At 64.5% G+C, this 56431-nt stretch carries 55 protein-coding genes and 2 tRNA genes (1 of these 57 running past the window's edge); 37 read left to right on the forward strand and 20 right to left on the reverse strand.

Annotated elements, in window-relative coordinates:
• Window positions 1-9: 9 nt before the first annotated feature.
• A complete protein-coding gene (gene sixA / locus F3J19_RS16215; RefSeq protein ID WP_167043079.1) occupies window positions 10-468 on the reverse strand; it encodes a phosphohistidine phosphatase SixA in 459 nt (152 codons plus the stop codon).
• Window positions 469-714: 246 nt separating this feature from the next.
• Between sixA and F3J19_RS16220 the strand changes: the two genes are divergently transcribed.
• From F3J19_RS16220 to F3J19_RS16255, 8 genes are read left to right on the forward strand one after another with little or no spacing between them, the layout of a single operon-like run.
• Complete coding sequence (locus F3J19_RS16220; RefSeq protein WP_167043081.1) at window positions 715-1812, forward strand: mandelate racemase/muconate lactonizing enzyme family protein; 1098 nt, start codon at window positions 715-717, stop codon at window positions 1810-1812.
• A gap of 27 nt (window positions 1813-1839) precedes the next feature.
• Window positions 1840-2688, forward strand: a complete 849-nt coding sequence (locus F3J19_RS16225; RefSeq protein ID WP_167043083.1) for an amidohydrolase family protein — start codon at window positions 1840-1842, stop codon at window positions 2686-2688.
• Window positions 2689-2693: 5 nt separating this feature from the next.
• Window positions 2694-3089 carry a hypothetical protein gene (locus tag F3J19_RS16230; RefSeq protein ID WP_167043085.1) on the forward strand — a complete coding sequence of 132 codons (396 nt, stop codon included), beginning with the start codon at window positions 2694-2696 and terminating at the stop codon, window positions 3087-3089.
• Window positions 3082-3885: an alpha/beta hydrolase gene (locus F3J19_RS16235; RefSeq protein ID WP_167043087.1), complete on the forward strand. Its 804-nt coding sequence runs from the start codon at window positions 3082-3084 to the stop codon at window positions 3883-3885. Before F3J19_RS16230 ends, F3J19_RS16235 begins: the two co-directional genes overlap by 8 nt.
• Window positions 3886-3920: 35 nt before the next feature.
• The gene (locus F3J19_RS16240) at window positions 3921-4775 is read left to right on the forward strand and encodes an MFS transporter (RefSeq protein WP_167043089.1); all 855 of its coding nucleotides are present in this window, start codon (window positions 3921-3923) and stop codon (window positions 4773-4775) included.
• 2 nt (window positions 4776-4777) lie between these two features.
• On the forward strand, window positions 4778-5206 hold the full coding sequence (locus tag F3J19_RS16245) for a hypothetical protein (protein ID WP_345891041.1): 429 nt from the start codon (window positions 4778-4780) through the stop codon (window positions 5204-5206).
• Window positions 5207-5238: 32 nt separating this feature from the next.
• Window positions 5239-6093 (forward strand): fumarylacetoacetate hydrolase family protein, encoded by an 855-nt coding sequence (locus F3J19_RS16250; protein WP_167043092.1) that lies wholly within the window; start codon window positions 5239-5241, stop codon window positions 6091-6093.
• A 36-nt stretch (window positions 6094-6129) separates the two neighbouring features.
• On the forward strand, window positions 6130-6906 hold the full coding sequence (locus F3J19_RS16255) for a FadR/GntR family transcriptional regulator (protein ID WP_167043094.1): 777 nt from the start codon (window positions 6130-6132) through the stop codon (window positions 6904-6906).
• 143 nt (window positions 6907-7049) lie between these two features.
• Here the strand turns inward: F3J19_RS16255 and F3J19_RS16260 are convergent, their stop codons facing one another.
• Window positions 7050-8801: a phosphodiester glycosidase family protein gene (locus tag F3J19_RS16260; protein ID WP_167043096.1), complete on the reverse strand. Its 1752-nt coding sequence runs from the start codon at window positions 8799-8801 to the stop codon at window positions 7050-7052.
• Between the two features lie 228 nt (window positions 8802-9029).
• Here F3J19_RS16260 and F3J19_RS16265 point away from each other — a divergent pair, with 228 nt between their 5' ends.
• Complete coding sequence (locus tag F3J19_RS16265; protein ID WP_167043098.1) at window positions 9030-10292, forward strand: ROK family transcriptional regulator; 1263 nt, start codon at window positions 9030-9032, stop codon at window positions 10290-10292.
• Window positions 10293-10698: 406 nt separating this feature from the next.
• On the opposite strand, the gene F3J19_RS32660 is transcribed toward F3J19_RS16265, so the two are convergent.
• A complete protein-coding gene (locus F3J19_RS32660) occupies window positions 10699-10848 on the reverse strand; it encodes a hypothetical protein (protein ID WP_240158994.1) in 150 nt (49 codons plus the stop codon).
• Between the two features lie 70 nt (window positions 10849-10918).
• Between F3J19_RS32660 and F3J19_RS16270 the strand changes: the two genes are divergently transcribed.
• From F3J19_RS16270 to F3J19_RS16280, 3 genes are all read left to right on the forward strand, one after another.
• The gene (locus F3J19_RS16270; protein WP_345891040.1) at window positions 10919-12832 is read left to right on the forward strand and encodes a TonB-dependent siderophore receptor; all 1914 of its coding nucleotides are present in this window, start codon (window positions 10919-10921) and stop codon (window positions 12830-12832) included.
• A gap of 122 nt (window positions 12833-12954) precedes the next feature.
• Window positions 12955-13707, forward strand: a complete 753-nt coding sequence (locus F3J19_RS16275; RefSeq protein ID WP_167043102.1) for a hypothetical protein — start codon at window positions 12955-12957, stop codon at window positions 13705-13707.
• Window positions 13708-13776: 69 nt separating this feature from the next.
• The gene (locus F3J19_RS16280) at window positions 13777-14460 is read left to right on the forward strand and encodes a PepSY-associated TM helix domain-containing protein (RefSeq protein ID WP_167043104.1); all 684 of its coding nucleotides are present in this window, start codon (window positions 13777-13779) and stop codon (window positions 14458-14460) included.
• Between the two features lie 58 nt (window positions 14461-14518).
• Here F3J19_RS16280 and F3J19_RS16285 read toward each other — a convergent pair.
• Both F3J19_RS16285 and F3J19_RS16290 read right to left on the reverse strand, forming a co-directional pair.
• Window positions 14519-14595, reverse strand: a tRNA-Pro gene (locus F3J19_RS16285).
• A 269-nt stretch (window positions 14596-14864) separates the two neighbouring features.
• Window positions 14865-15041, reverse strand: a complete 177-nt coding sequence (locus F3J19_RS16290) for a hypothetical protein (protein ID WP_167043106.1) — start codon at window positions 15039-15041, stop codon at window positions 14865-14867.
• Between the two features lie 177 nt (window positions 15042-15218).
• Here F3J19_RS16290 and F3J19_RS16295 point away from each other — a divergent pair, with 177 nt between their 5' ends.
• Window positions 15219-15386, forward strand: a complete 168-nt coding sequence (locus F3J19_RS16295) for a hypothetical protein (protein WP_167043108.1) — start codon at window positions 15219-15221, stop codon at window positions 15384-15386.
• A 486-nt stretch (window positions 15387-15872) separates the two neighbouring features.
• Here F3J19_RS16295 and F3J19_RS16300 read toward each other — a convergent pair whose 3' ends face one another.
• From F3J19_RS16300 to F3J19_RS16320, 5 genes are all read right to left on the reverse strand, one after another.
• Complete coding sequence (locus F3J19_RS16300) at window positions 15873-17228, reverse strand: MATE family efflux transporter (RefSeq protein WP_167043110.1); 1356 nt, start codon at window positions 17226-17228, stop codon at window positions 15873-15875.
• The gene (locus F3J19_RS16305) at window positions 17225-17533 is read right to left on the reverse strand and encodes a DUF2288 domain-containing protein (RefSeq protein WP_167043112.1); all 309 of its coding nucleotides are present in this window, start codon (window positions 17531-17533) and stop codon (window positions 17225-17227) included. Before F3J19_RS16305 ends, F3J19_RS16300 begins: the two co-directional genes overlap by 4 nt.
• Window positions 17534-18568: 1035 nt before the next feature.
• Window positions 18569-18895 (reverse strand): hypothetical protein, encoded by a 327-nt coding sequence (locus F3J19_RS16310; RefSeq protein WP_167043114.1) that lies wholly within the window; start codon window positions 18893-18895, stop codon window positions 18569-18571.
• Between the two features lie 158 nt (window positions 18896-19053).
• Window positions 19054-19767, reverse strand: a complete 714-nt coding sequence (locus F3J19_RS16315; protein WP_167043116.1) for a peptidoglycan DD-metalloendopeptidase family protein — start codon at window positions 19765-19767, stop codon at window positions 19054-19056.
• A 177-nt stretch (window positions 19768-19944) separates the two neighbouring features.
• The gene (locus tag F3J19_RS16320) at window positions 19945-20853 is read right to left on the reverse strand and encodes an aldose epimerase (RefSeq protein ID WP_167043118.1); all 909 of its coding nucleotides are present in this window, start codon (window positions 20851-20853) and stop codon (window positions 19945-19947) included.
• Window positions 20854-21511: 658 nt separating this feature from the next.
• Here F3J19_RS16320 and F3J19_RS16325 point away from each other — a divergent pair.
• Window positions 21512-22342, forward strand: coding sequence for an undecaprenyl-diphosphate phosphatase (locus F3J19_RS16325; protein ID WP_167043120.1), 831 nt, complete (start codon window positions 21512-21514; stop codon window positions 22340-22342).
• Window positions 22343-22540: 198 nt separating this feature from the next.
• Window positions 22541-22617 (forward strand) — tRNA-Arg (locus F3J19_RS16330).
• Window positions 22618-22701: 84 nt separating this feature from the next.
• Here the strand turns inward: F3J19_RS16330 and F3J19_RS16335 are convergent.
• Entirely contained in the window at window positions 22702-23289 is a 588-nt protein-coding gene (locus tag F3J19_RS16335) for a hypothetical protein (protein WP_167043121.1), read from the reverse strand.
• 240 nt (window positions 23290-23529) lie between these two features.
• Window positions 23530-23712 carry a hypothetical protein gene (locus F3J19_RS16340; RefSeq protein WP_167043123.1) on the reverse strand — a complete coding sequence of 61 codons (183 nt, stop codon included), beginning with the start codon at window positions 23710-23712 and terminating at the stop codon, window positions 23530-23532.
• 140 nt (window positions 23713-23852) lie between these two features.
• Here F3J19_RS16340 and F3J19_RS16345 point away from each other — a divergent pair, with 140 nt between their 5' ends.
• The 4 genes from F3J19_RS16345 (at window position 23853) to F3J19_RS16360 (ending at window position 25914) form a co-directional block, all read left to right on the forward strand.
• The gene (locus tag F3J19_RS16345) at window positions 23853-24014 is read left to right on the forward strand and encodes a hypothetical protein (protein WP_167043125.1); all 162 of its coding nucleotides are present in this window, start codon (window positions 23853-23855) and stop codon (window positions 24012-24014) included.
• Window positions 24015-24151: 137 nt separating this feature from the next.
• Complete coding sequence (locus F3J19_RS16350; RefSeq protein ID WP_240158995.1) at window positions 24152-24634, forward strand: hypothetical protein; 483 nt, start codon at window positions 24152-24154, stop codon at window positions 24632-24634.
• 536 nt (window positions 24635-25170) lie between these two features.
• Window positions 25171-25587 (forward strand): DUF4279 domain-containing protein, encoded by a 417-nt coding sequence (locus F3J19_RS16355; protein ID WP_167043128.1) that lies wholly within the window; start codon window positions 25171-25173, stop codon window positions 25585-25587.
• A gap of 60 nt (window positions 25588-25647) precedes the next feature.
• Complete coding sequence (locus F3J19_RS16360; RefSeq protein ID WP_167043130.1) at window positions 25648-25914, forward strand: hypothetical protein; 267 nt, start codon at window positions 25648-25650, stop codon at window positions 25912-25914.
• A 17-nt stretch (window positions 25915-25931) separates the two neighbouring features.
• Here the strand turns inward: F3J19_RS16360 and F3J19_RS16365 are convergent, their stop codons facing one another.
• On the reverse strand, window positions 25932-26078 hold the full coding sequence (locus F3J19_RS16365) for a hypothetical protein (protein ID WP_167043132.1): 147 nt from the start codon (window positions 26076-26078) through the stop codon (window positions 25932-25934).
• Between the two features lie 104 nt (window positions 26079-26182).
• Here F3J19_RS16365 and F3J19_RS16370 point away from each other — a divergent pair, with 104 nt between their 5' ends.
• The 5 genes from F3J19_RS16370 (at window position 26183) to F3J19_RS16390 (ending at window position 29368) form a co-directional block, all read left to right on the forward strand.
• Window positions 26183-26689 carry a hypothetical protein gene (locus F3J19_RS16370; protein ID WP_240158996.1) on the forward strand — a complete coding sequence of 169 codons (507 nt, stop codon included), beginning with the start codon at window positions 26183-26185 and terminating at the stop codon, window positions 26687-26689.
• Window positions 26690-26698: 9 nt separating this feature from the next.
• The gene (locus F3J19_RS16375; RefSeq protein WP_167043136.1) at window positions 26699-27115 is read left to right on the forward strand and encodes a DUF4279 domain-containing protein; all 417 of its coding nucleotides are present in this window, start codon (window positions 26699-26701) and stop codon (window positions 27113-27115) included.
• Window positions 27116-27788: 673 nt separating this feature from the next.
• Window positions 27789-28202 carry a DUF1493 family protein gene (locus F3J19_RS16380; protein ID WP_167043138.1) on the forward strand — a complete coding sequence of 138 codons (414 nt, stop codon included), beginning with the start codon at window positions 27789-27791 and terminating at the stop codon, window positions 28200-28202.
• Between the two features lie 241 nt (window positions 28203-28443).
• A complete protein-coding gene (locus F3J19_RS16385; RefSeq protein WP_167043140.1) occupies window positions 28444-28827 on the forward strand; it encodes an RT0821/Lpp0805 family surface protein in 384 nt (127 codons plus the stop codon).
• Between the two features lie 91 nt (window positions 28828-28918).
• Window positions 28919-29368, forward strand: a complete 450-nt coding sequence (locus F3J19_RS16390; protein WP_167043142.1) for an NUDIX hydrolase — start codon at window positions 28919-28921, stop codon at window positions 29366-29368.
• Window positions 29369-29416: 48 nt separating this feature from the next.
• Here the strand turns inward: F3J19_RS16390 and F3J19_RS16395 are convergent, their stop codons facing one another.
• On the reverse strand, window positions 29417-30379 hold the full coding sequence (locus F3J19_RS16395; RefSeq protein ID WP_167043144.1) for a transporter substrate-binding domain-containing protein: 963 nt from the start codon (window positions 30377-30379) through the stop codon (window positions 29417-29419).
• Window positions 30380-30616: 237 nt separating this feature from the next.
• Complete coding sequence (locus tag F3J19_RS16400; RefSeq protein ID WP_167043146.1) at window positions 30617-32341, reverse strand: glutamine--tRNA ligase/YqeY domain fusion protein; 1725 nt, start codon at window positions 32339-32341, stop codon at window positions 30617-30619.
• 426 nt (window positions 32342-32767) lie between these two features.
• On the opposite strand from F3J19_RS16400, the gene ggt reads away from it, so the two are divergent.
• Together ggt and F3J19_RS16410 are read left to right on the forward strand one after the other, a co-directional pair.
• The gene (gene ggt / locus F3J19_RS16405) at window positions 32768-34555 is read left to right on the forward strand and encodes a gamma-glutamyltransferase (protein WP_167043148.1); all 1788 of its coding nucleotides are present in this window, start codon (window positions 32768-32770) and stop codon (window positions 34553-34555) included.
• 116 nt (window positions 34556-34671) lie between these two features.
• Entirely contained in the window at window positions 34672-35244 is a 573-nt protein-coding gene (locus tag F3J19_RS16410) for an alpha/beta hydrolase (protein WP_167043150.1), read from the forward strand.
• 82 nt (window positions 35245-35326) lie between these two features.
• Here F3J19_RS16410 and F3J19_RS16415 read toward each other — a convergent pair whose 3' ends face one another.
• Window positions 35327-36547, reverse strand: coding sequence for a CaiB/BaiF CoA-transferase family protein (locus F3J19_RS16415; protein ID WP_167043152.1), 1221 nt, complete (start codon window positions 36545-36547; stop codon window positions 35327-35329).
• A 318-nt stretch (window positions 36548-36865) separates the two neighbouring features.
• Between F3J19_RS16415 and alaS the strand changes: the two genes are divergently transcribed.
• Window positions 36866-39490, forward strand: coding sequence for an alanine--tRNA ligase (gene alaS, locus F3J19_RS16420; RefSeq protein ID WP_167043154.1), 2625 nt, complete (start codon window positions 36866-36868; stop codon window positions 39488-39490).
• A gap of 193 nt (window positions 39491-39683) precedes the next feature.
• Here the strand turns inward: alaS and F3J19_RS16425 are convergent, their stop codons facing one another.
• Complete coding sequence (locus tag F3J19_RS16425) at window positions 39684-40622, reverse strand: LysR family transcriptional regulator (protein ID WP_167043156.1); 939 nt, start codon at window positions 40620-40622, stop codon at window positions 39684-39686.
• 111 nt (window positions 40623-40733) lie between these two features.
• Here F3J19_RS16425 and F3J19_RS16430 point away from each other — a divergent pair, with 111 nt between their 5' ends.
• From F3J19_RS16430 to F3J19_RS16475, 10 genes are all read left to right on the forward strand, one after another.
• A complete protein-coding gene (locus tag F3J19_RS16430; protein WP_167043158.1) occupies window positions 40734-42176 on the forward strand; it encodes a YbfB/YjiJ family MFS transporter in 1443 nt (480 codons plus the stop codon).
• A gap of 212 nt (window positions 42177-42388) precedes the next feature.
• Window positions 42389-43420: a low specificity L-threonine aldolase gene (locus F3J19_RS16435; RefSeq protein ID WP_167043160.1), complete on the forward strand. Its 1032-nt coding sequence runs from the start codon at window positions 42389-42391 to the stop codon at window positions 43418-43420.
• 136 nt (window positions 43421-43556) lie between these two features.
• Entirely contained in the window at window positions 43557-44087 is a 531-nt protein-coding gene (locus F3J19_RS16440) for an NUDIX domain-containing protein (RefSeq protein WP_167043162.1), read from the forward strand.
• A gap of 333 nt (window positions 44088-44420) precedes the next feature.
• Window positions 44421-45569 (forward strand): iron-containing alcohol dehydrogenase, encoded by a 1149-nt coding sequence (locus F3J19_RS16445; protein ID WP_167043164.1) that lies wholly within the window; start codon window positions 44421-44423, stop codon window positions 45567-45569.
• Window positions 45570-45721: 152 nt separating this feature from the next.
• Window positions 45722-46171 (forward strand): thioesterase family protein, encoded by a 450-nt coding sequence (locus F3J19_RS16450; RefSeq protein ID WP_167043166.1) that lies wholly within the window; start codon window positions 45722-45724, stop codon window positions 46169-46171.
• Between the two features lie 34 nt (window positions 46172-46205).
• Entirely contained in the window at window positions 46206-47144 is a 939-nt protein-coding gene (locus tag F3J19_RS16455) for a branched-chain amino acid ABC transporter permease (RefSeq protein ID WP_167043168.1), read from the forward strand.
• The gene (locus F3J19_RS16460) at window positions 47137-48537 is read left to right on the forward strand and encodes a branched-chain amino acid ABC transporter permease (RefSeq protein WP_167043170.1); all 1401 of its coding nucleotides are present in this window, start codon (window positions 47137-47139) and stop codon (window positions 48535-48537) included. The genes F3J19_RS16455 and F3J19_RS16460 overlap by 8 nt, the downstream gene beginning before the upstream one ends.
• Window positions 48534-49280, forward strand: coding sequence for an ABC transporter ATP-binding protein (locus tag F3J19_RS16465; protein WP_167043172.1), 747 nt, complete (start codon window positions 48534-48536; stop codon window positions 49278-49280). Before F3J19_RS16460 ends, F3J19_RS16465 begins: the two co-directional genes overlap by 4 nt.
• A complete protein-coding gene (locus tag F3J19_RS16470) occupies window positions 49277-49984 on the forward strand; it encodes an ABC transporter ATP-binding protein (protein WP_167043174.1) in 708 nt (235 codons plus the stop codon). Before F3J19_RS16465 ends, F3J19_RS16470 begins: the two co-directional genes overlap by 4 nt.
• 581 nt (window positions 49985-50565) lie before the next feature.
• Complete coding sequence (locus tag F3J19_RS16475; RefSeq protein ID WP_167043247.1) at window positions 50566-52848, forward strand: hypothetical protein; 2283 nt, start codon at window positions 50566-50568, stop codon at window positions 52846-52848.
• A gap of 80 nt (window positions 52849-52928) precedes the next feature.
• On the opposite strand, the gene iolB is transcribed toward F3J19_RS16475, so the two are convergent.
• The 3 genes in view from iolB to iolD are tightly spaced (at most 10 nt apart) and all read right to left on the reverse strand, a layout consistent with a single transcriptional unit that may run on beyond the window.
• Window positions 52929-53729 (reverse strand): 5-deoxy-glucuronate isomerase, encoded by an 801-nt coding sequence (gene iolB / locus F3J19_RS16480; RefSeq protein WP_167043176.1) that lies wholly within the window; start codon window positions 53727-53729, stop codon window positions 52929-52931.
• Window positions 53726-54652 carry a myo-inosose-2 dehydratase gene (gene iolE, locus F3J19_RS16485; RefSeq protein ID WP_167043177.1) on the reverse strand — a complete coding sequence of 309 codons (927 nt, stop codon included), beginning with the start codon at window positions 54650-54652 and terminating at the stop codon, window positions 53726-53728. Before iolE ends, iolB begins: the two co-directional genes overlap by 4 nt.
• Window positions 54653-54662: 10 nt before the next feature.
• Window positions 54663-56431 carry the 3' portion of a 3D-(3,5/4)-trihydroxycyclohexane-1,2-dione acylhydrolase (decyclizing) gene (iolD, locus tag F3J19_RS16490; RefSeq protein ID WP_167043179.1) on the reverse strand. It continues 235 nt past the right edge of the window, so 1769 of the gene's 2004 nt are visible here — the last part of the coding sequence; its start codon lies beyond the right edge, outside the window — the gene reads right to left on this strand; it ends in the stop codon at window positions 54663-54665.

A 56431-nucleotide genomic window follows, 5' to 3' on the forward strand; every position in this document is an offset into this window, starting at 1 on the left:
GAAGCCGCGTCAGACCAGCTCGGGACTGATCGCGGCCCGCAGGACGGCCTGTTCCGCGCCGTCGCGCTCGCGGCTCGCGATCCACCAGACGCCGGCTTTTTTCAGCGGCCAGCTCGCGGGGCTATTGCCGAGCAATTGCGCGGCGACGTGGCCGAGCGTCGGCTGGTGTCCCACGATTACAACAGTCTGCGCGATGCCGTCGGGCCAGCCGGCGGCGTCGAGCACTTCGCGCGCGCTCGCGTTCGGCGCGAGTTCGCGCACTACGCGGTACTGGTCGCTGAGGGTCTCGGCGGTCTGGATCGTGCGTATCGCCGGGCTCGCGAGCACCACGGAGTCCTCGGGCAGGCGGGCGCGCAGCCATTTGGCGACGCCTTGCGCCTGCTTGCGGCCGCGTGTCGTGAGCGCGCGGGCGAGATCGCTGGCGGCGACATCTTCGGCTTCGGCGTGACGCCAGAGGATCAGGTCCATGTATGTCTCCTTGAGGGGCGCGCGACGGTGGCGGGGCAGCGGCGGTGCCGGATGCGGACACTGTCGCATGTGTGGATGACGGTTTGCAAGACGAGGGGGCCTGGCGGAAAGGGGCTCCCGTTCGCGATCCTGGAAACATTGCTTGCGTATTGCCGCGATGATGCTTAGACTTAATCTGTAAGGCAGCTTGGCAGCAAGTCAAAATATGGCCGAGTGTCAGGCGGCGGCATAGATCGAGGAGACGCGATGAAGATTGCTTCGGTGGAGACGACCATCGTTCGCCTGCCGTTTTCGCACGGCGGTTCGCCCACGGGCTTTGGCGGGACGGTCTGGGGCACGATCGACGTGCTGCTCGTCGAGATTCGCACGGACGATGGCCTGAGCGGCTGGGGCGAAGCGTTCGGCTTCAACGTCGATCCGTCCACGCAGGCCGCGATCGATCAGATGATTACGCCGCTCATCATCGGCGCCGATCCGGCCGAGCTCGACGCGATCTGCGAGATGCTGGAGAAAAAACTCCATCTGTTCGGCCGCAATGGCCCGGTTACGTACGGCATATCGGGTATCAACATCTCGTTGTGGGATCTGGCCGCGAAGGTGGCGGGCCAGCCGCTCTACAAGCTGCTCAACCCCGCCGCCGAAGTCCCGGCCCTGTCTGCCTATGCGAGCCTGCTGCGCTACGGCAACCCGCGGGACGTGGCCCACAATTGCTCGCGTGCATTGGGTGACGGCTATCGTTCGCTCAAGCTTCATGAGATCGAGCCTGCCAACATCGAGGCGGCTCGCGGCGCCGCGGGGGAGGCCACGCGCCTGATGGTCGACTGCAATTGCGCCTGGACGCTGGACGCCGCTCGCGAGATCGCCGGGGCCTTGCGCGCATGCAACCTGTACTGGCTCGAAGAGCCGATCTGGCCGCCCGAAGACCGGGCGTCGCTCGCGGTGCTGCGCGAAGACGGCGCCGCGCCGATCGCGGCCGGCGAGAACGTGGCAAACGTCCACGGTTTCGCCGATCTGCTCGACGCGCGCGCGCTCGACTTCGTGCAGCCGAGTGTCATCAAGTGCGGGGGCGTCAGCGAGATGCTGAAGATTTTCGCGCTCGCGGATCGGGCCAAGGTGCGCATCGCGCCGCATTCGCCGTATTTCGGACCGGGCTTTCTCGCCACGCTGCATCTGATCGCGGCGTCCGGACACGACGACGTGCCATTCGAGCGGCTGTATGTGGACCTTCCCGAGAATCTCTATGGCGACTGGATTCATCCAGTCGACGGCATGCTGCGCGTTCCCCAGAATCCCGGGCTCGGAGTCGATCCCGATCCCGCTGTCATCGCAAGATTTCGCAGCTGATCGTTTTCTTCACGTAAGGACTGCTTGATGGCTATCATCGATTTCCGGGCTCGCCCGCCCACGCCCGAATACCTGCGCGCGCTGGAGCTGCCGCTCACGCAAACCGTGATGCGCAAGCTCGGCTCGCCGCAGCCGCAACCGCGCACGATCGACGAGTGGATGCAGGACCTGACGCGGCTCGATGTCGAGCGCGTCGTATTCGCCGGCCGCCAATCGAGCGGCACGAGCGCCAATGACGTCACGAACGAATACGTCGCCGAAGTCATGCACGGCTATCCCGATCGCGTGGTGGGGCTGGCGGGCATCGATCCTCTGCTCGGCATGCGCTCGGTGCGCGAAGTGCGGCGCGCGGTCGAAGAACTCGGCTTGAAAGGCGTCGCGCTCGATCCGTACGGCGGCCGCATCGCCGCGAATGATCGGCGGCTCTACCCGATCTACGCGAAATGCGCGGAACTCGGCGTGCCGGTCGTGATAACGAGCGGTCCGCTGCCGTTCGCCGGCCCGCGGCTCGAACACGGCAGCGTCCTGCCGATCGACGACGTGGCCTGCGATTTCCCCGAACTCACGATCGTCATCGACCATTCCGGCTGGCCCTGGGTCACCGAAACGATCGCGCTCGCGTTCCGGCACGAGAACGTCTATGTCGATACTTCGTTCTACTTTCATCTGCCGGGCTGCGCGCAGTTCGCCGAGGCCGCCAACACCTGCATTCCCGATCGCATCCTGTTCGCGAGCGGCTTTCCGGTCGTGCCGATTCCGACCGCGCTCGAACGCGTACGCATGCACCCGTTCTCGCCCGACGCACTCGAAGGCGTGCTGTACCGAAACGCGGATCGCCTCTTGCGCAAACTCGGCATCGTGGGAGATTCAAAGTGAGCGCAATGATCGTACTGAGTGACACCGTCGGCAGCGAGCCGTTCTGGCAGCGGGTCGTGGCCGCCGCCAATGCGGACGACGACTTCCGCCAGCGCGGCGCGCATCTGCGCGAGCTGGCGTTCGGCTTCGAGGTGGGCGGCCGCCGTATCGGCCTGCGTATCGAGCGCGGCAGCCTCGCGCTTGTCGAGCCGGATGCGCCGGCGTTCGTCGTAGCGGGTCCCGCTGACGAATGGGCGCAGCTCGTCGCCGGCGAGAAGCCCTACGGCGCGGCCATCAACGTCGTGCACGGCCAACTCCGGGTCAGCGGCGACGCCCTGGCCGCGACGTGGGCCAATCGTCCGCTCTGGCAGCTGTTCCGGTTGACACGGCACCTGGTTGCCTCTGGAGATTCCCATGACTGAAATCGTCGGACGCTACGTCGATGTGGACGGCGTGCGCACGTACTACGAAAGTGCGGGCAGCGGTAAGCCGATCCTGCTCATGCATACCCCGGGACGCGAGAACCGCCAATGGCAAGGCGTGATGCAGCGCCTCGCGCCGGAGTTTCATTGCGTCGCGCCGGACTTGCCGGGGCACGGCAAAAGCTGGCCGCTCGCAGGCAACGTCTGCCTCAGCGATATCGAGTCGATCCAGGCCTGGCTATGGCGTTTCGCGCAGACGCTGGGGCTCGAACGCCCGGCGGTGATGGGATGCTCGATCGGCGGCAACCTCGCGCTACTGCTGGGCGCTCGCCATCCGGAGGTGCGGGCGGTGATCGCCTTGCAGGGCGCCGCGCATACGCCGACTTTCACCGACGGCGCGCTCGAGATGATGACGCACCCGCAGGTGAACCTGATGCACGCGAATCTCGACTTCTCGATGAGTCTCGTGGGCTCCGCCGCATCGGACGAGGCGCGCGCGTTTTCCGAATGGGGCGTGCTGTCGATCATCCCGGTTGCCCAGCAAGGCGACCTTCGTGCCTACGCACATTGCGATTCCAGAGCGCTGCTGGAAAACGTTCGGTGTCCTGTGCTGATCGCGCGCGGCACCGAAGACTGGCTCGTATCGCAGGACATGGTCGAGGCGGCGCGCGACGGGCTGACCCAGGCGCCGCGCGTCGAGCTGCGCGCATTGTCCGGTCTTGGACATTTCCCGCATCTCGAAGACGCGGAGCTCGTTGCCGGCATGGCGGGCGAGTTCCTGCGCGAGATCGGCTGACGACACGACAACACACATAGAAAACGGAGACCTGCATGTTACGCCGATGGATCATCCTGTTGCCGATCATGATGGTGACATTCCTGATCGCCTTTCTCGATCGCACCAATATCAGCTTCGCCATCCCGACCATGGGGCCGGAACTCGGGCTCACGGCCAGCGTGCTCGGCTTCTCGTCGGGCGTGCTGTTTCTCGGTTACGCGATTACGCAGGCCGCCGGCGGCTGGCTGGCCGACCGGGGCCACGCGAGATCGCTGGTGGCGGTGCTGATGGTCGCATGGGGCATCGTTGCCATTGCGCAGGGCTTCGTGACCAGTGCCACCCAGCTCGTGATCGTGCGCTTTCTGCTCGGTCTCGCGGAAGGGGGCATTTTTCCGACCTTCCTCGTGATCGTGCGCGCCTGGTTCAATGAACGGGAGCGCGCTCGCGCAAACGGCATCTGGCAGTTGTGCTATCCGATTTCAGCGGCGGTCAGCGGGCCGATGGCCGGCCTGATTCTGCAACACGGAAGCTGGAAAACGCTCTTTATCGTCGAAGGCATTCTTCCGCTGGTGTGGGCGGCCGTCTGGCTATGGGGCATGGCGGAAAAGCCCGCCGCCGCGAAGTGGCTGAGCGATCAGGATCGCGCCGCGCTCCTGAAGCATCTCGCTGCCTCGGATTTGGCGTCCAGCGCGGCCGCCCGTCAGGAAGCGACGCGCGAGGTCGTGTTCGAGCAGTTGCGCTCGCCCGCCGTGATCCTGATCTTCTTCGTGTTGCTGTTCTGGAACATCGGTTTTCTCGGCTTCGTGATCTGGCTGCCGAGCGTCATCAAGCAATACGCGTCCTCCTCGATTCTGTCGCCCTGGGCTGGTATAGCTCGCTGCCGTTCGCGGTTTCTGTCATTTCCTTAGTCATCCTGTCGAATCTCGCCGATCGGGCCGTGAGCCGGCGCGGCTATGCCGTGTGGCCGCTGGTCGTCTCGGCGCTGGCGCTGATCGTGGGCGCGGCCACCTATGGGAACGTGTCCTTCGGTATCGCGATGCTGCTGCTGACGATCGCCGCATGTGGCATCTATGGCGTGTATCCGGTCGTCTGGTCGATCGCCACCGATGCGGTGCCGCCCGGCGTGACCGGCATCGTGATGGGGATCGTCAACATCGGCGGCGTGCTTGGCGCCTTCGCCGGACCGTATCTCGTCGGTTACGCACGCTCGGTATCGCCGTCGTTCGCATCGGGACTCGTGCTGATGGGGGTGTGCCTTGTGGTCGCCGCCGTTTGCACCTGGTTCGCGAGCGCGCCGGACAGCTTGCGACAGGCCAATGCGGTCCGGCACTCCGCCTGATCCCTTTCAACATCGAACGGACTGATTCCCGCATGAAGCTCGCAAGTTTTCGCGTCGATGGACGCGCGTCCTATGGCGTCGTCGAGGAAGACCGGATTATCGACGTGGCGCCGATTTCCTCCGAGGTCGGCGCGACGCTCAGGCACGCGCTTGCGCTTGGGCGTTTGCCGGACATTGCCCGTTGGGCGCTTGAGTCCACGGAGCATTTGCCGCTCGACCAGGTAGACATGCTGCCGGTCATTTCCGATCCCGGCAAGATTCTGTGTGTCGGCATCAACTACCATGCACATGTGAAGGAAACGGGCCGCGCGCTGCCGTCGCATCCGATGATCTTCACGCGCTTCGCCGATTCCCAATGCGGCCATCTCGGCGCGCTCGTGTGTCCGCCCGAGTCGACGCAACTGGATTTCGAAGGCGAGCTGGCCGTGGTGATCGGCCGCGAGGCACATCGCGTGCCGTCTGCACATGCACTCGAATACGTCGCGGGATATGCGTGCTACAACGACGGGAGCATTCGTGACTGGCAACGTCATACGACGCAATTCACGCCCGGCAAGAATTTTCCGTCGACGGGCGCATTCGGCCCCTGGCTCGTCACCGCCGACGAGATTCCGGACCCCTCGAATCTCGCGTTGACTACCCGTCTGAACGGCACGGTCATGCAGCGCGCGAACACGAGCGACCTGATCTTCGGCATTGCGGAGCTCATCGAGTATTGCTCGTCGTTCACGCCGCTACGACCCGGCGACGTCATCATCACGGGCACGCCCGGTGGTGTCGGCGCGTTTCGCGAGCCGCCTGTCTGGTTGAAGAAGGGCGATACAATAGAGATCGAAATTTCCCAGATCGGCACTCTCGTCAATACCGTCGCGAACCATCCATGCTAACTGACGTCTTGCGCGCATCGTCATATCGCGCTTCCTGTGCCGCGCTTCATCGCGAGGGATTGCATGTGCAACGCGCCCGGCAGATTGGAGTCATCCGTGTCTAATGCGCCGTCCTTTGCCGGATCGATCGAAAAGATCGGCCGCCGTCGTGCCGTCGACGAGGTGCGCGAGCGGCTTATCGCCAGCATTCAGTCCGGGGAGTTGGGCATCAACGAGCGGCTGCCGTCGGAAAACGAGTTGGCGCGGCTCTTCGGCGTGAGCCGGCCAGTCATCCGTGAAGCGCTCGTGAGTCTGGACGCGATGGGCCTGACCGTTGCCAGAAGCGGGTCCGGTACTTTCGTCGTGGCCACGGAGGTCAAACCTGAACTCGTATTCGGCGGCTACGCGCCGGCGCATCTGAATCAGGTGAGGCGCTACGTCGAGATTCCATCGGCCGAGGAAGCGGCACGGTGTTGCAGCAAGGCGCAGCTTGACGAAATCGCATCGATTCTCGACCGGCTGGAGAGCGAAGACGACGCCGCGAGCCGTAACAAGCTGGACGCCGATTTTCATGTGGCGATTGCCCGGGCCACCGGTAATCCGCTGCTTGCCAAGATCATCGGAAACTTGCGCACCATGGTCGAAGAAGAAGCCTTCACGGCGGCCCGTCTTCCGCAACGGCGCTCGCAGGCGCATAGCGAGCACCGCGCCATCTATGCGGCAATTGCCGCGAGAGACCCCGCGCTCGCGAGGGCGGCCATGACCGCGCATATGGATTCGATCGATCAATCGATCGCCGATCTCGAGGACAGTCCGCGCAAGCAGCGTGGTTGAGTTGGGTGGGCGGGTACCGTCGTTTGAAAAAGCCGTGGCGTGTTGCATCATGATGCGGATGCGTCGACACGCGTTACCGTCGCTCGCCCGAGCCGCGCTCGCCCGCACGGCTAGTGAGCGGAGCGGGCGAGCGCGAACAGCGATTACTGGGTCAACACCAGTGACGAGATGACCTTTCGTTGGGTCGGCGTTGCCGGCGAGTTATCCGACGGATGAGCGACGTCGGCCCCGTTGACGATCATGGCGCTGGACCCGCCGCCATCCAGATTGATGGCCTTGCTGGCGCCAAGCCATTGCATGACGTTTGCCGTTTCCTGGATGGTCGTCCCGATGGACAGTCCGGGTTGGCGCCCATCTATTTCCACGAGAAGAATGGTGCCGTCGGGTGTCGTGCCGATCATCGTTCGCGGGTTGCGAGCCATGAACCAGCCCCAGTACCAACTGCCGGTGCGATCGAGGTTGCCGAAAGTGGGCGAGAATCCCTCGGCCACGGCGGATTGCTGGACCGTTGCGGCGGGCAGCAGGGTAGGACCTGCCGCTGCCAGCGACGTACCTTGAGCCAGCGTCATCGGTCCCGCGTTGGACTGCACGTTTTGCGTCACGTTGAGCGAGGCGCCGTTGGCCGCATTCTGTTGCAGCCATGCCGCGCTTGTGCCGAGCCCTTGAAGAACGTAGCCACCCGGCGGAGGCGGCGCTCCCAGAACGGTACTTCCGGAAACCACGGCGCCCTTGCTATCGACCAGTACCTCATAGGTTGCTCCCGAGTAGCCGGGGTCGACGTTAGTGGCCGATGTCAGGCCGCCGTTGTAGTTGCCGTCATACAGCACGAGGTCGTTGTAGTTCGTGCACGGATAATCCATCGCGGGCCCCGCGTTAGGCAATGCGCCCGGACTGCCGCAGTTGTAGACCTGTCCGAGAATGGAGCGGTTCTCTCCAAGGATCGACGCACTGGCCCCTTGACTGCTGGTGACCGTCGCCGTCGTCGACACGTTTTGCAGGAACGAGACCGACGGCGAGCCGTTGACCTGTGCGAACGAGACAGCCGGTTGACCGTTCACCGCCATGCCTTCGAGTTTCCCATTGGAGACGAGGGTGCTTGCCGTTCCGCCGGTCGCGAGCGCGGTTGCCGAACCGTATCCGGAGTTAATGGCGGCAAATGCGCCCATTCGCGCGGCCGTGGACTGAGGCGTTTCGAGACCCGCGGGGCCGATCATGCCGCCGGTGTCCGCCTGGTTGCCGCCTGCAATGACGTTCTGCAGATTGCCCTTGAAGGTGGGCGCGATGGCAAGGACATTGACGAGCCACGGGCCGGTCGACGAGGCATTGCCGTCGAGGCCGGTGTTGCGCACTTTGAGCGTATAGGCGTTGTTCGTCTGCTGCGCGATGGTCGTCGCGGCGGTCTGCGCGGCCGCTTGCGTAGGATACTGGCCCACGGAAACGTTGAATCCGAGTGGCGAACCGTCTGGGCCTGTACCCGCCGAGTCATAACGCACCTGATAGCCTGCCGTCGCCAGTGCGGCGGCGGCAGGGGCCGCTGCGGACTGTGTTTTCGCGAACTGAACGGTGATCGTCCAGAAATCGCTGCTCGCTGTTTGACCGCGCGTTATCTGATAGTAAGTGACTCCCGTTTTCAACGGCGTGGTGGTGCGCGCTTCCTGCTGTCCCGAAGGGCCGAGCGGCAGTTCCGAGGCCGGCAATTGCCACGTTGCGACCGGAGCGGGAGCCGGCGTCGGCGTCGGCGTTTGCGTAGTACTGCCAGGATTGTCATCGCTGCTGCCGCATCCGGACAGCAAGACCGGGACGAGGACGATGACAGCGAGAGCCGTGGCGCGTAGGGGAAACGCGGGTCCCTGCAGCTTCTGAACGTTTCCTGGCGGCATTTTCATTTTTTCCATGGGTATATCCAAAGGCGGTAAGTACAGCGGGGTCACGAGAAGGGAAAGACAGACGGACGAGCGGTGCATGACGTTGGTGCATCATGTTTTAGTATGTTCGAGTCTCACACAAACATGTGACGCGCTCGTGTACTTCTTACCTCGCCCGACAGAGACAATCGCGATCACCTGTAATATTCAGACTAGCCGGGCAATGGTTCGGCCTTCGGCGACCAACACGATTGCAAAATGAAAGAAACCAACGCACTCGGCCGCACGGTCGGAAATTCTCGTGGCCTCGATGACTTCCTTGAGCCCGGCGACCGCCGGCAGGGGAGAGCGGGCCTGATTTCGTCATCCGATGTCGGCTCTGCAAACCGCAACCGGGTGGTTCAGGCGCTGTTCGACCTCGGACCGACCAGCCGCGCAGAACTTGCGCGGCATGCCGACGTCAACCGGTCCACGATGACCGGGATACTTCAGCCGCTGCTCGACAAGGGCTTACTCGTGGAAGGCGAGCCTCTGCCGGCGAATAACGTCGGCGGCAAGCCGGCGCGCCCCCTCTGGTTCGCCGCCGACGCAAAGCCCCTGTGTGGCGTTCTGCTCATGCATGACGGCGTACGTGCTGCGCTCGTCTCGATGGACGGCCGCATTCGGGCTGAAAACTGGCTGCCGTTCGACTCATGCGACGTGCCGCAGTCCGAATTGCTGAAAATCATTTTCAAGTGCGTCCAGGCCACCCTGAAGCGTGCCGGGAGAGCGCCCTTCGGCATTGGCGTGGCGGTGGCCGGCATGGTCGACACCGACAGCGGATCGATCGTCGATAACGCCATGACGCCGGGTCTGGGTGGTCTGCGGATTCGGGACGAAGTTCAAGGCCGCTTCGGCTTGCCGACATTCGTCGACCACCATCCGCGTGCTCTCCTGCTTGGAGACAGGTGGTTCGGCGCGGGCCGAGGGAAAAATAGTTTCGCTGTCCTGTACGTTACGAAGGGTATCGGCTCCGCGCTCTTTCTCAATGGTCGCGTGCTGCGCGGGCCGAAGGGAACGGGCGGCGAACTTGGACATACCCGTGTGCACGTGGGCGGAGCCCTCTGCCACTGCGGACAGCGCGGCTGCCTGGAGACGATCGCCACGCTCGGATGGCTTCGCCGCGAGGCCGGTTCAGTTGGCCTGAGCAACGCCGACAAGCTCGATTTCAGGCTGTTGACCGATCTGGTATCCGGCGGTTCGTCCGATGCCGACTTGCTGCTAAGGAAGTTTGCCCGGAATCTGGCCTATGGCATCGCCAATCTTCAACAGATCGTCGCGCCCGGCATGTTCATTTTGCATGGGGATATCGCTGCGGGCGGGCAGACACTCCTCGATGCAATTGCACGGGAGGTCAATGACCTTTTGCCTTGGCACCCGGGAGCCGCCCTGGAACTGGTTCTGGGCGACGCGGGCTATCTTGCCGGAATGCGCGGGGCGGCTGGACTGGTGCTGGCGGAGATGCTGCAGATCGCGACCTGACTGGTTGCGAGGTTGGCCGAACCGTTCCTGACTACCCCCAACTATCCTCACGCCACGACAGATTAGTTAATGATAATAATTCTCATATGCATTGACGATCAACTTCCGCCTGCTTACAATCTGATTTTTCCAATCGGCTGAAATGCAGCGACGAGACAGGTTCGCGCCGTCGATCACGCCGTGGTGAAGATATGTACTCCTGATTGAAAACTTTTCGCTCGGTGCCCTGTGCCGTTGCGAGCCGTGTCTCGTCGATCGCGGAGCAATGCTTCATCGTCCGTTCCATGCCCCTCGTTTCACCGTGTATGCACCCAACCTTTCGCCGCCGACGCTCGGCCCAATCATCATCGACCCCAACGCCGTTTGCCATCGCCGCCGCCCTGGCTGTCGTGAGCCTCGGCTTGCCTTATGCGGCATGCGCATCGACGACCGACAGCGACACCGCGATCTCCGGCGATTCGGTGCGGAATGGGGCATCCGTCAACCCGACCCGTCCCGCGGCAAGCACCACGGCGGATAGCGGGCCCGGCAGCGAACTGAAGGCGATCGTCGTCACGTCAAAGCAGGAGAAAGCAAGCGCGTATGCAGCGAGGTCGATACAGAGCGGCCCGTACGCCGGACTCGATGTGCTGGACGTACCTGCCACCGTCAACGTCGTGACGTCGGAACTGCTGAAGGCGCAGGCGGCCTCCGGCCTCTATGGCGGTTTGCGTAACGTGGCGGGCGTCGTTCGACAGCAATTGAGCGGCATCGCATATGATCAGTTATCCATAAGAGGCATCTCGCTCGACAACCGCAACAGCTATTTGCTGAACGGCGTCCTGCCCGTGGACAACAACATCTGGATGCCGATGGAGAACAAGGAGCGCGTCGAAGTGCTCAAAGGCGCCTCGGCGTTGTACTACGGCTTTATCGTCCCGGCCGGCGTGGTGAACATGGTCACGAAGCGCGCCGGGAGCGATCCCGTCACTTCGGCCTCGATCGTGGCGGATTCGCACGGGTCCATTGGTGCACACGCGGATATCGGCCGCCGTTTCGGCCCCGACAACCAGTTCGGCCTGCGCGTGAATGCGATGGACGAGCACGTCGAAACGCCTATCGACGGCGATCGCGGCTTTCGCCGCTTTGCCAGCGTGGCGCTGGACTGGCGCGCGACTAACCGTCTTTCGTTCAAGTACGACCTCGAACACATCGACCAGAATGTCGTCGAGCAGGCCGGCATTACGCCTCTCGCCGCGGTCAGCGGTGTCATCGCGCTTCCGCGTTTGCCCGATCCTTCCACGTTGCTGGTTCCGAACGACAGGAAAACGAATGCAACGGCGACCAGCCAGTTGCTGCGCGCCGACTATCTCTTTTCGGACAACTGGCGTGCCAATGTGGAAATCGGCCAGTCGATCACGCAGCGCAACCGTTGGCTATGGGTCTTCCAGAAATACAACGTCAACACCGGCGCGGGCACCTTGCAGGGCAGCCAGCAGGATGGACAGTTCTACGAGAGCAAGGTCGTACGCGCGGAAATCAACGGGCTGTTCGATACGGGCCGCCTTCACCATGACGTCACGTTTGGCGTGAACAAGACGTGGCAGTTTCAGCCCGATTTCACGACTTATTACTTTACGGCCTCGCAGAACCTCTACAACCCGATCAGCATCACGAACCTGAAGGCGGCGGGATCGAAGGCGTTCTATGCGCAGCACACCTCGAATAGCGGGGCTTACGTATTCGATCGCATCGACCTGACGTCCTGGCTGCAATTCACGCCGGGCCTGCGTTACGCTTCGTATCATGCCACGCAGGCGTATACGCCCACGCAGGACGCCAATCACGTTTCGCCGGCCGCGAGCCTCGTGTTCAGGCTCACGCCGCAAACCAGCGTCTATGCGAGCTATATCGAGGGGCTCGAATCGGCAGGCAGCGCGCCCGCGACCGCGGCGAACGCCTATCAGGTGCTGCCTGCCGCCGTGAGCCGGCAGGAAGAGCTCGGCGTGCGCCATCGCTTCGACAATGGCGGGATTTTCTCGGCGGCGCTGTTCCAGATCCGGCAGCCGGCCGCCAGCGCGAATGCCGACAATGTCTACGCATTAAACGGCGTGGGCCGCTACCGGGGAGTCGAATTCTCGTACCAGGGCGACATCACGCGCGATCTCTCGATCGTGACGACAGGCATGTGGCTGGACGCAACGCTGGTCGATAGCACCGATCCGACCACGCTCGGCAAGCGCCCGGAGAACACGCCGCGTTATACCGGAAGCGTCTTTCTGAATTATCGCGTGCCGCACGTCAACGGATTTTCTGTCAATGGCGGGGCGTATTTCGTCGGCTCGCGTCCGATCAACGATGCGAACCAGGCCTACATTCCGGGCTATACGTTGTTCACGGCAGGAGCCCGCTACGACACGAAAATCTATGGCAAGGCGGCGAGTTTCCAGCTCAACGTGGAAAACGCCTTCAATAAGCACTACTGGGCGTCGGCCGGGTCGAGTCAGTTGGGTATCGGACTCGAACGCACCGTCATTCTCACCTCGACCTTCGACTTCTGAACCATGCCGGCTTGCGTGCCGGCATAAACCTGCTCCTGCTCATCATGCTTGATTTTGCTTTCCGTGTCTGGTCCGCTGCGACTCGCAGCTCTCATTCCTCAACGACGTCCCGTCATCGGGGCATGTGGTTTGCCGCGCTCGTGTTCGCTGTGAGTGTCGCCGGTTTTTCTCACGAGGTCATGGCGCAGTCCGTTCCCGCAGGCTCGCCGCCCGGCGTCGCGCTGCACAAGCGCGTTCTCTACGTGACCCGGCTTTCCCATCGCGATCGCGAGGAGGATGACAAGGTGCGGGCCCACCTGGAATCGCGCGGGATGTCGGTCACCATGGTGGACGAAAACACGCCGGCAAGCGCGTCGAATGGCATGGATCTCGTGATCATCTCTTCGGTCGTCAGCGCCCGCGACATGGTAGGCACGGGCTTTCGCGACGTGCCGATCCCGCTTCTCACCTGGGAGTCCGATCTTTACGATTCGTTGCGCTTCACCGGCCAGAAGAAAGGGGAAGACTTCGGCGAACTGCAGAAGGAGCACTACGTGAGCGTGGTCAACGCGCCGAGCCCGATCGCCGGTGGCGTACCCGCGGGAAAGCGTTGGGTCTATCCGCGTGATGACGAGATGGGGTGGGGCAGGCCAGGCCCCGGCGCGACCGTGATCGCGACCGTTCCCGGTGAACCGTCCCACGCCGTCGTGTTCGCCTATGAGAAGGGCTCCACCATGGATTACGACTTTATCGCCCCGGCACGGCGAGTCGCGCTGTTCCTCGGCAACCGGTCATTCGAAAAGCTGAGCAGCGATGGCCAGACACTATTCGATGCGGCCACGGACTGGGCGCTCGGCCAACCATCGTCGCCGGCAGCGCGTCAAGCTGCTCCATGAAATCGCGGGCACGGCATTCACTGTGCAGGAATAGGAATGCCCCGGACAACCGTTCTACCTGATCGAAAGATGCAAATTTCTACTCGAGTCGCCGCCGCGAGTACCGGCAATACGACCCGCGCCACCACGCGCTCGCGCCGCAGCCAGTTTCTCAAATGGCTGCGCAAGATACATGGCTGGGTCGGTCTGTGGGGGGCCGTCCTTGGGCTGCTGTTCGGTGTGACGGGCATATTGCAGAACCATCGGGCCGTCATGAAATTCCGCGTAGGCCAAGGGCCCGTGGTCTCGACCGTACAGTTGCCGGTTGCTGCCGGCTCGCTGAACGACCCGCGCGATTTAGGGAAGTGGGTTCGATCCGGGCTTCATCTCGACCGGCCGCCCTCCAGCGTGTCGCGTCAGCCTGCGCAGCCCGTGACCTGGGGAGATCAATCGGTCGTCCAGCCCGAGCGCTGGACTGCGCGATTCATTTCCCCGCGCTACTTCGTCAACGCCGAATATTGGAAAGGCGGCACATTCGTGTCGGTCGAGCGGCGGGAGCAGGGCGTCATCGGCATGCTGGAGGCGTTGCACCGAGCCAATGGCGCCAGCGCCGGATGGGTCCTGCTCGCCGACTCCATCGCGGGGAGCCTCGTGCTGCTGTCGCTAACGGGCGTGATTCTGTGGACCGAGCTCAATCGCAAGCGCACGCTCGGGGCATGCCTATTCTTTGGTTCGATCATTGCCATGATCGTGTTTGCGCTGGAATCCGTTTGACGGAGCCAGAAAAAGAAAAAGGACTTATGGCGAAACGCCATAAGTCCTTGATTTTCTTTGGTCGGAGCGAAAGGATTCGAACCTTCGACCCTCTGATCCCAAATCAGATGCGCTACCAGGCTGCGCTACGCTCCGACAAGCCAAAGATTATAGGTGGAGCCAGCCGATCGCGTCAATCGTTTGGTCTGTTTTGGTCTATATGTACCCCTCGGCGCAAGGCAAAGAACCCGGGCCACGAGCCTGAAACATGCAATACCCCGCGCGCACCGTCCCCCGCCACTCGGCGCGCGAACTCATCGCGACGCCGAGTGCGGCTTGATCCATCGGGAGCGCAATCCGGGCATCCAACGCAGCGGTTCGAGCGCCGCCAGATCATCGTCGCCGGGTGCCTGCGAATGCGGCGCTCAATGTCGCGGCCACTTCCAATGCGGCATATGCAGATGCTGATGCGTCCAGTGATGCAGCATGCCTTCGCCGTCGTGTTCGCGCCGGTAGGTTTTCGATTCGAAAACCGACAGCGCCACCAGCACGAGCAGACCTACTGCGAGTCCGATCAGACCTGCGATCGATTCAGCGTCCATGGCAGTCTCCTGAAACGTTCGGCCATGAGCCTATAGTAGATCAGGGCACGCGAAATCTCACGAAATGGCCGCTCGGGCCTGGGCGCGACGGCGTCATGCCGCGCGCTTTGCGGGTAGACTCTCGGCGCGCCGGCGGACGGTTTGTCCGCCTACCTTTTGCTCCGGAGACGACTGCCGATGATCCGCGTTCTAACCCTTGCCTTGCTGCTGTGCGCCGGCGTTGCCGGCTGCGCGGACAATCCGTCCGGCCACCACGGCGGCCCGCCGCACGATCCCGCCGATTACCACGGCGTGCCGACCGACGATCGGCCGCCCTCGATGGTGCCCGCGCCGCCGGCGGAGTGAGCACGCTGCGCATGCCACGCGGGTCGGCGCCGGCTAGCTACGCGTGAAGCGGCGGGGCGCGCGTTAAAAATGCCCATCAGGCGCGCCCATAAGAAGCTCAGGCAGGAAGCGCAGCCAGCAAGCGTAGCGAGAAGCCGCACGGAAAGACCGCTGACAAACTGACCAAGAAAGCGTGACAAAGAAAGCGCGCGAAGCGCGTCAGCGAGCGAGTCTGCGAAATGAAAACGGCGAGGGGAGGGAGGCGAAGTGCCGGCGCGGGCACGCCGGCACCTCTGACCCGCGCTGACTGTTCGCGCGGAGAGCACGGGCTGAAATCATTCTAGGGTGCGTGCGTTATGTGATATGTATGCGCTTGTTTCAATCCGTAACCGGCTGTCGTCCCGCGAAAAACCGGCGCAGCGCAGCGTTCCCGATTTCGCGCGCTCGCGGCGCGGCCGGGTTGCGGCGCAATAAAGAGATATTCGACACAAAGAGATACGCGACGCGCTATGCCGCCGCAATCCCGCGCGAAACGCGCGGCAAATAACGCACGAGCGTCACCCCGCGCGCGGCCATGAAGATCAGCAGCGCAAGCCACAGCCCGTGATTGCCGTACCACGCGAGCAATGCCGACGATGCCGCGACGAATACCGCGAGCGATACCGCCATCGACAACATCAACTCGCGCGTACGCGTCGCGCCGATGAACACGCCGTCGAGCAGGAAGCCCCACACCGAGATCACCGGCGAGAGCGCCGCCCACGGCAGATAGGTGTCGGCGGCCGCGCGCACCGCCGCCTGATCGGTCAGCCGCCCGATGATCCACGCGCCCGCGCCCCAGTAGACGAGCGCGAATCCCACCGCCCCGATGGCCGACCATAGTGCGGTGATCCTGACCGCCTGCGTGAACGCGCGGCGGTCGCGCGCGCCGATTGCCGCGCCGACGAGCGCCTCGGCCGCGTGCGCGAAGCCATCGAGTCCGTATCCCATGAAGGTCTGGAAGTTGAGCAACAGAGCGTTGGCCGCGAGCGTCGCATCGCCCTGACGCGCGCCGAGATGCGCGAACCAGCCGAACGACGACAGCAGGCACAGCGTGCGCACGAAGATGTCGCGATTGAGCACGACGAGCCGCCTGAGCGCCGCGCCATCGAATACGGCGGCGCGGCTCAGCTTCGGCAGGCCGCGCGGTCTGCCGTGCCACAGCAGGGCGAGGCCGAGCACGAAGCCGAGCGCGTCGGCGGTTGCGGTGGCCGCGCCGATGCCGGCCACGCCCCAATCGAATGCATAGACGTAGAGCAGCACGGCGACGATATTCACGCCGTTGATGAACGCCTGCGACAGCAGCGCGAGCCGCACCCGCTGCGTGCCGAGCAGCCAGCCGAGCACGACGTAGTTGCCGAGCGCGAGCGGCGCGGCCCAGATGCGCGCATGGCAATAGATCTGCGCGTGCCGTTGCACGGCATCGCTGCCGCCGATCAGGCGCAGCGCGCAGCCGATCAGCGGTGCCTGCAATAGCAGCACCGCCGCGCCGATCGCGGCCGCCATCAGCAGCGCGCGCACGACGGTGTTGCGCAGTTCGTCATGGTTGTCCGCGCCGTGCGCCTGCGCGACGAGGCCCGTCGTGCCCATGCGCAGGAAGCCGAAGCCCCAGAACACGAAGTTGAAGAAGAGCCCGCCGAGCGCGACGCCGCCGAGATACGAGGCATCGTCCAGATGGCCGGCGACGGCGGTGTCGACCGCGCCGAGAATCGGCTGCGTCAGGTTGGCGAGGACGATCGGAAACGCCAGCGCGAGCACGCGCCGGTGCCAGCGCACCGGCAGCGCGGGCGCGAGGGGGCCGGCGGTTTCTACCGTGTCGCTCAAGCGCGTTCCTGCACGCAAACCCACGGGGACACGACCACGGCCCAGAGGTCGGGGTCGCGCGCCGCGAAGTCGGCGGCGGTTTCGGACTGCACGCGCTCGACGAGGCCGGCGGAGAGCCATTGCGTGACCTGCGCGGTGTCGTCGCTGGCGATCGCTTCGGCGACACTCACGAGATCGAGGTCGCGCGCGACGCGCAGCAGCATGCCGCGCGCAAAGAAGCGTTCGAGTTCGCTCCAGCCGATCTTGGCGGTTTCGCCGAGCAGCTTGGCGTACAGGGGGCTGTGGGGGGCGTCGTTGGAAGTCATCGTAAGCGGGGTCGAACGGGGGTCGTTACTATAAACCATCGGCGCGGGCTCGCCGGACGGGCCGCAGGTCCGGCTCGTGCGGGTTGGCGGAGCGAAGGCTGCGATGTTTATCGAAGCCTTCGATTCCTCCGTCGATTTCTGATGCCCGGATTTTGAACCTTCAGGTTATTGGATTCAACGGCGCGATCGGGCGATGCGCGCAACCGTTGCATACACTTCGCCTGTGATGCAATTGTCAGATTGTGGTCCGATTGAGTGAACGGGAAACACGGCTGAATGTGGATTAATCATTTGTCGGTAGATATGCCGATATTAATATTTCGCTATTCGCGAATTTCGCAATGAAAAAGGTAAAATGACTTATTTATAATAGACAAATAAGAAATCGGCCTGTTGCGTGCGTTGGCGCACCAAGTTTATTCGGTATCGAGAAAGTCGGTTTCGGGCTGGGCCTATTAGTTAAAATCGGCCAATGATCTTTTGTCAGTTGTTTTGTGGCCGATTTCCGCAGACGTGGTCAGCCCTTTGGCAGACGGCGCACGCCGGAAATTTCATTTATGTGATTTGTCCCGCTTTAGATCAAACAGCCGGCGCATTTAGCCAGGCTCATTGCGACATTTCCGGTTCGCGATTTGCGGAATCCGTACGGCCTGTCACATTGACCGCAAAAATAATGGATTGCGCTTGTAAATGCAGGTTGTTAGATTTCGTTCTGGCGCATGGTGAACCGGTCCTTTGCCGATATGCGCCGAACCCCCGTTAGCCCGGCTCCGTGCCGGGCTTTTTTTCGCCGGATGCGTGGGGATTTTGCCGGGCGGATTTCGCTTCCTTCATTGCGAATTCACATGCGTCACCGATCATGGCCGATTATCTTTTATCGTACGGGTCATGACCTGGCTGATCATTTTTCTCGGCGTATGGCCCATTGCGCTGGGGCTGTTATTGCGCTTTGCCGTGCGCATCGATCCGCGTTCCGGACGCTGGCGCCGCCGCTAACCGGTGAATAGGCGATTGCGCTCGCCGGCACAGCCTGCGTTACTGTTTGCAGCGCACCACCATCGAACGGTTTTTCACATTCGCGCCGAAAATCCCGCCGATCGAGCCGCCCGACGTCGCGCCGTTGTCGACGTCTTTCGACACCACGTCGTAGCCGTAATTGCCGCAGACTTCGCCCGCGCGCTTGTAGCACTCGGCCCAGCTCACGCTCGCGTCGCTGCCGCTGCAGTTGATCGCGAAGCCGGTGTCGCCGCTCGGCAGGTAGGTCATCGTGGTCGTGCTCGAGCAGCCGCCGAGGCCGCCGAGCGTCAGCAGGCCAAGACCGACCGCCGCGGCCGTCGCGACGCGCGCCAATGCGCTCTTCATGTCAGATTCCTTGCAAATAACGAAAGGGGCGGCTGCCGCAGCGAGGCCGCCTCGAATTGAGCGTTTATAGCACGCGGGGTTCCCGCGCCCGGTTTGCCGCGTGCGCGCGATACGGCACGCGCCGCGCATGATGCCGACGCGCCGCGTGCCGCCTGGTCCTAGCGCGGCGGCAATTCTTTCGACGGATCGATCGAGCGGCCCTGATAGCGTAGTTCGAAGTGCAGCATCACGCGATCGGTGTCGGTGTCGCCCATTTCGGCGATTTTCTGGCCGCGCTTGACCGATTCGCCTTCCTTCACGAGCAGCACGCGGTTGTGCGCGTAGGCGGTCAGGTAGTCGGCGTTGTGCTTGAGGATCAGCAGATTGCCGTAGCCGCGCAGACCGTTGCCGGCGTACACCACGGTGCCCGACGCCGCGGCTACGACCGGCGTGCCGGCGGCCGCGCTGATGTCGATGCCCTTCGAGTTGGCGCCGTCGAAGCGGCGGATCACGGTGCCGTCGGCGGGCCAGACGAGCGAGATGGACGCGGGCGCGGTGGCCGGAGCATTGTCGGCGGGGGCCGGACGCGGCGCGGCCGATGCGCTCGCGCTGCCATTGCCGCCGCCGCTACGCACCGCGCCGCTCGTCGACGCCGCGCCACCGGGCGGCGCGACGCGCAGCACCTGGCCGACCTCGATGCTGTCGGGATTGGTCAGGTTGTTCCAGCGGGCGATGCTCTGCACCGACTGCCGGTTGCTGCGCGCGATTTTCGACAGCGTATCGCCCCGTTCGACCCGGTAGTAGCCTGGCCCGACCGGCGCGGACCCGCACGCGGCGAGCAGCGCCAGCAATGACGCACAGGCGAGTCGTTTGATTCTTGTTGTTTCCAGCATTGGACCTCGCAAAGCGCTGCCGCGCGCCGATCCCGATCACGCGGCAGAGGAGACAAAGCGTCTGATTCTAACGGTTTTGCCGTGCGGCACGCCAAATGGCAGTGTGGGTACCACCGCCGCGTAACGTTGCGGGCGGTGCTGCATCGTTACCTCGACGGGTCGTGAAACGCCACATTCTCAGCGCGTTTTCTCGACGTGAATACGCAGCGCCGCCGTTTCGGTTTGACCCGCTTCGAGCCAGCGCAGGCCCATGCCGTTATGGATCGCGTCGGGCAACCCGAGCCACGGCTCGACGCAGTAGAAATCCGACTGCGGCGTCTCGGTCCACGTCGTCACGCAGTACCAGGGCACCGAGCCCGGCCGCCGCAGATCGATCGTGATGACGCGCGCGAGGCCCGGCGCGACGAGCCGCACCGGCTGGTCGGGCGTGCCGCTCAGACAGTGGAAGCGGTCGTGGATGCGTGCTTCGTCGAGCGTGTAGCGCGGCTCGCCCGGTTCGGCGGCGCTGATCGAGCCGTCCTCGAGCTGGCGATGCCGCACGGTGGGCGGCAGCTCGATCGTGGTCGCGCCGCGCTGCGTGTGCGGCAGCGTGAAGTAGAAATGATGGCCGGCGTAGTAGGGCAGGCGCGTCTTGCCGGTATTGGTGGTGGTGAGCGTCACGTCGAGCGTGCGCGCGTCGGCGAGACTGTAGGCCGCTTCGAAACGGAAGCCGAACGGGTAGAAGCCGCGGGTCGCCTCGCTGTCCTCGAGGACCATGCGCAGGCCCGCGCCATGCACGTCGGCGTGCGCCTCGAACGGCAGGTCGCGCGCGAAGCCGTGCATCGGCAGCTCGCGCACCGTGCCTTGCGCATCGCGCCAGTAGCCGATCTTGCCGTCGACGCGATGCCGGCCGAGGAACGGAAAGAGCAGCGGATTGCCGCCGCGAATCCGCGCGGGCACGCTCCAGTCGGCGTGCTCGGGCCAGTGGATCACCTCTTCGCCGTCGATCGTCCACGACAGCAGACGGCCGCCGGCTTGCGGCGAAAAACGGAGCACCGAGGTGTCCTGGGCGATCTCGAGAATGTCCTGTTCCGGGGAGAGAGGCATGGTCAATGAGTGGCTCGATAAGGTTGAAAGTCGCACGGGCGAGACAGCGATTTTGCGCTGCTTTGCGCTACGGGGAAACCCTTCCCGGGAAATTGCGGGTGTCGGAAAAGCGTAAACCTTGCCGATAATCGTCAAATCGCCCTGTAGATTCGACTTCCGGGGCGCGATCGGCTCAGGAGGCTTTATGGATCTCGCGATGGCAATGGGCGTGGCCTTGTTCGGCATGTTCACGGCAAGCACCTACTATTTCTTCCACTCGCTCGGCCGCTGATTCGGCGCGCCCGTTCGGTTCCGATCGACGCCCGCGGCGGATCGGCTACCCGGAAGAGTTGCGGCTCGAAGCCGCCCGCCCGCGCGCGGTTTGCGCAAGTTCGATCGAAACGCGTCCTCGCTGACCGAACGCTGTCATCCGCAACGCGTAGCATCACCCACGCAGTATCGCGCCCGCATCGACGTGTCCCGGTACATAGCCCGCGACCTTGCCGCGGCGTAACAACGGTTTCGAGTTGTGACGCAGCGCGCCAATATTTCCTCGAATGTGGCCTGAACGCTTGGCGCTGACCTGGCAGCCAGGCATAATCGGTGCGCTTTTGATGCGCCGGTGTTATTTTTTGTGCGGCGCGCCGTTCCCCGACATTTTCCTTACAAGGACCGCCGCGTGAACCTGTCGTTTCTGATCTTTCTGAGCGTGCTGCAAGGCGTCACCGAACTGTTTCCGGTGAGCAGCCTCGGCCACACGCTGCTCGTGCCCGCGCTGTTCGGCATGCATATCGACAAGCATGCACCGCAATTGTTGCCGTTCCTCGTGGCGCTCCATCTCGGCACGGCCTTTGCGCTGCTGTGGTATTTCCGCAAGCGCTGGTGCTCGCTCGTGCGCGGCTTCTTCGCCTCGCTCGGCGGCCGCAGCAACGACGACGGCCACATGATGTGGGCGCTCATCATCGGCACGATTCCGGCGGGTCTCGTCGGACTGCTGCTCGAAAAACGGCTCGAGCGGATTTTTCATGATTTGCGGATCGTCGCGATCGCGCTGATCGTCAATGGCGTGCTGCTGTGGTTCGGCGATCGTCTGCAGCGCGCGCGCGCGCTGCAGACGCCGGAGAAGCTGACGTTCCGCCAGGCGTTTTTCGTCGGTCTTGCGCAGATCGGCGCGCTGATTCCGGGCTTCTCGCGCAGCGGTCTCACGATGATCGCCGGCAACGCGGCCGGCCTCACTGCCGAAAAGGCCGCCGAGTTCTCGTTCCTGCTCGGCACGCCGATCATTTTCGCGGCCGGCGTGCTCGAATTGCCGAAGCTGTTCCATGCGCCGAGCCAACTCGCGGACGCGCTGCTCGGCGGCGTGCTGACCGCGATCGCCGCGTATCTGAGCGTGCGTTTCCTGATGAGCTACTTCGAGGGCCGCGGGCGTCTTGCGTCGTTCGGCGCGTACTGCGCGATCGCAGGGGTTCTGTTCCTCGGCTGGTTCATGCTGCATCCGCAGCCGGTGTAATGGCGGCGCGGGGCGATCGGTTATAATCCGGGCCCTGCGCGGGCGGCGGGCAGTGCTTCGTTCAATGTCGACGGCGCGGAATCGCGTGGCGCAGGCGGAGCGGAATTCGCGGTCTTTTGCCCGCTCGGTTAGAATTTCGCTTGATAGGGAACCGGCGGCACCCATGCGGGCGCGGGTTTCACGCAGAGATCAATCACTACGGCAGTAGCTCAGCTGGATAGAGCATCGGCCTTCTAAGCCGAGGGTCGGGGGTTCGAGCCCCTCCTGCCGTACCAGTAAAATCAAGCATTTAGCCCGGTTTCGATAGCCGGGCTTTTTGCTTTCTGGATTTTGTGTCGGCGTCATGTAGGCATTGCCGGTCAATGCGCCGCTTTGGCTTCGCTCGCTTGCGGCTCGACTACGGCAATGTTGCTCGTCGATACGAAGTCGCCGCGATAGTCGAGCTCGGTCGTTAGCCAAACCTTGGTTCCGATAGGGAGTACGACGGCCGTTGCATCCTCGAAATCTGCTCCCGGGTCAAAATCATAGCCGTCCTTTGGCAACAAATTGACCGTCATCGAAAAGCCCTTCGGATCGACGTTGTCGTTGGGATCGATAATGCTGCCTTTGTCCGCACCCTTAGGCAGTTCCTTGATCATTAGCTTGAACGCATCATTTGGCGGATTGAGGGATACCTTGCTATTACGAGGATTTCTTGAGCGGACATGGACGACCAGCAACGCTAAGTTGTCGTGGTACGGAATCACCTCGGTCGAGATATTGAGGTTGATGGTCCAATCCGACGCGCCTGATACGGCGAACAGATAGTAGGCCCACAGCCCGCCGATCAGCAGCATGATAGTTGGGCCCCACTTTGAAACGGGGTCGCCCATTCGCCCTAGCCAAGAGAAAAACATCTTTGCCCGCTCGGTACCGGATGTCGCGAAGCGTTTGATTTTTGACTCCATTGTTCACTCCGTCCCAAGGGGAACGCCGGAGATTGTGGCACTGCACTGAGCGACAGTCGATACCGGGATATTTACGCTGCACCCTGTTCAACGCGGGGGCGGTTCGCTTTCCGGCGCGGCGACGTGATACAGCTATGGGAAGTGAACCCGCATCGTCACTCGGAAACCGTAAGCCTGTTCAGGCGATGGGCGGCAAAGCATAGCGGCAAGCGGGAAGACAACGATCCGCCGCCTGACTGATCAGGCATCGACGCCCGCGTTATCGTCTTCGCCGGGTTCGCGAAGTTCGATGATGCCGGGCGTCGACGCTTCAAGTTCACGTTCTTCGCCCGGTTCAAGTCGCGAATCGTTGATGGTGTCGCCGTCGACGATGAGGTGGATCGGCGCGCGGCCATCGTTGTACACGTTGGTTTGCCTTTGCATGTTCTCCATCAGGGGTTAGCCCTCGGCGGGCGAAGATTCGGAGTTGTCTGATTGCGGCGCGCGCGGCGCACATTGACCCTTCATCAATACATAGGGTTCATGTCACGGGATCGAAAAAGGAACGGCGGCACGCGCGACGTATGGTGAAGAAGGCCCGCCGCCTGTGCGCTTCAATCGAGGTCATCGCTAACGCGGTCGTGAGTTCGACGGCCAGCGAGAAGACGAAAAGCATCGCCGCGTCGGTCGCTTACGTCGCCGCCATCGCGCGCGACGACCTGGCGGCATTGCGGAACGCGCTCTAAGGGGTTACCGGCCTTGAAAGTGAGGGAGTTTGTTGAGCAGGCTTGCGAAGGCCTGCTTGATCGGCGCGGGGTGGTGCTCACCCGCACAGGGAACCCGCTGCATAGCGGGGTCCCTGACTGATGCCAGGTGCCTGAAAATGGAGCAAATGAAACAGAAAAACAGTTGGGCGGATTTGTTGGACGAGGAAGAGTGCCTGGGTTGTCGCATTATCTATTCGATCTTTTCCAACTTCCCGCCGATGCCATCGGCACGGGCTTATAACGTCGAGACCGGCGAGTTCTTTCCGTTTGACCGGATGCGCTCGCTACCAACCGGTTTCGCTATGCTCGAAGCACAGGGGCTCGCATGGACGTGCAATTGTCGCGGACGCTCACAGAAACGCTTCGATGAACAGCCGTTCCAGTACGTCGAGGGTACAACGGGCCGCGACGTGCAGCAGATTGTGGCGCGCGGAGTCAGCGCGGCCGAGGAAGCGGAGTGCGATGCGCAATATGCGTTAGAAATGGAACTGTGCAATGTAAATCGCGCGATGGCAGGCGGAGATTTTCGGGCGTGGAAGAAATGCTCGGATGACGCCTTCTCTAACTATCAAGCCTGTCGTGGGTATGGAGGATTCTGACTTGGGAACGAAAGACCGTGCAGTAATCACTTTTTATGACGATGCAACACAAACCGTAAAAACTTGTGTGGTCCTTCGTGATCGCGTACAAAGTGCAATCGACAGAGCTGTAGCACATACCGTCGAGCCGGAAGATTCTGGTGCGCCCGTAACAGATGAGCACGCCAGGCTTCTCGGTGGAACCTCATTTCTCATTCTTGCCGCAGGCTACCCGGAATTGCGGCCCCGCCTCCAAATTACGACCAAGGAGCCAATGGACTGGACACCGCCTAAGCCCCCTACTGAGTAATGGGTGTTCGCTACAAACCCACATGCCGATCCTCGCGAGTCGGCTTTTCTGAGCACGAACAATCCGGACTACGCAGCGAAGATGCTAGGGTATGACCGCAAGACGTTCGGAAAAATCTTGCACATGTTCAAGCCACGCAATGGTTTGGGCCCAGCCGATAACCTCATCTGGCATGACAACGGTGACGTGTATTTTAAGGGTAGCTACATCGGAAATTTTCATGATTGGGCAGACTGAGATAACTCCAATGAAAGACCATCAACTTGCACACGCGACCTTCTACATTTCTGGAGACTCATTGGAGCCAACTTTCTGGTCGGAGTACTTTAACGTCAAGCCAGATGTGGCGATTACCAAGGGCCAGCCGTTCATAACGCCGTCTGGACGACCGAGCCGCGTTCCGGGCCGCGTTGGCCTTTGGGGGATAGGCAGTGAAGTCGCCGTCCGTAGCAACTCGCTAGAGCCGCATTTGCGTTACCTCGTTGGGCGACTTGGTCTGCCGCGTGCCGATCTTCGCCAGATACTCGTAGACAACGGCGCTCGAATGCGCTTCTTCTGCTATTGGTACAACGAAAGCGGCAACCGTGTGCCGGATATCCCGGAGGATATCCGCGCGATGATGGAAGCCCTCGGCGGGACCATCGAGATTGATGAATATCGATAGAGCGTCGCGCGCCTGATCACAGCAAATCGGCAAGCGAGGACCAGTGTCGAGGTTACTGATATGCCTAACCCACCCCCGAAGCGCTCGTTCGTCGTGTCATTCGATGAAGAGCAGGACAAGCTCACCGTGTGCTCATTGAATGATGCGGACCTTGCGCCGTTTCTGAACCGTGCCCTGAGAGCCGATTGGCCGCTGGCAGACGTCAATCATGAACTGACGGACGATGTTGCCCGGCGGCTAGGGGCGGCAGCGTTGACCGTGCTGTCGGTCTATCATCCGGCATTGAAGCCCATGCTGAAGGTCAAGATAGAGTCGCCCCCCTACTGAGTGACAGCACGCCCAATTCATTGCGCAAGAGCGGGGGCAGTGTCGCGGGTTTCGATCTCGCGTTCTTCGCCCCGTTCGAGCGTCGAGTCGTTTACGTTGTCGCCGTCGATGATGACGCGGATCGGCGCGCGGCCATCGTTGTACACGTTGGTTTGCCTTTGCATGTTCTCCATCAGGGGTTAGCCCTTCAGCTGGCAAATTCGGAGTTATCTGATAGCGCGCGACCGGCCCGCGCGCTTACGGTGAACGTTTTCAACCAGTCCTGAAAATGGAGCAAATGAAACAGGAAAACGGTGGGGCGGATCGGTTGGACCAGAAAGAGTGTCTGGGTTGTCGCATTATCTATTCGATCTTTTCCAACTTCCCGCCGATGCCATCGGCACGGGCTTATAACGTCGAGACCGGCGAGTTCTTTCCGTTTGACCGGCTGCGCTCGCTGCCAACCGGTTACGAGATGGCCGAAGCCCTGGGCATCGCATGGACGTGCGATTGTCGCGGACGCTCACGAACCCCGCCGCAGAACCTCGGCCGTGCGCAGTCGTTCGAATACACACCGGACGCGCCCAGCGGCGATGCTGAACAAGTAGCCGGAACGACGAATGAAAAGTACGCCAGGAAAATGTTCGGCTACGATAGTTCAACATTCCGGGACATGATTCATAGATTCAAGGACGATAATGGTTTTAGTCCAAAGGACGACCTCGAATTTGAGAAAAACGGCGATGTGTATTTTAACGGCGAATATGTTGATAATTTCCATGCCTACAACAATTGAGAGATATGTATGACAAAAGAACGGCTTGCATCGGCGAGTTTTACCATAACAGGGGATTATGTCGTACCTGAATGGTGGACACAGTATTTCGGCGTAACACCAGATAAAGCCGCAATGAAGGGCGAACCGCTCCGTGACCCGACCGGACAAAACCGCGATTTGAAGCGACGAACGGGTATTTGGTCAATCAAAAGCGAAAAGGCCGTCGATAGTGACAAGCTGGAACCGCATCTTCGCTATCTGGTTCAACGCTTGGGATTGCCACGGCACGACATGAAGGTGCACATTGAAAACATCAGGGCGAAAGTTAGATTTTTCTGTTACTGGGTCAATGAAAGTGGCGACCGCGTGCCCGATGTACCCGATGATATCCGCACGATGATGGAAGCGATGGGTGGCACGGTCGAGATTGATGAATATCGGTAGAGTATCGCGCGACGAGCATCGCGCGCCTCATCACAGCAAATCGGCAAGCGAGAGCTTGCCGTTCTGATCAACCATCATGCGTTTCCCATGCGTTTCCCATGTGTCTGCCCATCGAGCAGGGTGAAATAGTCCTCATCGGTGAGCGGCACATGCGGCACGTTTTCCAGTGGTTCGCTCACGTCGCTAACGGTGGCACGATAACGGCGCTGTTCGACGTCAAAAAGAATACGTCACGATAAGAGTCGCGCAACGAGTGCAAACGTTGATCAGTTCAATGAGTACCGCAATCTTTCCCCCGGCTCACTGTTCATTTTGGTCGCGATGGACCAGACGAAAATTCAATTAGGCTTCGCAGACCTGGCTGCTGTTGCGACCTGGTTTTTGAGCCTGAATGACGTGCCTGTCCCGGGAAAGATGAAAACAGCAACGGAAGGTACTTCTGTCATGTCTATTTTCTTTCGTAGCGTAATCAGGAAACGCTTCCCGAAGCGGGTTCCTGGTTTGACAGTGTTCACTTGAGTTACCAGGAGAATTCGCTATACAAGAAGCCTTGGCGCGTGGATTGGCCGTGCTATTCCAGTAGCGGACCTTGTATTTATGGGCTATGACGCCACGCTCATCATGTACCGCACAGTAAAGCGCTATAACGCGCTAGTTAAACCGGAGGACAGGCTTGGCCAATGATCCACAATGGGATGCGCTCCTTGCCTTCACGCGTGAAGAGATTGGCGCGCCCTGGTGGGGCAAGGCAATCACGCTCACGCTGTCGACAAGCATCAATGACGATCTGGGCATCGACGGTGACGATGCAGTTGAGTTCATGCAGAAGTTCTTTGACCGGTTCAATGTCGCGGGCATGGAAAACTTCCCCCTTCATCGTTACTTCGGCCCCGAAGGCAATGCGCTTCTTGCCCTGCTCCTCGTTCCGATGCTTGTCGTGGCTTTCGTCAGTTTCGTGCTCAGGCTTAAGCCAGGAAACCTGTTACCCCGTAAGCCCACGTTGACTCTCGGCATGCTGCTCGATGCGATACGCGTGGGCCGATGGGATACCAAAGCCATTGAATGCGCGCGCAAGCCGCGCATTTAGCCTTTTGTCAGATTCGAAGGGAGCAACATGAAACACCGTGAGGCTACCGAGCCCCTCCTGCCGTACCCGTCAATCAGGCGCCGAGCCCGGTCATGTCGACCGCGCTTTTTGCTTTCTGGCGTCCGCGCAGCCACGGTGATCGCCACGCAGTCTCCCGAGGCGTGCATGCTATGCTTTTGAGGTCAGGATCAAAAGCCGCCGCGCGCGTGAGCGCCACACATACTTTCGAGGAGAACCCGTTATGTCGATGCGAACCCGTGTGTTGTTCCAACTGAGTGCCGCGAGCCTGCTGCTCGGCGCCGCCGTCGGCGCGCAAGCGGCGAACCTCGGTTTTCTGAACGATACGCCGATCACCTACATGAAGCAGCGCGACGTCGACTCGATCAAGCACGCGGTCGTCAGCGCGCTCGACGAGAAGAAGGACGGCGAGAGCCTCACGTGGGTCAACGAGGGCACCGGCAACAGCGTGAAGATCGACGCGAACATCACGGTGGACAGCACCTCGACCGACGGCGGGCGCACCTGCCGCAGCCTTGTCGTCGCGCTCAATGCGAAGGGGCAATCGATGAATCTGCGTCCGAACTTCTGCAAGGAAGGTGGCGCCTGGAAACTGCAGAAGCGCTGAGCATGCGCGAGATGACGGTGGCGCGGCGCCGTGCGGTCGCGGCGCGTCATGGCGCTGAGCAGGCAGGCAGCGGGGTGGCCGGGGTGCGGCGGTGAGCCCGCGCATCGTGTCGTGCGGAATCGTGCTGCTCGACCCGCACGGCCGCGTGCTGCTCGCGCATGCCACCGAAACGTCGCACTGGGACATCCCGAAAGGACACGGCGAGGAAGGCGAATCGCCCGACGTCACGGCGTTGCGCGAGATGGTCGAGGAGACCGGCATCGCGCTCGGGCCCGAACGCCTGAAAGATTTGGGCCTGTTCGTCTATCGGCGCGACAAGGACCTGCATCTGTTCGCCGCGCGCGCGAGCGCCGGCGAATTCGATCTGAGCGCCTGCATCTGCACGTCGATGTTTCCGCGCCGCTCGGACGGTACGCTGATCCCCGAAATGGATGCGTATCGCTGGGCGTCGATCGAGGAAATCCCGCGCTATGCGAGCCGCAGCCTCACGCGTCTGTTCGAGACGACGCTGTCGCTCGCGGAGCTGCATCGCTCGCTATGAGCCGCCTATGCGCGACGGATGACCCGCGCGCCCGGTCTGAACCCGGCCCTAATCGAGCGCGCGGTCGTTCGGATGCGCGAACAGCGCGCGGTTCGCGTCCGAGAGCGGGAAATTGATGTTGATGCCAAGCGGCGGAATCGGCTGGGTGAACCACTGCCTGTACAGACGTTCCGCGTCGCCCGAGGTCTGCGTGCGCGCGATGACGCGGTTCACGAGATTGCGGAACGGCTCGTCGCCTTTGCGGAACATGCACGCGTAGACTTCGTAGCCGAGCGGCGTGCCCGTCACGATGAAGTCGCCGGGATGCGGATCGGCCGCCTTGAAGCCGTACAGGATCGGCTCGTCCATCACGAAAGCCGCCACGCGGCCTTCCTTGAGCGCGGTGAACGCTTCCTGATGATCGCGCGCGCTCACGATGCGCATGTTCAACTGCTTGTCGGTATTGAGGCTGCGCAGCAGACGCTCGTCGGACGTGCCCGCCGTCGTCACGACCGGCTTCGCGGCCAGGTCCGCGAAATCGCTGATGCCGCTGTTCCTGCGCGCGATCATGCGTACCGCGTACTGGAAGAAGCTGTTCGAGAAGGCGGCGACGTTTTCGCGCTCGATCGTATGCGTGGTCGAGCCGCATTCGAGATCGATCTGGTTGTTCATCAGCATCGGCGTGCGGTTCGCCGAGGTCACGGTGACTTCGTGAACCCGCAGTTGCGGCATGCCGAGCGTCTTTCTGATTTCGTCGACGATCTGCAGCGCGATCGTCTGCGAGTAGCCGACCGTGTGCTTGCCGTCGAAATACGAGAACGGAATCGAGGCTTCGCGCACGCCCAGCAGGACCACGCCGTCGTCGTGGATTTTTTTCAGCGTGCCGGTGAGTTCGTCCGCGTGGGCCGGACCGCCGAATGCGAGCGCCGTGCATGCGGCCAGTGCCGCGAGCGCGCCGCGCGTGAAGCGCGGGCGGTGTGTGATTGGAACCGTCTTCCCAGGACCTGCCTCGCGGCGGGCTGCAATTTTCATCGGATCTCCCGGACCGGCACGTTCGGGCGAGCGTGCAGTGAGTGTCGATCGAACATCATGCAACCATCATGCAACGAAAAGGCGTGCATCCCCTGGACAGGGATGCACGCCGCATGCAGCCTGGCGCATCGAGCCGACGTCGACATGCTCGGGCAGGCGCGCTTAAGACCCGCTTAAGTCCGGAGCGTCCGTTATGCCTGTAATGCCGCGAACGCGACGCTCAAGCTTAACACCAGCTTACGCCGGCTTGCCCCAACTGTCGCGCAGACTGACGATACGGTTGAAGACGGGCTTACCCGGCTGCGAATCGACGCGGTCGGCGACGAAATAGCCGTGGCGCTCGAACTGGTAGCGCTGTTCCGGCAAGGCATGGCGCGCGCCCGTTTCGAGGTAGGCCTGCACGACGCGCTTCGAGTCCGGGTTCAGCGCTTCGAGGAAGTCGCGCCCGCCCGCGTCCGGTTGCGGCTCCTTGAAGAGCCGGTCGTAGATGCGCACTTCGGCCGGGCAGGCCGCTGCCGCGCTGACCCAGTGGATGTTGCCCTTGACCTTGTAGTTGTTCGCGCCTTCGGTGCCCGATTTGCTGTCCGGGAAGTAGTTGCAGTGCACCGCGACGACGTTGCCGTGCTCGTCCTTGTCCGCGTGCGTGCATTCGATCACGTAGCCGTAGCGCAGGCGCACCCTGTTGCCCGGGAACAGGCGGAAGTAGCCCTTCGGCGGCGTCTCCGTGAAGTCATCGCGCTCGATCCACAGTTCGCGCGAAATCGGAAACTCGCGCACGCCGTGTTCCGGGTGATGCGGATGCACGGGCGCGCTGCACGGCTCGGTGAGATTCTCGGGGAAGTTGTCGATGATGAGCTTGACCGGATCGAGCACGGCGACGGTGCGCGGCGCCTTCGCGTCGAGGTCGTCGCGCAGCGCGCCTTCGAACACGCTCATGTCGATCCACGAGTCGACCTTGGTCACGCCGATGCGTTCGCAGAACAGCTGGATCGACTCGGGCGTGAAGCCGCGCCGCCGCACGCCGACGATCGTCGGCATGCGCGGGTCGTCCCAGCCGTCCACGTGACCTTCGTTGACGAGTTGCAGCAGCTTGCGTTTGCTCGTGATCGCGTAGGTCAGGTTCAGGCGCGAAAACTCGATTTGCTGCGGCAGCGGATGCCTGAAGATACCGGCTTCGGCGAGTTCGTTGAGAATCCAGTCGTAGAGCGGCCGATGGTCTTCGAACTCGAGCGTGCACAGCGAATGCGTGATGTTTTCGAGCGCGTCCGAGATGCAGTGCGTATAGTCGTACATCGGGTACACGCACCAGGCGTCGCCGGTGCGGTAGTGATGCGCGAAACGGATGCGGTAGATGACCGGGTCGCGCATGTTGAAGTTCGGCGAGCTCATGTCGATCTTCGCGCGCAGCACGTGCTCGCCTTCCTTGAACTCGCCCGCCTTCATGCGGCGGAACAGGTCGAGGTTCTCCTCGACCGGGCGCTCGCGGAACCGCGACGGCGTGCCGACTTCGGTGGCCGAACCGCGGTTCGCGCGGATTTCCTCGGCCGACTGGCTGTCGACGTAGGCCTTGCCGCGCTGGATCAGCAACTCAGCATATTCGTACAGCTTGTCGTAGTAGTCGCTCGCGTAGTACAGATGCTCCGTGCGGTCTTTTTGCCACTCGAAGCCGAGCCAGCGCACCGAGTCGACGATCGACTCGACGTACTCGACGCTTTCCTTTTCCGGATTGGTGTCGTCGAAGCGCAGATGGCACACGCCGCCGTAGCTGCGCGCGACGCCGAAATTCAGGCAGATGCTCTTCGCGTGACCGATGTGCAGATAGCCGTTCGGCTCGGGCGGGAAGCGCGTTTCGACGCGCTGGGCCCATTTGCCGCTGCGGTTGTCGTCGTCGATGATGTTGCGGATGAAATTGGAGGCCGTTGGCGCGTCGTTGCGGTCGGCGTCTTTGCGTTCGGTATTCATGCGAAAAGGTGAGAGTCCGTGGGGCCGCGCAATGCGCCCGCCAAGCCTCTGATTCTACCTGACGAGCCCGCTCGCGACAGGCCGATGCGGCGCGCGGCCCACGCTCGGGCGCGTTTGGCGCGAGGCAGGGGCGGTAAGCGGCGCCGCGGGGCGGCGAAAGCGGCGCTGTAACAGGAGGTAAATCGGGTTGGCCGGCCTGGCGAGGGCGGCTTAGGATCGTGCGGCGCGGCGGGCTTGCCGGGCCCGTGGTTCATCGTCCGCGCGCAGGCTTGGCCGGTACGGCAGGCTTGGGTGCCGGCCGCATCGGTTACCCTATCGGTTACGTTGTATCGGCCGTCCCGTATCGGCTTCTCCCATAGCCGCCGCCTTGCGCGAACCGCTGCCGTTCGTGCACCATGCTCGCCTCGTTGCCGGAGTTTTTCTCGGATGCCTGTCCTGACGCACGGCGCGTCCCGCGCGCCTTTCGCCCGCGCTTTCGCGCGCGCCCGTTGTTCTTCCCGCACCCGCGGCACGCTCGCCGCGGCGTGGTTCGCCGCCTGTGCCGGCAGTCTCGTCGCACCGCTGCCCGCCGCGGCGAAAACGTCACCGCCGCCGAAGCCCGCGCTCGACGCGGCGGCGGTGGCCGTGCCCGACAGCTACAGCGCCGATGCCGCGCAGCAGATTTTCGCCGCGGGCGGCAACGCGGTCGATGCCGCCGTCGCGATCGCCTTCACGCTTGCCGTGACGCGGCCCGATGCGGGCAACCTCGGCGGCGGCGGGTTCATGACGCTGTTCGTCGACGGCAAGCCGTATTTCCTCGACTATCGCGAGCGCGCGCCGCAGCAGGCGACCCGCGACATGTATCTCGACGACAAGGGCAACGTCCAGCCCGGCATGAGCACGGTCGGCTATCGCGCGGTGGCGGTGCCAGGCACCGTCGACGGCATGTGGGAAGCGCAGCGCCGTTTCGGCAAGCTCAAATGGAAGCAGGTGCTCGCGCCCGCGATCCACTACGCGACCGATGGCTTTCAGGTCGATCGGCGCTTGCAGCAGCGCCGCGATGCAGCCGCGAAAAGTTTCGCCGGCCGGACCAACTTCGACGCCTATTTCGCGAACCTGAAGGCAGGCGCGACGCTGCGTCAGCCGGAGCTCGCGCAGACGCTCTCGCGCATCGCGAGCGACGGCGGCCGCGAATTCTACGAAGGCCGCACCGTGGAGCTGATCGCGCAGCAGATGTACGGGCACGGCCTCGTCACGAAACAGGACCTGCTGCAGTACAAGGCGCTATGGCGCGAACCGCTCGCCGCCGACTGGAACGGCTACCGCGTGATTACCGCGCCGCCGCCGGGCTCGGGCGGCATCGGGCTGATCCAGATGCTGAAGATGCGCGCCGCGCTGGCGCCCGCGTTCGACGGCCTCGCGCTGAATTCGGCGCCGTACATCCACCTGGTCGCGCAGATCGAGGACCGCGTGTTCGCCGACCGGCAGCGCTACATCGGCGACCCGGACGCCGCGCCGGTACCGGCCGCGAGATTGATCGACGACGCGTACCTCGCGCAACGCGCGAGCGAAGTCAAACCCGACGCGGTGCCGGGCGCGCCGGTCACGCCCGGCCTTGGCGACGGCGCGGCGGAGAAGGCGCAGACCACGCATTTCTCGGTGGTCGACAAATGGGGCAATGCCGTCTCGAACACCTACACGCTGAACGGCGATTTCGGCTCGGGCGTCGTCGTGGACGGCGGCGGCTTCCTGCTCAACGATGCGATGGACGACTTCGTCACCAAGCCGGCCGGCGCGGATGGCGCGGCCTCGACGTCGCGCGCCGCCGGGGCGGAGCTCGACACGATCGCGCCGGGACGCCGCCCGATTGCCTCGATGACGCCGACGCTGCTGCTGAAGGACGGCAAGATCGCGCTCGCGATCGGCACGCCCGGCGGCTCGCGCATTCTCACGACGCTCTTCCAGGTGATGACGAACCTGTACGACTTCGGCATGACGCCGGCCGACGCGCTTGCGGCCATGCGGTTTCATCACCAGTTGCTGCCGCCGAAGACGATCTATTTCGAGCCGTATCATCCGGCGCCGGACGATCTGGCGGCGCAGTTGAAAGCGCTCGGCTATACGGTCGAGCAGCAGTCGTTCGACGGCGACGTGCAGATGATCCGGGTCGACGGCACGACGCCCGAGCCCGCGAGCGATCCGCGCGGCGTCGGGGTCGCGCGGGTGATACGGTAGGCGGTTCGACCGAATGGGCTGCAACGGGCGTGGCCGTTGACGGACGCGCGGCGGCTTTGTCGTATTCGTCACGGAGTTGCCATGGACATACCAAACACGGGGCGCAGGGAAGCGCGATGAGCGGACATAAACTGAACACACTCGTGCTGCCGGGGTATCTGAATTCCGGCGCCGGTCATTGGCAAACGCGCTGGGAAGCGCTCGATCCCGCGTTCGTGCGCGTGCGAATGCCGGACTGGGCGCATCCTTCGCGCGACGCATGGTGCCGCACGCTCGACGCCGCGGTGGCCGCCGCCGACGCGCCGGTCGTGTTCGCCGCCCATAGCCTCGGCTGCCTGACGGCGGTGTTCTGGGCCACGCAGTACGCGAGCGCGGCGCAGCTCGCGAAGGTGGCGGGCGCATTGCTGGTCGCGCTGCCCGATCCCACCGGGCCGCATTTTCCGCAGGACGCGACCGGCTTTGCGCCGGTGCCGCTCGCGCGGCTGCCGTTCGCGAGCATCGTCGTCGCGAGCAGCGACGATCCGTATGGCGGCGTGCCGTTTTCGCAGGCCTGCGCGAGCGCATGGGGCAGCCGCTGGATCGACCTCGGCGCGCGCGGCCATATCAACGCGGACAGCGGCCTCGGCGATTGGGACGAAGGGCGCAGCTGGCTGGCTTCGCTGGCCCCGTCGCGCGGAGTTCGGGCTTAATGCGGGCTTAATGGCACCGATGGCTGAGCCAGAATCTGGGGCGGGACATCCGTGAGGCCGGCGCGGCCCGCAGCCTTTTCCGTCAAATCACCGATTTCCCTCTCAACGCCTCGATCCGCGCCGCGTCATACCCGAGCACGTCGCGCAAGACGTGCTCGGTATGTTCGCCGAGCAGCGGCGGATGGCTCAGCGCCTCGGGCGGCGTGCCCGTCATATTGATCGGATTGCGCACGAGCTTGACCGTGCCGCCCGACGGATGCGGCAGATCGACCCGCAGGCCGCGCGCCACCACCTGCTCGTTCTCGAACACCTCGCCGAGGTCGTTGATCGGCCCGCACGGCACGCCCGCCGCTTCGAGCGCGCCGATCCATTGCTGCTTGCCTTGCAGGCGCACCATGTCCGCGAGGATCGGCACGAGTACGTCGCGGTTGCGCACCCGCGCCGGATTGGTCGCGAAGCGCTCGTCGTCGGCGAGTTCCGGCTGCCCGCCCGCCTCGACGAACTTGCGGAACTGCCCGTCGTTGCCGACCGCGACGATGATCCAGCCGTCGCTCGTCTGGAAGGTCTGGTAGGGCACGATGTTCGGATGCGCATTGCCCCAGCGCAGGGGCGGCTGGCCGCTCGCGAGGTAGTTCGAGTTCATGTTGGCGAGCATCGCGACCTGCACGTCGAGCAGCGCCATGTCGATGTATTGGCCCTCGCCCGTGCGATCGCGGTGCGTGAGCGCGGTCAGCACGGCGATCGTCGAATACATGCCGGTCATGAGGTCGGCGATCGCGACGCCGGCTTTCTGCGGGCCGCCGCCCGGCTGGCCGTCGCGCTCGCCGGTAATGCTCATGAAGCCGCCGATGCCCTGCACGATGAAGTCGTAGCCGGCACGCTGCGCATACGGCCCGGTCTGCCCGAAGCCCGTGACCGAGCAGTAGACGAGGTCGGGCTTCACCGCCTTGAGCGATTCGTAGTCGAGCCCGTACTTCTTCAGCTGGCCGACCTTGTAGTTTTCGAGCACCACGTCGCTTTGCGCGGCCAGCTCGCGGACGATGCGCTGGCCCTCGGGCGAGGCGATATCGACCGTGACCGAGCGCTTGTTGCGGTTCGCCGCGAGATAGTAGGCGGCTTCGCGCGTGTCCGCGCCTTCGGGCGTTTTCAGATAGGGCGGGCCCCAGTGGCGCGTGTCGTCGCCCACCTCGGGACGTTCGATCTTGATGACGTCGGCGCCGAAATCGGCGAGTGTCTGCGCGCACCACGGGCCGGCGAGCACGCGGGTGAGATCCAGCACGCGGATATGACTGAGAGCGCCCATATTTCTGCATGTCTCCTGATTTTTTAGCGGTGCCAAGCGAGGTTTCGTGTGCGTTTCGATGGATGGGCCATCTTAAGCGATTCCCGTGCGCGGGCGCAGTCGTCCGAACGTCATAGTGCCGCTCGGACGATGGGACACGCCGCGCGGCTGTCACGCCGAGCCCGCTTCGCCCTGGCCGGATGGCCGACGGCACCGGGCGCGCTGCCGCGCACGCGCGCCGATCCCGTATAATCAGTCGTTTAAGAAACAGACAGTTGGCGCATCCCGCGATGCAGCCAGTCTCAGTCAGGAACCGTCAGGACCCGTCCCCCGCACGCTATGAAAGCCGCTGAAATCCGCGAGAAATTCCTCAAGTTCTTCGAATCGAAGGGCCACACGATCGTCCGTTCGTCGAGCCTCGTGCCCGGCAACGACCCGACACTGCTCTTCACCAATTCGGGGATGGTGCAGTTCAAAGATGTGTTCCTCGGCGCGGAGTCGCGTCCGTATTCGCGTGCCACGACCGCGCAGCGCAGCGTGCGCGCGGGCGGCAAGCACAACGACCTCGAAAACGTCGGCTATACCGCGCGCCACCACACGTTCTTCGAGATGCTCGGCAACTTCTCGTTCGGCGACTACTTCAAGCGCGACGCGATCCACTACGCGTGGGAACTGCTGACCGAAGTCTACAAGCTGCCGAAAGAGAAGCTCTGGGTCACCGTCTACCAGGAAGACGACGAAGCGCACGACATCTGGGCGAAGGAAGTGGGCGTGCCGGTCGAGCGCATCATCCGCATCGGCGACAACAAGGGCGCGCGCTACGCTTCGGACAACTTCTGGCAGATGGCGGATGTCGGCCCGTGCGGCCCGTGCTCGGAAATCTTCTACGACCACGGCCCGGACGTGTGGGGCGGCCCGCCGGGGTCGCCCGAGGAAGACGGCGACCGCTACATCGAGATCTGGAACCTCGTGTTCATGCAGTTCAGCCGCGATGCGCAGGGCAACATGACGCCGCTGCCCAAGCAATGCGTCGATACCGGCATGGGCCTCGAACGTATCGCCGCGGTGCTGCAGCACGTGCACAGCAACTACGAGATCGACCTGTTCCAGGCGCTGATTCAGGCCGCGGGCCGCGAAACCGGCGTGAGCGACCTCACGAACAACTCGCTGAAGGTGATCGCGGACCACATCCGCGCGTGCTCGTTCCTGATCGTCGACGGCGTGATTCCGGGCAACGAAGGCCGCGGCTACGTGCTGCGCCGTATCGTGCGCCGCGCGATCCGCCACGGCTACAAGCTCGGCAAAAAGGGTTCGTTCTTCCATCGCATGGTGGCGGACCTCGTCGCGCAAATGGGCGCGGCTTATCCGGAACTGAAGGACGCCGAACAGCGCGTGACCGACGTGCTGCGCCAGGAAGAGGAGCGCTTCTTCGAGACGATCGAGCACGGCATGTCGATTCTCGAAGCCGCTCTGGCTGAACTCACGGCGAAGGGCGGCAAGACGCTCGACGGCGAACTCGCCTTCAAGCTGCACGACACCTACGGCTTCCCGCTCGACCTGACCGCGGACGTCTGCCGCGAACGCGAAGTGACGGTCGACGAACCGGCCTTCGACGAAGCGATGGCACGCCAGCGCGAGCAGGCACGCGCGGCCGGCAAGTTCAAGATGGCGCAGGGCCTCGAATACTCGGGCGCGAAGACCACGTTCCACGGCTACGAAGAAATCGTCTTCGACGACGCGAAGGTCGTGGCGCTCTACGTCGACGGCGCATCGGTGCAGCAGGTGCAGGACGGCCAGCAGGCCGTCGTCGTGCTCGATCACACGCCGTTCTACGCGGAGTCGGGCGGCCAGGTCGGCGACCAGGGCGTGCTCGCCAACGCCAGCACGCGCTTTGCCGTTGCCGATACGCTGAAGGTGCAGGCCGACGTGGTCGGCCATCACGGCACGCTCGAACAGGGCACGCTGAAGGTCGGCGACGTCGTCAAGGCGGAAATCGACGCGGTGCGCCGCGCCCGCACGGCACGCAACCACTCGGCCACGCACCTGATGCACAAGGCGCTGCGCGAAGTGCTCGGTTCGCACGTGCAGCAGAAGGGCTCGCTCGTCGACGCCGACAAGACCCGCTTCGACTTCGCGCACAACGCGCCGATGACGGACGAGCAGATTCGTCGCGTCGAGGAAATCGTCAATGCCGAAGTGCTCGCGAACGCGCCCGGCATCGTGCGTTTGATGTCGTACGACGAAGCGGTGAAGGGCGGCGCGATGGCGCTGTTCGGCGAAAAGTACGGCGACGAAGTGCGCGTGCTCGACCTCGGCTTCTCGCGTGAGCTGTGCGGCGGCACGCACGTGAGCCGCTCGGGCGACATCGGCTTCTTCAAGATCGTGATGGAAGGCGGCGTCGCGGCAGGTATCCGCCGTGTCGAAGCGATCACCGGCGACAACGCGGTGCGTTACGTGCAAGACCTCGAAGCGCGCATCAACGCGGCGGCGGCGGTGCTGAAGGCGCAGCCGGCGGAACTCACGCAGCGCATCGGCCAGGTGCAGGATCAGGTGAAGGCGCTCGAAAAGGAGCTGGGCGCGCTGAAGTCGAAGATGGCGTCGAGCCAGGGCGACGAACTCGCGGGCCAGGCGATCGAGGTGGGCGGCGTGCATGTGCTGGCGGCAACGCTCGATGGCGCGGACGTCAAGACGTTGCGCGAAACGGTCGACAAGCTCAAGGACAAGCTCAAGAGCGCGGCCATCGTGCTGGCTGCGGTGGAGGGCGGCAAGGTGAGCCTGATCGCCGGCGTGACCCCCGACGCGAGCAAGAAGGTCAAGGCCGGCGAACTGGTCAACTTCGTTGCGCAGCAAGTCGGCGGCAAGGGCGGCGGCCGTCCCGATATGGCTCAGGCCGGCGGTACCGAGCCGGCCAACCTGCCGGCGGCGCTTGCGGGCGTCAAGGCTTGGGTCGAAGCTCAGCTGTGATTGCGGCTTGACTTGTTAAGGCTTGAATCCGGACTCGTTCCGGATTGGTCTGGTTGACGAGAGAAAGGGCCACGCGGTTTGCCGCGTGGCCCTTTCGTTTTCTCCGTACGCGAGCGAGGCCATGACGAGCTTCACAGCAGACCCGCAGCAGACGACCGGCAGCAGACCCTCGGCAAACGCAAACCCCCACCCATCACGCAGCACCCGCATCGATCGCGACCGCCGCATCTACACGCTGCGGCATATCCCCGGCTACCGCATTCTCCTGCGGCGCCACCAGCGTGCGCCGCAGCGCATTGAGCGCGGACGAAAAATGGCCGCGTCTCCAGACGAGCAGCGTTTCGATCATCCCGATGTCGGGTAGCGCGTGTACCGCGATATTGCTCGCGTCGGCCTGCAGGTCGAGCACCGAGCGCGGCGCGACCGCGACGCCGGCGCCGGCCGCCACGCACGCGACGATCGCGTGATACGAGCCGAGTTCGAGCACGCGCGCGGGCCGCACGTCGTGCTCCAGATACCATTTTTCGATATACGACCGATAGGCGCAGCCGCGCTCGAACGCGATCAGCGTCGAGAGCGCGACGTCGCGTACTTCGCGAATCGGCCGATGTCCGCGCGGCGTCAGCATCACGAGTTCTTCGCGAAAAACCGGCACGCTCTCGAACAACTCGCCGAGCGCGGCCGGATCGAGCGGCGTCGCCACGAGCGCGGCATCGACCTCGAACTCGCGCACCCGCTCGATCAGCTTGCCGGTCGTGCCCGTCTCCAGTTCCAGCTCGACGGCGGGCCACTGCTGGTGATATTGCGCGAGCAGGCCCGGCAGACGCGTCGCCGCGACGCTTTCCATCGTGCCGAGCCGCAGACGCCCGCTCGGCCGGTCCTCGCGCACCGCGTGGCGCGCTTCGTCGGCGAGCGCGAGCAGGCGCTCCGCGTAGGGCAGCAGCGTTTCGCCGGCCGGTGTCAGCACGAGGCGGCGGCCGTCGCGGATGAACAGTTCGGTGCCGAGTTGCTCTTCGAGCTGCTTGATGCGCGTCGTCACGTTCGATTGCACGCGGTTGAGCTTGGCGGCGGCGCGCGTCACGCCGTTTTCCCGCACGACGGCGCGAAAAATGGTCAGGGCGGCCAGATCCATGATTCTCTCCGGGTGATGGTTGATATCCTAATTATTCATTTTTAGAGATCGTCTGGTCAAGCTAAGATGGATTCACATAGGGATCACCTCACTGCTGTTCGACCGCCGACCATGAACGCTCTCGCCTCCCACACATCTATGCGCTTCCACGAACCCCACGCCGCCCGGCGCGCGGCGCTTGCCTGCATGGTGACGCTGGCCGTCGCGCTCGGTATCGGCCGCTTCGCCTTCACGCCACTGCTGCCGCTGATGCTGCACGGCGCCGCGCTCGGCCAGCCGCAGATCGACATCCAGCACGGCGGCTGGCTCGCCTCGTTCAACTACGCGGGCTATTTCGCCGGCGCGGTGATGTGCGCGGCGCTGCGTACCGACCCGGCGCGCATGGTGCGCGTAGGGCTCGTCGCGACGGTTGTGCTGACACTCGCGATGGGCGTCACGAGCCAGTTCTGGGTATGGGCCGTGGTGCGCTTCGTCGCCGGGGCGGTCAGCGCGTGGACCTTCGTGTTCGCGTCGCAGTGGGGCTTGCGGCGGCTCGCCGAACTCGGCGCGCATGCGTGGAGCGGGGTGATTTATACGGGGCCGGGCGTCGGTATCGTCGGCACGGGCTTGTTCGTGAGCATCGCGGGCCGGTATGGCGCGACGGCCGGGTGGATCGGTTTCGGCGTGATCGGCGCGCTGCTGTCGGCGCTGGTGTGGCCGGTGTTCGGCGCCGCGCCGCGTGCGCAAGCCGCGCCGGAAGGCGGTCGCAAGAGCGCCGCGGACGGCGCGAAGCGGGAGCGGCCGCGCGCGGCGCAACAAGCCGCCGCGGATCGGGCGGCCCGGAGCGGCAGCGCGGCAAGGGAGGGCGCGGCGGACTATCTTGAGTCAGAGCGCGCTGCTGTCGCGGCGTTGGCCGAATCGACTCACGTTGCATCGGCCGACACCGCCGAGGAGCACGCCCACTCAATCCCGGCCCATCGAAGCGCCACCGCTCACCGTGTCGACGCCTTCTGGCTGGTCCTGCTCTACGGCATCCCCGGCTTCGGCTACATCATCACCGCGACGTTCCTGCCAGTCATAGCGCGCCACGCGCTGCCGGGTTCGTCGTGGCCTGACCTGTTCTGGCCGATGTTCGGCGTGGCGCTGATCGTCGGTGCGATGGCGGCCGCGCGTTTGCCCGTGCATTGGGACAACCGCGCGCTGCTCGCCGGCTCCTACGTGCTGCAAGCGCTCGGCATCGCGCTGGGCATCGTCTGGCCGACAGCGGGCGGTTTTTCGCTCGGCAGCATCCTGATCGGCCTGCCGTTCACCGCGATCACGCTGTTCGCGATGCGCGAGGCGCGGCGTCTGCGTGGCGACGACGCGGCCGGTCTGATGGGCTATGCGACGGCGGCTTACGGCATCGGCCAGATCGTCGGTCCGTTGGTGGCCGCGCCGATTGCCGCGCAGACGGGATCGTTTTCGCCGGCGCTGTGGCTGGCCGTGGGCGCGCTGCTGGCGGGCGCGGCGGGACTGGTCGCCGTGGCGCGCGTGCCGCGTGGCCGTGGCGGCATGCCGGATTGCGGCTGCAACTAACGGCCGAGGTGTTCGACGATTTGGAGAGCCCGAAGCCCGAAGCCCGAAGCCCGAAGCCCCAAGCCCCAACCTCATCCCCCTTCCCAGGCCGACATCCGATACCACCACACCCGGCGCCCATCCCGCATACCTTCACCAAAATCGCACGATCGCACTAAAATGACCGCTTCCCGTCATTTCCACGCGCCTGTCGCCGGGCGCGCCGCGCCACCATGCAACATTTCGCGTCCGATAACTACGCCGGCATCTGTCCCGAAGCGCTCGAGGCGCTGATCGCCGCCAACCACAGCGGCCACGAGCCGGCCTACGGCGACGATTCCTGGACGAGCCAGGTCTGCGACCGTCTGCGCGATCTGTTCCAGACCGACTGCGAGGTGTTCTTCGTCTTCAACGGCACGGCCGCCAACTCGCTCGCGCTGGCCTCGCTGTGCCAGTCGTATCACTCGGTGATCTGCCACGAACTCGCGCACATCGAGACCGACGAATGCGGCGGCCCCGAATTCTTCTCGGGCGGCTCGAAGCTGCTGACGGCGCCCGGCATCGGCGGCAAGCTCACGCCCGATGCGATCGAAGCGGTCGTCACGCGCCGCGCCGACATCCACTATCCGAAGCCGAAGGTCGTCACGCTCACGCAGTCGACCGAGGTCGGCACCGTCTACACGGTCGAGGAAGTGCGCGCGATCGCGGCGATCGCGAAGCGCCGTCATCTGAAGCTGCATATGGACGGCGCGCGCTTTGCGAACGCGGTCGCGGCGCTCGACGTGCATCCGTCGGAGATCACGTGGCGCGCGGGCGTCGACGTGCTGTGCTTCGGCGGCACGAAGAACGGCCTGCCGGTCGGCGAAGCGGTGGTGTTCTTCGATCGCGCTCTCGCCGACGATTTCGCCTATCGCCTGAAGCAGGCGGGGCAGCTTGCCTCGAAGATGCGCTTCATCTCCGCGCCCTGGCTCGGCCTGCTCGACAACGACGTGTGGCTGCGCAACGCGCGTCACGCGAACGCGATGGCGCGTCTGCTGCAAACGCGGTTGCAGGAAATTCCGGGTGTGAGCATCATGTTTCCGGGCGAATCGAACGCGGTCTTCGCGCAGTTGCCGCCGCACGCCGCGAAGGCGATGCGCGCGCGCGGCTGGAGGTTCTACGAATTCATCGGCGCGGGCGGCTGCCGGCTGATGTGCGCGTGGGACACGCAGCCCGCGACGGTCGAGCGCTTTGCCGCCGAGCTGCGCGAGTTGTGCGCGGCGTGATGCAAGGCGTGAAGCGAAGCGCGCCGCCGCCGCCATTATCTTCCGCCTTCACTCCTCGCCATCGCACGCAGTCGCCCCCGACCGCGTCCAATCGCGGCAGACAGACATACACACAAGACACGAGACACCTCACGACATGACCGAATACCGCTTTTGTCCCCGCTGCGCCAAGCCGTTGACCGAACGCGCCGACCCCGAGCACGAAGGCGGCCGCATACGCCAAAGCTGCCCCGATACCGTGTGCGGCTACGTCCACTGGAATAACCCGCTGCCGGTCGTGGCCGCGATCGTCGAGTACGAGGGCAAGATTCTGCTCGCGCGCAATGCTGCGTGGCCCGAGGGCATGTTCGCGCTGATTACCGGCTTCCTCGAAAACGGCGAGACGCCGGAGCAGGGCATCGCGCGCGAAGTGCTCGAAGAGACGTCGCTGCAGACGGAGTCGGTCGAACTGATCGGCGTGTACGAGTTCATCCGCAAGAACGAGCTGATCATCGCGTATCACGTGAAGGCGCATGGGACGGTCTCGCTATCGCCGGAACTGCTCGAATACCGGCTCGTCGAGCCGGCGAAGCTGCGGCCCTGGCGCGCGGGCACCGGCCAGGCGCTCGGCGAATGGATGCGGCGGCGCGGTCTGCCGTTCGAATTCGTCGAGCGGCCGGGGCAGTGAGTCGCGTTCGCGGGCGGCGCGATGGCGGCGAGCATGGTGTTGCCCGCGTCGGCGGTACTTCATCGCGCGACGATACATAACGGGCCGACGAGGCAACGGCGGCGAAGCTCGAAGCAGGCCTAAACGACACGGCCCGCGCAGACAAGCTCGATACGGCGCACGGCATCGGCCACACCAGACGACGCACGAACCGGCATACGAACCAGCACACGAAATAGCACACCAAACAACGCACAAAACGGCACCCGAACCAGCACCCCAGTCAGCGCGGTAACGAACGATCAACCCAAGTCAATCAGCGGTCAATGAGCTCACGCTCGGGAGAAGCACGGCATGGCTTACATCTACTATCTGACGCATATTCATCTGGGCTACGAAGCATTGTCGCAACTGCCGGCCGAGTGCGCGCGCATCGGCATGACGCGGCCGCTCGTCATCAGCGACAAGGGCGTCGTCGCGGTCGGCATCGCGCAGCGCGCGCTCGACGCACTGAAGCTCGGCGACGTGCCGCTTTTCGACGACACGCCGTCGAACCCGACCGAGGCGATGGTGCTGGCCGCCGCGCGGATGTATCGCGACGCGGGCTGCGATGGCCTGATCGCGGTGGGCGGCGGTTCGTCGATCGATCTCGCCAAGGGCGTCGCGATCGCGGCCACGCATCCGGGACCGCTCACGCAGTACGCGACGATCGAAGGCGGCAGTGCGAAGATCACCGAGGCCGTCGCGCCGCTGATCGCGATTCCGACCACCGCGGGCACCGGCAGCGAAGTCGCGCGCGGTGCGATCGTGATCCTCGACGATGGCCGCAAGCTCGGCTTTCACTCGTGGCATCTGCTGCCGAAAGCGGCGCTCTGCGATCCGGGCCTGACGCTCGGCCTGCCGCCGGGGCTGACCGCGGCGACCGGCATGGACGCGATCGCGCACTGCATCGAAACGTTCCTCGCGCCGGCCTTCAATCCGCCCGCCGACGGCATCGCGCTCGACGGTCTCGAACGCGCGTGGCACAGCATCGAGCGGGCATGCGCGGACGGCAGCGACCGCGAGGCGCGTCTGAACATGATGAGCGCGTCGATGCAGGGCGCGATGGCGTTCCAGAAGGGGCTCGGCTGTGTACACTCGCTGTCGCATCCGCTGGGCGGGCTGAAGGTGAACGGCCGAACCTCGCTGCATCACGGCACGCTGAACGCGGTCGTGCTGCCCGCCGTGCTGCGCTTCAACGAACGCGCGCCGAGCGTGGTGGCCGAGCGTCGCTTCGCACGCATGCGCCGCGTGATGGGATTGTCCGAGCAGACCGATCTCGCGCAGGCGCTGTTCGACATGACGGCACGGCTCGGTCTGCCAACCGGCCTCGCGCAGATGGGCGTCGACGAGAGCATGTTCGACAAGGTCGTGCAGGGCGCGCTCGCCGATCATTGCCATCGCACGAATCCGCGCGAAGCGACGGCCGACGATTACCGCCGCATGCTGACCGAGTCGCTGTGACGAGGCGAGGCGGTGCGCGGTAGCGGCCACGGCCACGCGTCGCGCCTGACCGCCGCTGTTGTCGTCATGGTCATTGTCATCGCTTGCGTCATCGCTATCGCTATCGCCAGAAATACCCCTATCATCACGCAGCCGATCAAACCCCACGCCTCATGAACAAACCCGCTCCCGCGCCACGCTCCGCCTACCCGCACTTCCTGCCGATCACGACCCGCTGGATGGACAACGACGTCTACGGTCACGTGAACAACGTCGTCTACTACAGCTATTTCGACACCGTCGTGAACGAGTATCTGATCCGTGCGGGCGTGCTCGATTTCGAGCAGGGCGCGACGATCGGGCTCGTCGTCGAGACGCAGTGCAATTACTTCGCGCCGCTCGTGTTTCCGGATCGCATCGACGCGGGCCTGCGTGTCGCGCGGCTCGGCACGTCGAGCGTGCGCTACGAAGTCGGGCTTTTCCGGGAGGGCGAGGTCGAACCCGCCGCGCAGGGGCATTTCGTGCACGTCTACGTGGATCGCGTCACGCGCCGTCCCGTGAACCTGCCCGCCGAACTGCGCGCAGCGCTCGAACCGCTTGCCGTGGCCGCGCAGGCGGGCTGAAGCGAGTCGGGACAGACCGGAACGGATTCAGCGCGTGCAGTCGTTCATCGTCAATCTCCTCAACGGCCTCAGCTACGGGCTGCTGCTGTTCATGCTGTCCGCCGGGCTCACGCTGATTTTCAGCATGCTCGGCGTGCTCAATTTCGCGCATGCGAGCTTCTACATGCTCGGCGCGTACGTCGGCTTTTCGGTGGCCGCGCGCGCCGGGTTCTGGAGCGCGCTCGTGATCGCTCCGCTCGGCGTCGGTCTGCTTGGCGCGGCGTTCGAGCATTGGCTGTTGCGGCGCGTGCGTGCGCACGGTCATCTGCCCGAGTTGCTGCTCACGTTCGGTGCCGCGTATCTGCTCGGCGAACTGGTCAAGCTCGGCTGGGGGCTCGGTCCGCTGTCCGCGCCGGTGCCGGTCGTGCTCGACGGTCCGCTGTTCTCGCTGTACGGCGCGAGCTTCGCGCGCTATCGCGCGTTCATGATGGCGGTGTCGCTGGCGATGCTCGCGGCGCTCGTCGCGGTGCTGCGCGTGTCGCGCACGGGCCTCGTCGTGCGCGCCGCGCTAACGCATCCGCAAGCGGTCGAAGCGCTCGGTCATAACGTGCCCGCCGTGTTCACCGGGGTATTCGCGGCCGGCACGGCGCTCGCCGCGCTGGCCGGCGCGATCGGCGCGCCGCTCTTCGTGATCGAGCCGGCGATGGCGGAATCGCTCGGCTCGATCGTGTTCGTCGTGGTCGTGATCGGCGGGCTCGGTTCGTTGAGCGGGGCGCTCGTGGCGTCGCTGCTGGTCGGCTGCGTGCAGACGCTCGCGGTGGCGAGCGACGTGTCGCTGGGCGAGGTGCTGTCGGTCGCCGGCGTGGCGTTGCCGCCCGACTGGGACGCGCTGACGCTCGCGCAACTCGCGCCGCTGATTCCGTATCTGCTGCTCGTCGCGGTGCTGGCGCTGAGGCCGCGAGGGCTGTTCGGACGGCGGGGGGATCATGCGTAAGCGGGATGCGGGGGCGGAGGCGAGGGGCGCCGCAGCACGCCCTGAACGCCCGGAGCACCCGGAGCACCCGGAGCGCCCTGGGACTGCACCGCAAACCGCTGGGCGTGGGCCGTCCGCGCGTTCGTTCGCACCTTGGCTCGCGCTCGCCGTCTTTCTCGCGTTGCCGCCGTTCGTCGGGTCGCAAAGCTGGCTGCTCGCGTACCTCGCGCAGACCGCGACGATGATCGTGTTCGCGCTCTCCTACAACCTGCTGCTCGGCGAGACCGGGCTGCTGTCGTTCGGGCATGCCGCCTATGCGGGGCTCGGCGCGCTGATCGCCGCGCGCATGTTCAACGCGACCGGCATGCCGCTCGTGCTGCTGCCGCTCGTCGGCGGCATGGGCGGCGCGTTGTGCGGCCTGCTGTTCGGCCTGATCGCGACGCGCCGCTCCGGCACCGCGTTCGCGATGATTACGCTCGGCCTCGGCGAACTCGTGGTCGCGGCCGCGTGGACGCTGCCGGGCTGGTTCGGCGGCGAGGCCGGCATCGCGATCGATCGCGCGAGCGGCCCGCGCTTTTTTGGCCTGAGCTTCGGTCCGGCGCGCGAGGCCTATGCGCTGATCGCGCTGTGGTGTCTCGCCGCGAGCGCGGCGATGTTCGCGCTGTCGCGCACGCCGTTCATGCGCCTCGCGAACGCGGTGCGCGACAACCCGGCGCGCGCGGCCGCGATCGGCTGCTATCCGGCGCGTATCCGCTATGGCGTGGTGGTGCTGTCGGCGTTTTTCGCGGGCATGGCGGGGACGATGGGGCTCGTCAATATCGAACTCGTGTCGACGGAAAGCGTCGGCATGATGCGCTCGGGCGCGGTGCTGATCGCGACGGTGATCGGCGGGACGGCTGCGTTTTTCGGGCCGGTTGCCGGCGCTCTCGTGTTGACGTTTTTCAGCGTGATCGTCGCGAGCGTTACGCGCGCGTGGCTGTTCTATCTGGGTCTCTTCTTCGTGGCCGTCGTGCTCGCCGCGCCCGACGGGCTCGCGGGTTTCTGCGCGCGGCACGCGGCGCGCATCGCGGCGCAAGGCTGGCGGCGGCGCCGCGCCGCCTATCTATGGAGCGCGCTGGCGGTGCTGCTGTGGAGCGCAGCCGTCGTGCTCGCGGTGCAGTGGGCCTATGCCGCGCGATTCGGCGCGGACGAGGGCGCGGCGGGCGCGATCTTCGGCTTCGGCGCAAACGCGGGGGCTGACGGTGCGCCGCTTGCATCGGCGTTGAGCGCGGTGTCGTGGTGGCCCGCCGTGGCGCTGGCCTTGCTTGCCGCGTTCGGTGCGCTGACCACGCGCTATGCGATGCGCGCGCACGCTCGTCTCGCCCCTCAAGCCGGGCGCGCTCGCGTTGCGTCATCCAGCGGAGAGACGCGATGATCCCGGCACTGGGTCTCTACAACATCGAAAAGCGTTTCGGTGCGACGCGGATTCTGCGCGGCGTCGATCTCGAGATCGAGCCCGGCGAGCGGCATGCGCTGATCGGCCCGAACGGCGCGGGCAAGTCGACGCTGTTCAATCTGATCGCGGGCGGTGCACGGCCGAGCGCGGGACGCATCCATCTGTTCGGCGCGGAGATCACGCGGCTCGCGCCGGCTGCGATCGCGCGCCGTGGCCTCGCGCGCAGTTTCCAGAGCACGAGTGTGTTCGCGCGGCTTAGCGTGCTCGACAACCTGCGCTGCGCGGCCATGCTCGCCGAGCGCGACCGCACGCGCTGGTGGCAACGCGTGACCGGCTCGCCGGCGATCGATGCGCGCGCGGCCGAGGTGCTCGACGCGGTCGGCCTCGGCGCGCGCCGCGACGTGCAGGCCGGCACGCTCAGTTATGCGGAGCAGCGCGCGCTCGATCTCGGCATCGCGCTCGCGGGCGGCGCGCATACCTTGCTGCTCGACGAGCCGACCGCGGGCATGAACCGCGCGGAAGCGGCGCGCGCGATCGAACTGATTCGCGAGACCACGGCAGGCCGCACGCTGCTGATGGTCGAGCACGACATGGACGCGGTCTTCACGCTTGCCGACCGCATTTCGGTGCTCGTGCAGGGGCGCATCATCGCGACCGGTTCGCCGGCGGCGATTCGCGCCGACGAGGCAGTGCGGGCTGTGTATCTGGGCGAGCGCACATGAGCGCGCTGCTCGAGATCCGCGATCTGCACGCGTGGTATGGCGCGAGCCAGGCCTTGCACGGCGTCACGCTCGGCCTCGCGCGCGGCGAAGTGCTCGCGCTCGTCGGCCGCAACGGCTCGGGGCGCTCGACGCTTGCGCGCGCGATCATGGGCCTCGTGCGCAGCGAGGGCGAGTTGCGTTTCGCGGGCCGTTCGCTCGCCGGGCTGCGCACCTTCGAAATCGCGCGGCTTGGCCTTGGCTATGTGGCCGAACATCGCGACGTGTTCGCGGCGCTGAGCGTGCATGAAAATCTGCTGCTCGGTATCTCGCCGCGCAAGCGCACGCCGCGCTTTACGCTCGATGACGCCTACGCGCTGTTCCCCGTGCTGGCCGAGCGCCGGCACACGCGCGCCGGCGCGCTGTCGGGCGGCGAGCAGCAGATGCTCGCGCTCGCGCGGGCGTTGCTCGGCGATCCCGATCTGCTGCTGATCGACGAACCCGGCGAAGGTCTCGCGAGCGGCGTGATGGAGCAGGTCGCCGGGTGCCTGCGCACGTTGCGCGAGCGCGGCGTCGCGATGCTGCTGATCGAGCAGCGCCTCGTGATCGCGCGGGAAATCGCCAGTCGCGTCGCCGTGATGGGGCATGGCGAGATCGTGTTCGACGGCGCGCTCGATGCGTTTCTCGGGCGCGACGACGTGATGCGCGAGTGGCTTGGTGTCGGTTGAGCGGCGCGGCCGCAATCGCGGGTTGAGTGCTTTGCCGCATGAGGTGCGGTACACGTTTCGAGCACCTGATTATTGGCGTGGCTCGCGCTGGCACGGTCTGAAGTGCCGATACACGTTTGCAATGGCGTTTGAACCGTTCATCGCGACCTGCCGCACATGCCCCGTGTATGGGGCTTTCCATCGATTCGCTCGTGCGATTCAAACGATTGATCGTTTGGTGAGCGTCCTCCAGAAATCTTGTCGGCAACGCGCGGACAAATAAAGACAATCGAGTCAGCGGCGCGCAACGGCGAAGCGATGTTCGAAGCCTGTGCAGGGCTCGTACACGCGACTTCCGCCCGAGTTCATGAATGCGCCGAACCCCGCCGCGTTAGACGCGCAAAAGACGCGCCGCGGCTTCAGGAGGAGACATGATGAAACGGCAGGTGGCGTTGAGTGTCGAGCGCGTCGGAGCGAACATCGAGGCGCGCGTTGAAGTGCATCTGGGTCCGTTGGATCGAGCCGGGCATGCCAGGCATTCCCGGCGTTCCTGGAGTTCGCGGTTCGGCGCGGGCGCGGCGCTACTGGCCGCCGCCTTGCTGATGTCCGCATGCGCGGATGCTAGCTCGACCGCGGACTCGATGCCGGCCGATGCCGCATCGAAGGCACAACAACGCGTGGCGAGCGCACCGGGCAATCAGGATCGCGCAGCAGAGGCGAACGCAAACGCAAACGAGAACGCATCGTCCGGCACGGCACCCGCATCACGTCCCACGCTCGAACGCGACAAGGCGAGGCAACGGGCTGCCGAGCAACAGATCGCCGCGCGCGTGCCCTCGGCGAGCGGCATGCACGAAACGCGCAGCCGTGTGCTGACGCTGCGCGATTCCGGCATCGACGGTTCGCTCATGTTCGTGCGCGACGTCGATTTTCGGGTGACGGGCGAGATCGGTTTCATGATTCACGACATGGCCGCGACGCTGACGCCGACACGCCCCGGTCAGCCGATCGTCTTCGACGACCCGACCAGCGCGACGATCCACGTGCACCGTGGCGACGTCACGCTCGACAGCGCGAAGCTCACCGCGATTTTCGATCGCTATCTGTTCCAGTATCAGGGCTCGCCGCTGCGCAATATGCGCGTCGTGCCGCAGGACGGCGGCAATCTGCGCATCACGGGCGAGATGCATCGCGACACGTGGGTGCCGATCGCGCTGACCGGCTCGCTGTCGATGCGCAATCCTGACGAACTCGTGTTTCATCCCGATCACGTCGAAGTGGCGGGCATCGGCGCGGACAAACTGATGCAGGCCGCGCACGTGCGGATGGCCGATCTGCTCAAGGTCAACACGCCGATCGCGCGGCTCGATGGCGACGACGTCGTCATGCAGGTCGCGAAACTGACGCCGCCGCCCGCGCTGCGCATGACGATCACGCAGATTCAAACGAGCGCGTCGGGCGTGCGCTTCACGCTCGACGACGGCACCGTGCCGAACATCGCGTGGCCCGCGACGATGCCTGCGCACGGTCTGCTCGTGCAGGGCGGCGACGTGAAGTTCATGCGCTCGATGCCGATGAATATCGACATGGCGATCACGCCGCTTGCATCGACTGGGTCGAACGGATCGAATGCAGCGAACGTCGCGGCCGATGCCGCGCCGTTCGTGCTCGATCTGTACCACTACCGCGAGCAGATGGCCGCCGGCTATTTCACGTTCGACGAAGCGGGCGCGCTCGACGTGCATCTGCCGTCGTATCCGACGCTCGCGAGCGCGTCGAAGACCGGGTCGTCGCAATCGCCGCAATCGCCGCAAACCGGCAGCGCGAGCGCACGCTATAACGACAGCCTGCTGCGCACGCAGCAGGCCTCGCTCGCGCAGGCCCGCGCGATCTGGCAATACGTGCCGCAGAATTTACGCATCGCATCGGCGGCGCATGCGACTCCGCTCGGCACGCGCGTCGCGTTCAAGCGCTGGAGTCTCGCGGCGCCGGCTTCGTTGTCTGCTTCAGCACTCGGCGACGAACGCCATTCGTCGGGGCCCGCGCCGCTGATTCACGTGCAGAACGTCGACTTCTACGTAGCAGGGCGCATCGGCTTTCACGTGCGCTCGCTCGATGCGCAGATGGTGCCGAAAAAGCCCGGAGAGCCCGTCGATTTAGACGATCCCGACCAGTACGACATTCATATCATCGGCGGCGAGGTCGTCGAACCGTGGCCCGCAATGGCCGCGCTCTTCAACGACTATCTGCTCGACTATGCGCCGCGCTCGCTCAACGATCTGCAACTGAAGCCGGTCGACGGCCAGCTCGAAGTGACGGGCGGCATCAAGCTATGGAATCATTTTCCCGGCGTATGGCTGCCGACCACGATGAGCGGCACGATCAGCGCGGCGGACGAACGGCATCTGGTCTATCGTCCCGCCGAGGTGAAAGTGCTCGGCGTGCCGCAAGCGGGTTTGCTGCGCGCGCTCGATATTCCGCTCGCGTCGTTGACGCCGTTCACGCGCAAGGGTGTCGCGCTCAAGGGCAACGAACTCGTGTTCGACCAGTACACGGTGTTTCCGCCGCCCGCGCTGATCTCGCGGCTCGCGAGCGCGACCGTTACCGAGGCCGGGCTCGTGCTGAAGTTCAGGCGCGACAGCGCGGCCGTTGCGAAGCCGCCGGCCGGCGCGGGGCATAGCTTCGTATGGATCGAGGCCGGCGACGTGAAGATGTTCAACTCGCTCGTCACGAATACGCGCACCTATATCGAGGACAGTTCGAACTCCGGCGCAATGACGTTCGACCTGTATGGCTACCGTCGCGACGTCTCGAAGGGGACGGTGCGCATGGACGAGGACGGCACGCTGCGCGTCGATCTTGCCGCGAGAAAGGCGGGACAGTGAGCGACGCAGTGAGCGGCGTACGGGAGCGCGATGCGAATCGCGCTGCACGGTGCCATCAAAGCACCGCGCAGCATAATTAATCAAGCATCCTTATTGATAATCCACTCGTGCGCCGGGTCGTTGTGGAAATGCCAGGTGCGCTGGCTGCCGGCCATCACGTTCAGATAATACGAGTCGTACCCATACGGCACGACGACCGGATGATAGCCGCGCGGCACCATCACGACGTCGTGATTCTCGACGGCCATCGATTCGTCGATATCGCGCGAATCGGTGTAGACGCGCTGAAACGCGAAGCCTTGCGGCGGATCGAGCCGGTGATAGTAAGTCTCTTCGAGCGAACTCTCGTGAGGGATGTTGTCGGTGTCGTGCTTGTGCGGCGGATAGCTCGACGCATGGCCGCCCGGCGTTCTCACTTCGACGACGAGCAGCGATTCGGCAGGCTCGGTCTGCGGAAGAATATCGCAGACGTAGCGCGTATTGAGCGACCTGCCGCGTGTCGAGCGCTTCATCGAGGCGGGCTCGATGAGCCGCGCGGGGTACTCGCCCGTGGCCGGCGCGCTTGCGATGCCGATCTCCGCATCGCGGTTCGCGCGCACGGTCGCTCGCACGTTCGGCGGCAGATAGACCGCATACGGCGCGGCGTCTTCGAACACGCTGTCGCGCGAACCGAGCGAGGTCCACGTCGCGTCGGGCGTTTCGATATCGACAGCCCCGGTCAGCACGACGATGCATACCTCGCGCGACGGCTCGAATACGTGCACGATTTCGCTCGTGCCGAGCCGGTACGCGGCAAATCCGACATAACGCCAGCAGGCCGACTGCGGCGTGACTCGCGCGATCGTTTGGCCCTCGCGCTGTGCCTTCACCAATAAACTCATGCTGCCTCCTTGCCCGCGCCGTCGAGCGTATCGAGCGGTGCATCGGCGAGCGTGCGCAAAGTCCGATAACCCTTCTGGGCATACTCGAACGACGGCGCGACCACCGGGTCCTGTTCCGCTTCGACGACGAGCCAGCCGCGATAACCATGCCGCTTCAGCCGGCCGATGATGCCGGCAAAATCCACGGCCCCGTCGCCCGGCACCGTGAACGCGCCTGCGATTACCGCATCGAGAAAACTCCAGTTGCGATTGCGCGCGAGCTTCATGACCGCGGGCCGCACGTCCTTGCAATGCACGTGGCAGACGCGCGCGATGTGCTGGTCGAGCACCGCGAGCGGATCGCCGCCCGCAAACGTGATGTGACCCGCGTCGAACAGCAGGCCGACCGCATCGCTCGTGCGTGCTATCAGTTGATCGACGTCGGCCGGCGTCTCGACATAGGCGCCCATATGATGATGGTACGCAAGCCGCACGCCATGGCTCAACGTATAGCGCGCGAATTCGTCGACCCGTGCTGTGTAGCCGGACCATTGCGCGTCGCTGAAAAAACGCGGCCGTTGATAAAGCGGCCGCGCCGCGCCCTGAATCGAATCGGCGACTTCGCCATACACCATCACCGTCGCGCCGTTTTGCGCGAGCAGTTCGAGATGCGGACCGACGGCGGCGATTTCCTCGGCGACACTGCGCTTCGCCAGTTCTCCGGAATACCAGCCGGAAACGAGCGCGAGGTCGTAGCGCGCGAGTAGCGTCTTCAACGCCTGCGGCTCGCGCGGAAACTTGTTGCCGAGTTCGAAACCCTCATAACCGATCTGGCGGCCCTCGGTCAGCGCGACTTCAAGCGGCGTTTCGCCGCCGAGCGAGGGCAGGTCGTCGTTCATCCACGAGAGCGGGTTGATGCCGATACGTACGTCGAAAGCAGTCATGCGGGCGTCCTCATTCGTGAGCGTGGCGAGCGTCGTGCGGCAGGGATGCGGGCGGCTCGGCGCGCGCGGCAAGCTGCGCGTCGTATTTCGCGCGCGCGGCGCGCACCGCCTCGCGCGGCGAGACTTCGGGCACCGCGACTTCCCACCACCAGCCGCCGTCGCCGGTGGTACGGGCCGGATCGGTGTCGATACTGATGACGTACGTGCGCGTGGCCGCGCGGGCGCGCCGCAGCGCCGCTTCGAGTTCGGCAAGATGGCCCACGTGCTCGGCCTCGGCGCCGAGCGCGCGCGCATGCGCGGCGAAGTCGATGCGTGGCGCGCCGGCTGCGCCCTGCAAGCTGTCCGCGAGCAGATTGTTGAACGGCGCGCCGCCGCAGGCTTGCTGCAAGCGGTTGATGCAGCCGAAGCCGCGATTGTCGAGCACGATGACGATCAGCTTCGCGTCGAGCATCACCGAGGTCGCGATCTCGCTGTTGAGCATCAGATAACTGCCGTCGCCGAGCATCACGATCACCTCGCGCTCGGGCCGTGCGAGCTTCACGCCGAGTCCGCCCGCGATCTCGTAGCCCATGCACGAATAGCCGTATTCGACGTGATACGCGCCAGGCCGGCCCGCGCGCCACAGCTTGTGCAATTCGGCGGGCAGCGTGCCGGCCGCGCACACGACGATGTCGTCGTTCGCCGAATGCGTGCTCGAACGCTGCACCGCGCCGATCACGTCGCCCTCGTAGGGCAGCACGGCGTCGCGTTGCGGCGCATGCGTGAGCGTGTGCACGGTGTCGCGCCAGCTTGCCGCGAGTTTGTGCGCACGCGCGGTCCATGCGCGCTCCGCGTGCCAGCCGTGCAGCGATTCGCCGAGCGCATCGAGCGCGAGCCGCGCATCGGCCTCGACGACGAGCGCGCGATGCTTGAGGCCGTCGAACGCATTGGCGTTGATCGCGATCACGTCGGCTTGCGTGAACAGCGTATTCGAGCCGGTCGTGAAGTCTTGCAGACGCGTGCCGACCGCGAGCACGCAGTCGGCATCGTGCGCGAGCGCGTTGGCGGCCGGCGAGCCGGTCACGCCGAGCGCGCCCGTGTTCAGCGGATCGTTCCACGCGAGCGCGCTTTTGCCGGCCTGCGTTTCGGCGACCGGTATGCCGTGCGCGCTCGCGAAGCGCTGCAGCGCGTCGGCCGCGCGGCCGTACAGCACGCCGCCTCCCGCGACGATCAGCGGATGCTTTGCCTGCCGCAAACGCGCGCACGCCGCCTCGATCTCGTCGATTCGCGGCGCGGGCGCATGAAAGCGGATCACGCGCGTCGCGAAGAAGTCCGCCGGAAAATCCCACGCCTGCGCCTGCACGTCCTGCGGCAAGGCGAGCGTGACGGGGCCGCACAACGCGGCGTCGGTCAGCACGCGTATCGCGCGCGGCAAGGCGCTCAGCAATTGCGCCGGATGCACGATGCGATCGAAGTAGCGCGACAGCGGCTTGAACGCATCGTTGGCGGAGACGCCGCCGTCGGCGCAATCTTCGAGCTGCTGCAACACCGGGTCGGGCGCGCGCGAGACGAAGATGTCGCCGGGCAACAGCAGCACCGGCAGGCGGTTCACGTGCGCGAGCGCGGCGGCGGTCAGCAGATTCGTCGCGCCCGGGCCGATCGAGGTCGTGACCGCCATCATGCGGCGGCGGAAATGCGCCTTCGCATAGGCGATCGCGCTATGTGCCATCGCCTGCTCGTTATGCGCGCGCAGCGTCGGCAATTCGTCGCGATGCTGGTACAGCGCCTCGCCGATGCCCG

The organism is Burkholderia sp. Ax-1724 (assembly GCF_011752995.1).
Taxonomy (GTDB): Bacteria; Pseudomonadota; Gammaproteobacteria; order Burkholderiales; family Burkholderiaceae; genus Paraburkholderia.

Coding starts and splice junctions, on each gene's coding strand:
- F3J19_RS16225 (WP_167043083.1), top strand. CDS start 1,840: ATGGCTATCATCGATTTCCGGGCTCGCCCGCCCACGCCCGAATACCTG.
- F3J19_RS16295 (WP_167043108.1), top strand. CDS start 15,219: ATGATCCGCGTTCTAACCCTTGCCTTGCTGCTGTGCGCCGGCGTTGCC.
- F3J19_RS16360 (WP_167043130.1), top strand. CDS start 25,648: ATGCCTAACCCACCCCCGAAGCGCTCGTTCGTCGTGTCATTCGATGAA.
- F3J19_RS16240 (WP_167043089.1), top strand. CDS start 3,921: ATGTTACGCCGATGGATCATCCTGTTGCCGATCATGATGGTGACATTC.
- F3J19_RS16365 (WP_167043132.1), bottom strand. CDS start 26,078: ATGCAAAGGCAAACCAACGTGTACAACGATGGCCGCGCGCCGATCCGC.
- F3J19_RS16400 (WP_167043146.1), bottom strand. CDS start 32,341: ATGAATACCGAACGCAAAGACGCCGACCGCAACGACGCGCCAACGGCC.
- F3J19_RS16335 (WP_167043121.1), bottom strand. CDS start 23,289: ATGGAGTCAAAAATCAAACGCTTCGCGACATCCGGTACCGAGCGGGCA.
- F3J19_RS16290 (WP_167043106.1), bottom strand. CDS start 15,041: ATGGACGCTGAATCGATCGCAGGTCTGATCGGACTCGCAGTAGGTCTG.
- sixA (WP_167043079.1), bottom strand. CDS start 468: ATGGACCTGATCCTCTGGCGTCACGCCGAAGCCGAAGATGTCGCCGCC.
- iolE (WP_167043177.1), bottom strand. CDS start 54,652: ATGACTGCTTTCGACGTACGTATCGGCATCAACCCGCTCTCGTGGATG.
- F3J19_RS16355 (WP_167043128.1), top strand. CDS start 25,171: ATGAAAGACCATCAACTTGCACACGCGACCTTCTACATTTCTGGAGAC.
- F3J19_RS16340 (WP_167043123.1), bottom strand. CDS start 23,712: ATGCAAAGGCAAACCAACGTGTACAACGATGGCCGCGCGCCGATCCAC.
- F3J19_RS16310 (WP_167043114.1), bottom strand. CDS start 18,895: ATGAAGAGCGCATTGGCGCGCGTCGCGACGGCCGCGGCGGTCGGTCTT.
- F3J19_RS16445 (WP_167043164.1), top strand. CDS start 44,421: ATGGCTTACATCTACTATCTGACGCATATTCATCTGGGCTACGAAGCA.
- F3J19_RS16370 (WP_240158996.1), top strand. CDS start 26,183: ATGGAGCAAATGAAACAGGAAAACGGTGGGGCGGATCGGTTGGACCAG.
- F3J19_RS16385 (WP_167043140.1), top strand. CDS start 28,444: ATGTCGATGCGAACCCGTGTGTTGTTCCAACTGAGTGCCGCGAGCCTG.
- F3J19_RS16375 (WP_167043136.1), top strand. CDS start 26,699: ATGACAAAAGAACGGCTTGCATCGGCGAGTTTTACCATAACAGGGGAT.
- F3J19_RS16235 (WP_167043087.1), top strand. CDS start 3,082: ATGACTGAAATCGTCGGACGCTACGTCGATGTGGACGGCGTGCGCACG.
- F3J19_RS16320 (WP_167043118.1), bottom strand. CDS start 20,853: ATGCCTCTCTCCCCGGAACAGGACATTCTCGAGATCGCCCAGGACACC.
- F3J19_RS16275 (WP_167043102.1), top strand. CDS start 12,955: ATGTGGTTTGCCGCGCTCGTGTTCGCTGTGAGTGTCGCCGGTTTTTCT.
- F3J19_RS16280 (WP_167043104.1), top strand. CDS start 13,777: ATGCAAATTTCTACTCGAGTCGCCGCCGCGAGTACCGGCAATACGACC.
- F3J19_RS16250 (WP_167043092.1), top strand. CDS start 5,239: ATGAAGCTCGCAAGTTTTCGCGTCGATGGACGCGCGTCCTATGGCGTC.
- F3J19_RS16220 (WP_167043081.1), top strand. CDS start 715: ATGAAGATTGCTTCGGTGGAGACGACCATCGTTCGCCTGCCGTTTTCG.
- F3J19_RS16450 (WP_167043166.1), top strand. CDS start 45,722: ATGAACAAACCCGCTCCCGCGCCACGCTCCGCCTACCCGCACTTCCTG.
- F3J19_RS16435 (WP_167043160.1), top strand. CDS start 42,389: ATGCAACATTTCGCGTCCGATAACTACGCCGGCATCTGTCCCGAAGCG.
- F3J19_RS16475 (WP_167043247.1), top strand. CDS start 50,566: ATGTCCGCATGCGCGGATGCTAGCTCGACCGCGGACTCGATGCCGGCC.
- F3J19_RS16260 (WP_167043096.1), bottom strand. CDS start 8,801: ATGGAAAAAATGAAAATGCCGCCAGGAAACGTTCAGAAGCTGCAGGGA.
- F3J19_RS16430 (WP_167043158.1), top strand. CDS start 40,734: ATGAACGCTCTCGCCTCCCACACATCTATGCGCTTCCACGAACCCCAC.
- F3J19_RS16315 (WP_167043116.1), bottom strand. CDS start 19,767: ATGCTGGAAACAACAAGAATCAAACGACTCGCCTGTGCGTCATTGCTG.
- F3J19_RS16395 (WP_167043144.1), bottom strand. CDS start 30,379: ATGAAAATTGCAGCCCGCCGCGAGGCAGGTCCTGGGAAGACGGTTCCA.
- iolB (WP_167043176.1), bottom strand. CDS start 53,729: ATGAGTTTATTGGTGAAGGCACAGCGCGAGGGCCAAACGATCGCGCGA.
- F3J19_RS16415 (WP_167043152.1), bottom strand. CDS start 36,547: ATGGGCGCTCTCAGTCATATCCGCGTGCTGGATCTCACCCGCGTGCTC.
- F3J19_RS16305 (WP_167043112.1), bottom strand. CDS start 17,533: ATGACTTCCAACGACGCCCCCCACAGCCCCCTGTACGCCAAGCTGCTC.
- F3J19_RS16410 (WP_167043150.1), top strand. CDS start 34,672: ATGAGCGGACATAAACTGAACACACTCGTGCTGCCGGGGTATCTGAAT.
- F3J19_RS16460 (WP_167043170.1), top strand. CDS start 47,137: ATGCGTAAGCGGGATGCGGGGGCGGAGGCGAGGGGCGCCGCAGCACGC.
- F3J19_RS16345 (WP_167043125.1), top strand. CDS start 23,853: ATGGTGAAGAAGGCCCGCCGCCTGTGCGCTTCAATCGAGGTCATCGCT.
- ggt (WP_167043148.1), top strand. CDS start 32,768: ATGCCTGTCCTGACGCACGGCGCGTCCCGCGCGCCTTTCGCCCGCGCT.
- F3J19_RS16440 (WP_167043162.1), top strand. CDS start 43,557: ATGACCGAATACCGCTTTTGTCCCCGCTGCGCCAAGCCGTTGACCGAA.
- F3J19_RS16470 (WP_167043174.1), top strand. CDS start 49,277: ATGAGCGCGCTGCTCGAGATCCGCGATCTGCACGCGTGGTATGGCGCG.
- F3J19_RS16425 (WP_167043156.1), bottom strand. CDS start 40,622: ATGGATCTGGCCGCCCTGACCATTTTTCGCGCCGTCGTGCGGGAAAAC.
- F3J19_RS16350 (WP_240158995.1), top strand. CDS start 24,152: ATGGAGCAAATGAAACAGAAAAACAGTTGGGCGGATTTGTTGGACGAG.
- F3J19_RS16265 (WP_167043098.1), top strand. CDS start 9,030: ATGAAAGAAACCAACGCACTCGGCCGCACGGTCGGAAATTCTCGTGGC.
- F3J19_RS16230 (WP_167043085.1), top strand. CDS start 2,694: ATGATCGTACTGAGTGACACCGTCGGCAGCGAGCCGTTCTGGCAGCGG.
- F3J19_RS16465 (WP_167043172.1), top strand. CDS start 48,534: ATGATCCCGGCACTGGGTCTCTACAACATCGAAAAGCGTTTCGGTGCG.
- alaS (WP_167043154.1), top strand. CDS start 36,866: ATGAAAGCCGCTGAAATCCGCGAGAAATTCCTCAAGTTCTTCGAATCG.